Origin of the sequence: Pseudomonas sp. PS02290, from assembly GCF_029960075.1 — a bacterium.
GTDB lineage: Bacteria > Pseudomonadota > Gammaproteobacteria > Pseudomonadales > Pseudomonadaceae > Aquipseudomonas.
This window is the reverse complement of record NZ_JASCOY010000006.1, coordinates 1-57671: the sequence shown is the minus strand read 5'-3', so window position 1 is coordinate 57671 and position 57671 is coordinate 1. Positions and strand designations below refer to the sequence as shown.

General features: G+C 59.0%; 51 protein-coding genes, 2 tRNA genes and 1 other RNA gene (1 of these 54 running past the window's edge). 34 read left to right on the top strand and 20 right to left on the bottom strand.

The features are described 5' to 3' along the window. The 3 genes from QMX88_RS29580 to QMX88_RS05325 all read right to left on the bottom strand — a co-directional run. On the bottom strand, nt 1-53 hold the 5' portion of the coding sequence (locus QMX88_RS29580; RefSeq protein ID WP_442969431.1) for a hypothetical protein. Its footprint begins 106 nt before the window's first position; only the first 53 of its 159 coding nucleotides appear in the window; it begins with the start codon at nt 51-53; the stop codon falls past the left edge of the window. Nucleotides 54-122: 69 nt separating this feature from the next. Continuing rightward, nucleotides 123-398 (bottom strand): hypothetical protein, encoded by a 276-nt coding sequence (locus tag QMX88_RS05330; protein WP_282367023.1) that lies wholly within the window; start codon nt 396-398, stop codon nt 123-125. Nucleotides 399-431: 33 nt separating this feature from the next. Next, nucleotides 432-1610, bottom strand: a complete 1179-nt coding sequence (locus QMX88_RS05325; RefSeq protein WP_282367022.1) for a sugar transporter — start codon at nt 1608-1610, stop codon at nt 432-434. A gap of 391 nt (nt 1611-2001) precedes the next feature. On the opposite strand from QMX88_RS05325, the gene QMX88_RS05320 reads away from it, so the two are divergent. Beyond that, the gene (locus tag QMX88_RS05320; RefSeq protein WP_192173349.1) at nt 2002-2205 is read left to right on the top strand and encodes a DUF6021 family protein; all 204 of its coding nucleotides are present in this window, start codon (nt 2002-2004) and stop codon (nt 2203-2205) included. A gap of 675 nt (nt 2206-2880) precedes the next feature. Here the strand turns inward: QMX88_RS05320 and ssrA are convergent. The 5 genes from ssrA to QMX88_RS05295 all read right to left on the bottom strand — a co-directional run bounded on the left by ssrA (nt 2881) and on the right by QMX88_RS05295 (nt 9692). Beyond that, nucleotides 2881-3272: a transfer-messenger RNA gene (gene ssrA / locus QMX88_RS05315) on the bottom strand. Between the two features lie 113 nt (nt 3273-3385). Next, a complete protein-coding gene (locus QMX88_RS05310) occupies nt 3386-3676 on the bottom strand; it encodes a hypothetical protein (protein WP_172610661.1) in 291 nt (96 codons plus the stop codon). A 211-nt stretch (nt 3677-3887) separates the two neighbouring features. Further along, nucleotides 3888-6698 (bottom strand): FAD-binding and (Fe-S)-binding domain-containing protein, encoded by a 2811-nt coding sequence (locus QMX88_RS05305; RefSeq protein ID WP_282367011.1) that lies wholly within the window; start codon nt 6696-6698, stop codon nt 3888-3890. A 73-nt stretch (nt 6699-6771) separates the two neighbouring features. Further along, nucleotides 6772-7917, bottom strand: coding sequence for an FMN-dependent L-lactate dehydrogenase LldD (lldD, locus tag QMX88_RS05300; protein WP_192173320.1), 1146 nt, complete (start codon nt 7915-7917; stop codon nt 6772-6774). Between the two features lie 68 nt (nt 7918-7985). After that, on the bottom strand, nt 7986-9692 hold the full coding sequence (locus tag QMX88_RS05295; protein ID WP_282367008.1) for a lactate permease LctP family transporter: 1707 nt from the start codon (nt 9690-9692) through the stop codon (nt 7986-7988). Between the two features lie 428 nt (nt 9693-10120). Between QMX88_RS05295 and QMX88_RS05290 the strand changes: the two genes are divergently transcribed. Beyond that, nucleotides 10121-10888: a GntR family transcriptional regulator gene (locus QMX88_RS05290; protein WP_192173318.1), complete on the top strand. Its 768-nt coding sequence runs from the start codon at nt 10121-10123 to the stop codon at nt 10886-10888. Nucleotides 10889-10969: 81 nt separating this feature from the next. Here QMX88_RS05290 and smpB read toward each other — a convergent pair whose 3' ends face one another. Beyond that, the gene (gene smpB, locus QMX88_RS05285) at nt 10970-11452 is read right to left on the bottom strand and encodes an SsrA-binding protein SmpB (protein WP_065987620.1); all 483 of its coding nucleotides are present in this window, start codon (nt 11450-11452) and stop codon (nt 10970-10972) included. Between the two features lie 127 nt (nt 11453-11579). Here smpB and QMX88_RS05280 point away from each other — a divergent pair, with 127 nt between their 5' ends. From QMX88_RS05280 to QMX88_RS05270, 3 genes are read left to right on the top strand one after another with little or no spacing between them, the layout of a single operon-like run. Continuing rightward, a complete protein-coding gene (locus tag QMX88_RS05280) occupies nt 11580-12983 on the top strand; it encodes a sodium-dependent transporter (RefSeq protein ID WP_282367005.1) in 1404 nt (467 codons plus the stop codon). Nucleotides 12984-12990: 7 nt separating this feature from the next. Then, a complete protein-coding gene (locus QMX88_RS05275; protein WP_133776812.1) occupies nt 12991-13425 on the top strand; it encodes a type II toxin-antitoxin system RatA family toxin in 435 nt (144 codons plus the stop codon). Beyond that, nucleotides 13418-13738: an RnfH family protein gene (locus QMX88_RS05270; RefSeq protein WP_282367002.1), complete on the top strand. Its 321-nt coding sequence runs from the start codon at nt 13418-13420 to the stop codon at nt 13736-13738. Before QMX88_RS05275 ends, QMX88_RS05270 begins: the two co-directional genes overlap by 8 nt. Before the next feature lie 88 nt (nt 13739-13826). On the opposite strand, the gene QMX88_RS05265 is transcribed toward QMX88_RS05270, so the two are convergent. Next, the gene (locus QMX88_RS05265; protein ID WP_074888447.1) at nt 13827-14351 is read right to left on the bottom strand and encodes an outer membrane protein assembly factor BamE; all 525 of its coding nucleotides are present in this window, start codon (nt 14349-14351) and stop codon (nt 13827-13829) included. 98 nt (nt 14352-14449) lie between these two features. On the opposite strand from QMX88_RS05265, the gene fur reads away from it, so the two are divergent. Next, entirely contained in the window at nt 14450-14857 is a 408-nt protein-coding gene (gene fur / locus QMX88_RS05260) for a ferric iron uptake transcriptional regulator (RefSeq protein ID WP_065987616.1), read from the top strand. A 113-nt stretch (nt 14858-14970) separates the two neighbouring features. Here fur and recN read toward each other — a convergent pair whose 3' ends face one another. Further along, entirely contained in the window at nt 14971-16644 is a 1674-nt protein-coding gene (gene recN, locus QMX88_RS05255; protein WP_192173315.1) for a DNA repair protein RecN, read from the bottom strand. 276 nt (nt 16645-16920) lie between these two features. On the opposite strand from recN, the gene grpE reads away from it, so the two are divergent. From grpE to greA, 7 genes are all read left to right on the top strand, one after another. Continuing rightward, a complete protein-coding gene (grpE, locus tag QMX88_RS05250) occupies nt 16921-17487 on the top strand; it encodes a nucleotide exchange factor GrpE (protein WP_282366996.1) in 567 nt (188 codons plus the stop codon). A gap of 102 nt (nt 17488-17589) precedes the next feature. Further along, on the top strand, nt 17590-19509 hold the full coding sequence (dnaK, locus tag QMX88_RS05245; RefSeq protein WP_192173314.1) for a molecular chaperone DnaK: 1920 nt from the start codon (nt 17590-17592) through the stop codon (nt 19507-19509). A 323-nt stretch (nt 19510-19832) separates the two neighbouring features. Then, nucleotides 19833-20963 (top strand): molecular chaperone DnaJ, encoded by a 1131-nt coding sequence (gene dnaJ / locus QMX88_RS05240; protein WP_192173313.1) that lies wholly within the window; start codon nt 19833-19835, stop codon nt 20961-20963. Nucleotides 20964-20973: 10 nt separating this feature from the next. Beyond that, nucleotides 20974-21780, top strand: a complete 807-nt coding sequence (dapB, locus tag QMX88_RS05235) for a 4-hydroxy-tetrahydrodipicolinate reductase (protein WP_192173312.1) — start codon at nt 20974-20976, stop codon at nt 21778-21780. Between the two features lie 300 nt (nt 21781-22080). Then, entirely contained in the window at nt 22081-23217 is a 1137-nt protein-coding gene (gene carA, locus QMX88_RS05230; RefSeq protein ID WP_192173311.1) for a glutamine-hydrolyzing carbamoyl-phosphate synthase small subunit, read from the top strand. Nucleotides 23218-23339: 122 nt separating this feature from the next. Beyond that, nucleotides 23340-26561, top strand: a complete 3222-nt coding sequence (gene carB, locus QMX88_RS05225; RefSeq protein ID WP_282366994.1) for a carbamoyl-phosphate synthase large subunit — start codon at nt 23340-23342, stop codon at nt 26559-26561. Further along, a complete protein-coding gene (gene greA, locus QMX88_RS05220; RefSeq protein ID WP_122535420.1) occupies nt 26558-27034 on the top strand; it encodes a transcription elongation factor GreA in 477 nt (158 codons plus the stop codon). Before carB ends, greA begins: the two co-directional genes overlap by 4 nt. Before the next feature lie 169 nt (nt 27035-27203). On the opposite strand, the gene QMX88_RS05215 is transcribed toward greA, so the two are convergent. Continuing rightward, the gene (locus tag QMX88_RS05215; RefSeq protein ID WP_074888472.1) at nt 27204-27512 is read right to left on the bottom strand and encodes a YhbY family RNA-binding protein; all 309 of its coding nucleotides are present in this window, start codon (nt 27510-27512) and stop codon (nt 27204-27206) included. A 107-nt stretch (nt 27513-27619) separates the two neighbouring features. On the opposite strand from QMX88_RS05215, the gene rlmE reads away from it, so the two are divergent. From rlmE to QMX88_RS05125, 18 genes are all read left to right on the top strand, one after another. Next, complete coding sequence (rlmE, locus tag QMX88_RS05210; protein ID WP_065987607.1) at nt 27620-28270, top strand: 23S rRNA (uridine(2552)-2'-O)-methyltransferase RlmE; 651 nt, start codon at nt 27620-27622, stop codon at nt 28268-28270. Nucleotides 28271-28459: 189 nt separating this feature from the next. Continuing rightward, a complete protein-coding gene (gene ftsH / locus QMX88_RS05205; protein ID WP_282366985.1) occupies nt 28460-30370 on the top strand; it encodes an ATP-dependent zinc metalloprotease FtsH in 1911 nt (636 codons plus the stop codon). Between the two features lie 8 nt (nt 30371-30378). Further along, nucleotides 30379-31230, top strand: a complete 852-nt coding sequence (gene folP, locus QMX88_RS05200; protein ID WP_282366983.1) for a dihydropteroate synthase — start codon at nt 30379-30381, stop codon at nt 31228-31230. A gap of 16 nt (nt 31231-31246) precedes the next feature. After that, nucleotides 31247-32590 (top strand): phosphoglucosamine mutase, encoded by a 1344-nt coding sequence (glmM, locus tag QMX88_RS05195; RefSeq protein ID WP_282367155.1) that lies wholly within the window; start codon nt 31247-31249, stop codon nt 32588-32590. A gap of 66 nt (nt 32591-32656) precedes the next feature. Beyond that, the gene (gene tpiA, locus QMX88_RS05190; RefSeq protein WP_282366981.1) at nt 32657-33412 is read left to right on the top strand and encodes a triose-phosphate isomerase; all 756 of its coding nucleotides are present in this window, start codon (nt 32657-32659) and stop codon (nt 33410-33412) included. A 4-nt stretch (nt 33413-33416) separates the two neighbouring features. Then, entirely contained in the window at nt 33417-33800 is a 384-nt protein-coding gene (gene secG, locus QMX88_RS05185; RefSeq protein ID WP_074888489.1) for a preprotein translocase subunit SecG, read from the top strand. 44 nt (nt 33801-33844) lie between these two features. Further along, nucleotides 33845-33930: transfer RNA gene (locus tag QMX88_RS05180), tRNA-Leu, on the top strand. A 97-nt stretch (nt 33931-34027) separates the two neighbouring features. After that, nucleotides 34028-34104: transfer RNA gene (locus QMX88_RS05175), tRNA-Met, on the top strand. A 127-nt stretch (nt 34105-34231) separates the two neighbouring features. Further along, nucleotides 34232-34690: a ribosome maturation factor RimP gene (rimP, locus tag QMX88_RS05170; RefSeq protein ID WP_282366977.1), complete on the top strand. Its 459-nt coding sequence runs from the start codon at nt 34232-34234 to the stop codon at nt 34688-34690. A 59-nt stretch (nt 34691-34749) separates the two neighbouring features. Next, a complete protein-coding gene (gene nusA, locus QMX88_RS05165; protein ID WP_065987602.1) occupies nt 34750-36231 on the top strand; it encodes a transcription termination factor NusA in 1482 nt (493 codons plus the stop codon). A 27-nt stretch (nt 36232-36258) separates the two neighbouring features. Next, nucleotides 36259-38781 (top strand): translation initiation factor IF-2, encoded by a 2523-nt coding sequence (gene infB / locus QMX88_RS05160; RefSeq protein ID WP_282366974.1) that lies wholly within the window; start codon nt 36259-36261, stop codon nt 38779-38781. Between the two features lie 161 nt (nt 38782-38942). Continuing rightward, nucleotides 38943-39344, top strand: a complete 402-nt coding sequence (rbfA, locus tag QMX88_RS05155) for a 30S ribosome-binding factor RbfA (protein WP_037015118.1) — start codon at nt 38943-38945, stop codon at nt 39342-39344. 3 nt (nt 39345-39347) lie between these two features. Beyond that, nucleotides 39348-40265 carry a tRNA pseudouridine(55) synthase TruB gene (gene truB, locus QMX88_RS05150; protein ID WP_133776826.1) on the top strand — a complete coding sequence of 306 codons (918 nt, stop codon included), beginning with the start codon at nt 39348-39350 and terminating at the stop codon, nt 40263-40265. Between the two features lie 151 nt (nt 40266-40416). Beyond that, nucleotides 40417-40686 carry a 30S ribosomal protein S15 gene (gene rpsO, locus QMX88_RS05145; RefSeq protein ID WP_037015114.1) on the top strand — a complete coding sequence of 90 codons (270 nt, stop codon included), beginning with the start codon at nt 40417-40419 and terminating at the stop codon, nt 40684-40686. Nucleotides 40687-40858: 172 nt separating this feature from the next. Further along, nucleotides 40859-42964, top strand: a complete 2106-nt coding sequence (pnp, locus tag QMX88_RS05140; protein ID WP_237252931.1) for a polyribonucleotide nucleotidyltransferase — start codon at nt 40859-40861, stop codon at nt 42962-42964. Nucleotides 42965-43258: 294 nt separating this feature from the next. Next, on the top strand, nt 43259-43609 hold the full coding sequence (locus QMX88_RS05135; protein ID WP_074888508.1) for a BON domain-containing protein: 351 nt from the start codon (nt 43259-43261) through the stop codon (nt 43607-43609). 457 nt (nt 43610-44066) lie between these two features. Next, nucleotides 44067-45068, top strand: a complete 1002-nt coding sequence (locus QMX88_RS05130) for a response regulator (protein ID WP_192173304.1) — start codon at nt 44067-44069, stop codon at nt 45066-45068. Between the two features lie 3 nt (nt 45069-45071). Beyond that, nucleotides 45072-46031 (top strand): sensor domain-containing diguanylate cyclase, encoded by a 960-nt coding sequence (locus QMX88_RS05125; protein ID WP_282366940.1) that lies wholly within the window; start codon nt 45072-45074, stop codon nt 46029-46031. Nucleotides 46032-46070: 39 nt separating this feature from the next. Here QMX88_RS05125 and QMX88_RS05120 read toward each other — a convergent pair whose 3' ends face one another. From QMX88_RS05120 to QMX88_RS05085, 8 genes are all read right to left on the bottom strand, one after another. Continuing rightward, nucleotides 46071-46886 (bottom strand): ABC transporter ATP-binding protein, encoded by an 816-nt coding sequence (locus QMX88_RS05120; protein WP_282366938.1) that lies wholly within the window; start codon nt 46884-46886, stop codon nt 46071-46073. 65 nt (nt 46887-46951) lie between these two features. Continuing rightward, nucleotides 46952-47740 carry an ABC transporter permease gene (locus QMX88_RS05115; protein WP_282366936.1) on the bottom strand — a complete coding sequence of 263 codons (789 nt, stop codon included), beginning with the start codon at nt 47738-47740 and terminating at the stop codon, nt 46952-46954. Next, on the bottom strand, nt 47737-48645 hold the full coding sequence (locus tag QMX88_RS05110; protein ID WP_282366934.1) for an ABC transporter permease: 909 nt from the start codon (nt 48643-48645) through the stop codon (nt 47737-47739). The genes QMX88_RS05115 and QMX88_RS05110 overlap by 4 nt, the downstream gene beginning before the upstream one ends. Nucleotides 48646-48649: 4 nt before the next feature. Then, nucleotides 48650-49765, bottom strand: a complete 1116-nt coding sequence (locus QMX88_RS05105; protein WP_282366932.1) for an ABC transporter substrate-binding protein — start codon at nt 49763-49765, stop codon at nt 48650-48652. Between the two features lie 34 nt (nt 49766-49799). Further along, nucleotides 49800-50711: a TauD/TfdA dioxygenase family protein gene (locus QMX88_RS05100; RefSeq protein ID WP_282366930.1), complete on the bottom strand. Its 912-nt coding sequence runs from the start codon at nt 50709-50711 to the stop codon at nt 49800-49802. A 165-nt stretch (nt 50712-50876) separates the two neighbouring features. Continuing rightward, nucleotides 50877-51638 carry a hypothetical protein gene (locus QMX88_RS05095; RefSeq protein WP_282366928.1) on the bottom strand — a complete coding sequence of 254 codons (762 nt, stop codon included), beginning with the start codon at nt 51636-51638 and terminating at the stop codon, nt 50877-50879. Between the two features lie 371 nt (nt 51639-52009). Then, the gene (locus QMX88_RS05090) at nt 52010-52897 is read right to left on the bottom strand and encodes an SMP-30/gluconolactonase/LRE family protein (protein WP_282366926.1); all 888 of its coding nucleotides are present in this window, start codon (nt 52895-52897) and stop codon (nt 52010-52012) included. Nucleotides 52898-52963: 66 nt separating this feature from the next. Continuing rightward, nucleotides 52964-53788, bottom strand: a complete 825-nt coding sequence (locus QMX88_RS05085; RefSeq protein ID WP_282366924.1) for an NAD-dependent epimerase/dehydratase family protein — start codon at nt 53786-53788, stop codon at nt 52964-52966. 285 nt (nt 53789-54073) lie between these two features. Between QMX88_RS05085 and QMX88_RS05080 the strand changes: the two genes are divergently transcribed. From QMX88_RS05080 to QMX88_RS05070, 3 genes are all read left to right on the top strand, one after another. Beyond that, nucleotides 54074-55021: a substrate-binding domain-containing protein gene (locus QMX88_RS05080; RefSeq protein WP_282366922.1), complete on the top strand. Its 948-nt coding sequence runs from the start codon at nt 54074-54076 to the stop codon at nt 55019-55021. A gap of 96 nt (nt 55022-55117) precedes the next feature. Beyond that, a complete protein-coding gene (locus QMX88_RS05075) occupies nt 55118-56629 on the top strand; it encodes a sugar ABC transporter ATP-binding protein (RefSeq protein ID WP_282366920.1) in 1512 nt (503 codons plus the stop codon). A 4-nt stretch (nt 56630-56633) separates the two neighbouring features. Further along, nucleotides 56634-57593 carry an ABC transporter permease gene (locus QMX88_RS05070; RefSeq protein WP_336620214.1) on the top strand — a complete coding sequence of 320 codons (960 nt, stop codon included), beginning with the start codon at nt 56634-56636 and terminating at the stop codon, nt 57591-57593. The last annotated feature ends 78 nt before the right edge of the window (nt 57594-57671 follow it).

Sequence of the window (57671 nt, the reverse complement as noted above, 5' to 3'; positions counted from 1 at the left end):
TAGTTCTTCCCGAATGCGGGAAAACTTACGTGCAAAGTGACGTCTCGGGTCATGTCGATTGCTCCGCATCTAACAGAAAGTTGAAAGCGTGAAAGGTGCTGATAAGTGTCAGCTACTTGGCCTTAGTTGGCCGGTGCCACAACACGATGATCCTCTTCGTCCGCGGTCATGACGACCGATCCCAGATCGAAGAGTTTGAGGGCGACGACGTAGCTGGTGAGCGCTGCGAGCGTCAAGCAAGTAAGGAGATGAACGATCATTTTTCCTGCCCTCGGTTCGTGTTTGGGTGTGAGGGCGATGGTACGCCCATCAGTTTTGAGCGGAAGGCATTCGCGGGAATGTTGGTTATCGATGGGAATGATGGAGGGGAGCGCGGTGGGCGCAGCAAACGCACTCAAGTGTGTCTGCTGCTTTAATCCTGCGGTTTGTCACTACGCCCGAATGGTTTCGCCATACCGATGCGTCGCCAGGCACGCCAGCAGCAAGCCACTGATCGCGACCATCCCGCCCACCAGACCGATATTGGCCACGCCGAGCTGGCTGATGACCACACTGCCCAGCAGTGCGCCGCCGCCGATGCCAATGTTGTAGATGCCCGAATGCAGTGCCATTGCCACGTCCGTGGCATCCGGCGCCATCGCCAGCACCTTGGACTGCATCACCAGACCAAAGCACATGATCGCCATGCCCCAGACCACGCTCAACGTACCCATCGACGAGGCATTGCCGGACAGCGGCAGCAGCAGAATCAGACACGCCGCCAGCGCGCCGATCGCGGTGATCAGCAGGCCGCGCGGGTAACGGTTGTTGTAACGGCTGAAGATCACCGACCCCACGATCCCGGCACCGCCGAATAGCAACAGGATCACGGTGGTCATATCGCCATTCATCTTCGCCACGATCTGTGCGAACGGTTCGATGTAGCTGTAGGCCGTGAACTGCGCCGTGACCACCAGAGCGGTCAACAGATAAAGCGACATCAAGGCCGGGCGTTTGAACAGCATTGGCAGGCTGCGCAGCGAACCCGAGTTCTGGCTCGGCAGTAGCGGAAGCGATTTCATCAGCACCAGAACGGTAAGACCCGAGGCAATGGCAATCGCCAGGAATGTTGCGCGCCACCCCAGCGCTTCGCCCAGCATGCGCCCCAGCGGAATGCCGAGCACCATCGCCAGCGCGGTGCCAGTTGCAAGGAGGCCGAGGGCCTGAACCTGCTTGCCCTCCGGCGCCACCCGCACGGCCAGCGAAGCGGTCACCGACCAGAACACGGCATGGGCCACCGCGATACCGACACGACTGACCAGCAGCATGCCGAAGCTCGACGACAGGCTCGACATCACGTGGGCGGCGATGAACGTCAGAAACACAAACAACAGCAACTTGCGCCGCTCGATGTTGCGGGTCAGCAGCATCATCGGCAGCGAGGTCAGGGACACGATCCACGCGTACACCGTTAGCATCAGGCCAACCTGCGCGGTGGTCATGTCGAAGCTGTGGCCGATGGCACTCAACAAACCCACCGGCACGAATTCGGTGGTGTTGAAAATGAAGGCCGCCAGGGCCAGCGCGATGACGCTTAGCCAATTTCCGGTGTGTGCGTTAGTGGTATTCATTAAAACGAATGCCCTCCTGAAGAATTCGGTTGGCCGCGTCCCCAACAAAAACGCCGACAAGCAGGAAGACCGCTCGAGGCGTTTGCCTGGGCGGTGCATGCGGTCAGCTGAATATTATGAGTATGGGGAGATGCGACGAGATGTTACGGATTCTACGCCGTTGTAAACGTTGTCACAACGCAGGCCCGGGTTGAGAAGGGCGTTCATTTGTCGCAGTCGTGCTGCAGCGCTTGCGTTGAGCAGCGGCGACAGAATGGGGCGTGATGAGATCCGCTTTCAACCTGAGGCGCCGCGAACGAAACCGCCCGTCTAATCCGGGGCACTTGGCGGGCTCAGGGGATTCTGATGATCATGGTGCGGATAACTCGCACGTGAACGAGGAGATTGAATCATGGCTAACGACACTTCGCTTACAGGGACCTCCACGCACACGGATCCGGACAAAGAGCTTGGCTTCAATGAAGAATCGCCTGATGTTTCCGACCCGCAGGTAGACCCTACCGAACCCGCGCGGACCGAGAACGATCCGGTGACTGAAGAGCCAACCACTCGCCGCGGTAATGACGAGCCGCTGCCGGGGAAGGGTGGGGTTTGATCGACTCGCGCTGAATCCAGAAGCCCTGCTGACTCAAGCGGGGCTTTTTTATGACATCCGGCGAGCCATCGCGGTGTCGCGCTTCCGGGATCGCCAAGGCTTCGCGGCAGGCCAGCGAGTGCTATCAGTGCGCGCTCTTTGGAGAGCGGTGTGATCAATCCTGTAGTGCCATCCACCGACATGTACAGAAAGTACCGACCTTCCTGATCGAGCAGAATCCGGTAGACACCTCCCGATGCGTCATAGCTTGGGACGACTGTTCGATCCACGAGAAAAGTATGGCTACTGATGCCCATATCGCTGAGCGCCGCCGCGAAGTCTGCACTGACGTCAGACTCCCATTGCTTGGTGCTGCGCAGACTGAACAGGAGTCTGATCAGCAAGGTCAGCGAGATGCTTACTACCGCAATAATGCCCGATCCATAATCCACGCCTCTACTCCCTGTGCTGCTATAGATCTGATAAATACCGGCAATCAGCCAGTGTTTCAACACACCTTGCGTCAGACAGGAAAGTCTCACAGGGAGGGCGCAGATCCTCACTAATAAATCGATGAGCGTGGTCTTGCACGCTCATTACTGCCCGTTGTCACACCGGGAGCAGACCAAACCGCCCATTCAGGCACAAAAAAAGCACTTGCGATAAACGCTAAGTGCTTGATTTGTATTGCGTGTTTGGTGGAGCCGGGGGGATTTGAACCCCCGTCCGCCAGTACTCCGCTTTCGGGCCTACATGCTTAGCCGTGTCTATTAAGTTAACCCTCAGCGACCCGACGGGCAGGGTGCTTTGGGCGAGCTGTGTAAGTTTTAGCCGATTCGTCCACAGCGTACTGCACGGCGATCCTGTTCTATATGACAATCACTTTGGGTTTACAGGCATCCCCTGGTGATTGCTGGAGCCGAAGCTACCAGAAGGAAGGCTAGCACCGCTTACGCGGCGAGAGCTTGTTCCCCGTAGGTTTCGTCATTGGCAACTATAGAAAGTTGCAACAGTGGATTTACGACTTCTGTTACCAAGTCGGCATGCCCCTAGAGTTTCATCACCGGCGTCGAATCCTAATCGGCCCCAATTCTGCTGCTCTAGCAGTCAGGCGGCGGAGTCTACCCGAATCAATAAGATACGTCGACCGTTCGCCTGACATTCCGCTCGCGACGGCGTTGGGCCAGTCCCGATTCGGTCATTACTTGGCGGCACCGCCGTCGCTGCCGTCACCGCCGGTTTTCAGCTCGGTGATCTTCTTGGTGGTGATCGAGATGCACTCTTTGTCATTGCCGCTTTTTTGCGCGGCAGTGGCATCGGCGACGGTTTTTTCAATGTCAGTCTTGCTGTCACCGGTGAGATTGGTGGTGGTCGAAGCCTCAGCATTTTTCAGTGCTGCGATGTTCGCGCCGCACAGGTCATCAGCAGCGAAAACCGGGGAACCCAACAGTGCAGCGGTAAGAAACAGTCCAGTCAGTGCAGTGCGCTTCATGTGTATCTCCTTGAGCCTGTTGACTCGGTATCGCCGGCCGATTTTGCCGGTGCCCGAGGTAGAGGAAAAAAGCGCCGAATGAGTTGTGGCGCTTAAAGAGATGGACTGCCGCTCATCGCAGGGGTTCTATATTTTTTTCACAATGCTGTGAAAAAGCCACGTTGCGAGATGTTTCGGGATTATGGGGGGATCTGCGCCCCATTTGTGTGCATCAAGCGGTTCTTGGTTGAGTCACTCGATCCACGAGATAGACCAGGCCTTGGTAGTCAATACCACCGTGTTGCGTGAGCCCGATCTCGCAGGTCCGGCTGGTAGAAATCCCCTCATCACAGTACTGGACCGCCTCTTTCAGCGAGCGTAGCGCGTGGGCATTCAGTTCGGGTGTCGTAAAGCCTTTGTCCCCCGCAAAGCCGCAGCAATGAATGCCTTCGGGAACGACCACATTCACGCTGCACATTCGTGCAAGGTCGATCAGCGCCTGGCTCTCGCCCAAGTGTTGCGTGCTGCAAGTGACGTGAACCGCGATGGGCGCCTGTTGCGGGGTGAACACCAGTTTGTCCAGCAGATGGGTGCGGATGAAACGAACCGGGTCATACAGTTCGAGCCGGGTCTCCTTGAGGTCCTGAATCAGGCGCAACGTACAGGGGCTGGTGTCGCAATAGATCGGATCGAGCCCGCCGCGACTGGCCTTGGTCAGCGCAGCGAGCATCTGCTGGCGCTTGCCTTCCGCCTGCTCGGCGTAGCCCTTGGAAGCGAAGGGCTGGCCGCAGCACAGACTGTCTTGGTCTTCCGGGAACACCACTTGATAACCGGCTTTCTCCAGCAGCCCTCGGGTCTTGTCCATCAGCGACATCTGCTCGCGATCGCCCGCCGCAGGCCCCATGACGCGGGACACGCAGGCCGCCAGATAGACCACGCGAGGACGCTGATCTTCAACCGGCAGGGTGAAACGAATGGCGTTCTCGGGCTGGGGCATGGCTGGCGTCCACTGAGGCACGCGGCCTGAAGACGCTTTGCTCAGCGCGCCGGAAATCTTCGCCAGCCTCGGTGCGCCCAACAGCATGCGGGCGCCATTGGCGGCATGCAGCGTAAATCGCGCGCCCTTCAACGCCGTCGCAAAGTGCTGACTGATCCAGCTAGCGGCCTTGTCGTGATGCGCTTGCTCCCCGCGAAGCTTCTTCACCAGCTCGCCCGTGTTGATGCCGACCGGGCAACGTTGCGCGCACATACCGGTGGCCGCGCAGGTGTCGATGCCGTGGTACTGATAGTCGCGCTCCAGCTGAGTGGTGTCGGTGCCTGCGCGTTTTTTGGCCTGAATGTCACGCCACATGACGATGCGTTGCCGTGGGCTCAGGGTCAGGCCCTTCGATGGACACACCGGTTCGCAGAAACCACACTCGATGCATTTGTCGATGATCCCATCGGCAGCCGGCATGGGTTTCAGGTGCTTGAGGTGCACCTGCGGATCGTCACTGAGCACAACATCCGGATTGAGAATGCCGGTGGGGTCGAGCAACCGTTTGAGTTGCCACATCAGCGCGTACGCCTCGCTGCCCCATTCAAGCTCCACGAACGGCGCCATGTTGCGGCCAGTCCCGTGTTCGGCTTTCAGGGAACCGTTGAACTCCACGGCCACCAGTTGCGTGACGTCATCCATGAACGCGGAATAACGCGCAATCTCCTGCGGATCGTTGAAGCCTTGGGTGAAGACGAAGTGCAGGTTGCCCTCCAGCGCATGGCCGAACAGGATCGCCTCGTCGTAGCGGTGCTTTTCGAACAGTTTGATCAATCGCCGAACGCCGATGGCCAGCTGCTCGACGGAAAAGGTCACGTCTTCGATGATCACCGTCGTACCCGTCTCACGCACCGCGCCGACGGCAGGGAAGGTGTCCTTGCGAATGGCCCAGAGCCGTGCGTTCTCAGTCGCGTCTTCGGTGAAATCAACCTGCTTCTCGACCGGAAAGTGCGCGATGGACGCCATGATCTGCGCCAGTTGCTCGTGCAACAGCGGCTGCGTCGCAGCGCGGGCTTCGATCAGCAGTGCGCAGGCGCCTTCCGACAGCTCACGAACGAAGGCCGGCATGCCCGGCTTGTCCTGCACCGAGCGCATGCTGCGCCGATCAAGCAGTTCGACGGCAGCGACCGGCTGGGTTTTCAGCACCGCCACGGCGTTGCAGCAGGTTTCGATGTCGGGAAAAACAATCAGCGCCGTCGCCTTGCTCGGGTGATCGGGCACCGTGTCGTACGTCACCGCGCTGATGAAACCCAGCGTGCCCTCCGAACCCACCAGCAGGTGACTGAGGATGTCGAGCGGTTCGTCGAAATCCACTAAGGCGTTCAGCGACAGGCCGCAGGTGTTCTTCAGACGGTACTTGTGGCGAATCTTCGCGGCGAGTTCGGTGTTTGCGCGCGTCTCACGGCCCAGTTGCGCGAGGCGGTCGAGCAGCTCGGCGTGGCTGACTTTAAATGCAGCGACACTGGCGGGGTCTTCCGTGTCCAGGCGGGCACCGTCGGCGAGCACCAGCCGAATGCCAGCAAGGGTGTGATAGGTGTTCTGGGCCGTGCCGCAGCACATGCCGCTGGAATTGTTGGCGACGATGCCGCCGATTTTTGCCGCGTGCATGGACGCCGGGTCAGGACCGATCTTGCGTCCAAATGGCGCAAGCCAGACGTTGGCCTGTGCGCCGATTACGCCGGGTTGCAAACGGATCTTCGTGCCTTGCTCGCGTATTTCACGGCCGTTCCAGTTGTCGCCGAGCACGATCAATACGGAGTCGCTGATGGCTTGGCCCGAGAGGCTGGTGCCGGCCGCACGGAAGGTCACCGGGACTTTATCGGCCTGCGCCAGTTTTAACAGCGCCACGACTTCGTCTTCTGATTCGACGCGGATGACCAGCTTGGGGATCAGCCGATAAAAGCTGGCGTCGGTGCCGAAGGCCAAGGTCGAGAGCGGGTCGTCGAAGCGTCTTCCGGCAGGAATGAGGCTGTTCACACCGGCCAGAAACGCGGCGGGCAAAGTCATGCTGTTTTCCTCGTGGGGCATCTCGGTGGCGCTGCGGCCTCTGTCGGGCCGCATGGGTCGGGATCGGCGTAGGTCAGGCGCCCAGCTCGCGGACCAGCGAATCGCGAGTGATCTCGCTGATCGACTTGGCGCCGGTCAAGACCATCGCCACGCGCATTTCCTTCTCGAACAGATCCAGCAGGTTTTTCACCCCGGCCTCGCCGTGGGTGGCCAAGGCGTAGATGAACGCACGGCCGATCAGCACGGTGTCTGCGCCGAGGGCAATCATGCGCACCACATCCAGACCGCTGCGAATGCCGGAGTCGGCGAGAATCTTCAGATCGCCTTTTACCGCGTCGGCAATGGCGGGCAGCGCGCGGGCACTGGACAACACGCCATCAAGCTGGCGGCCGCCATGGTTGGACACAACGATGCCGTCGGCGCCGAATTTCACCGCATCCCGTGCGTCGTCAGGATCGAGGATGCCCTTGATGATCATCGGGCCGTCCCAAGAGTCGCGAATCCATTCCAAGTCTTTCCATGAGATCGACGGATCGAAATTGTTGCCCAGCCAGGCGATGTAATCGGTGAGACCGGTAGGGTTGCCGCGATAGGCCGACACGTTGCCCAAGTCGTGGGGCCGGCCGTTGATGCCCACGTCCCACGCCCATTGCGGGTGGGTCATGGCTTGCAAGACCCGGCGCATCGGCCCGCTTTTGCCGCTCATGCCGGAGTGCGCGTCACGGTAGCGGGCGCCGGGGACGGGCATGTCGACGGTGAACACCAGTGTTTTCACACCGGCGGCTTTGGCTCGCTCCAGCGCGTTGCGCATGAAACCGCGATCCTTCAGCACATACAGCTGAAACCACATCGGCCGCTTGATCGCCGGCGCGACTTCTTCAATCGGGCACAACGACACGGTCGAGAGCGTGAACGGAATGCCCTTGGCATCTGCGGCGCGGGCGGCCTGCACTTCCCCACGGCGAGCGTACATGCCGCATAGGCCAACCGGAGCCAGTGCCATCGGCATGCTCAGGGTTTCACCGAACAGCGTCGTCTCCAGACTCAGCTCGGACATGTTCTTCAGGATGCGCTGGCGCAGCGCAATGCTGGCCAGGTCGGAAACGTTGTGGCGCAGGGTGTGCTCGGCGTAAGCGCCACCGTCCGCGTAGTGGAACAGGAAGGGCGGGAGCTTGCGCTGGGCGGCGGCGCGGTAGTCGGTGGAGGCAGAAATGATCATGGGATCTCGCAGATGAGTGAGCGGGGCCACAGCCGGGCGCGCAAGCAGCACGCCTGGCGCTCGTCTGATTAATGAACCAGCATGCCGGTGAACCAGTACGCCTGGGCGTAAGTGATGCAGCCAACGATCGTGGCGAAGAAAATGCTGTGCTTGAGGGTGAAGCGGAACAGGTCGGATTCTTTACCCACCAGCCCGGTTGCCGCGCAGGCCACCGCGATTGATTGCGGGGAAATCATCTTGCCGGTCACGCCGCCGCTGGAGTTGGCTGCAACCATCAGCACGTCACTGACGCCCAGCTGGTGTGCCGTGGTGGCCTGCAGCGAGCCAAACAGGGCGTTCGACGAGGTGTCGGAGCCTGTCAGGAACACCCCGAGCCAGCCGAGGAATGGCGAGAAGAACGGGAAGGCGCTGCCAGTCCCGGCGAGGACCAATGCGAGCGTCGAGGACATGCCGGAGTAGTTCATGACGAAGGCGAAGGCCAGCACCATGCCGATGGACACGATGGCCCAGCGCAATTCGATCAGCGTTTCTTTGAACGTGACCAAACCTGTTTTAGGTGTAATGCGCAGCACGATCATCGCCAGAATCGCCGAGATCAGGATCGCGCTGCCCGATGCCGCGAGCAGGTCGAACTTGTACACCGCCGGCATGGCGGTCGGGTTGGCGACAATCGGCGCCATCTTCATAACCAGTTGATCCAGGTGCGGCACCGGGAAGTTCATGGTCAGTGCCTGCAGCGGACCGCCCGCAGCGAACAGCGCCTTGAACGGCTTCAGCGTCCAGATCGTCACGACGACAGTCAGGATCAGGAACGGCGACCATGCCTTGATGATGGTGCCTGCCGAGTACGGCGATTTTTTGGTGGTGCGCGGCTGACCAAAACCGCCCGCATTACCGGCGCCGCCGCCCATGACCGCAGCACCGCCGGACGCACCGACGATTTTTGCATCGGCCGCGCGGGCTGGCTGCCAGACTTTCAGGAAGAAGGTCAGGGACACGAGGCTGACCAGCGCCGAGGTAATGTCAGGCAGTTCCGGGCCAATGAAATTAGAGGTCAGAAATTGCACGATGGCGAAGCTGCCGCCCGCGACTAGAGCCGCTGGCCAGGTCTCTTTGACGCCTTTCACACCGTCCATCATGAACATCAGCCAGAACGGCACGAACACCGACAACAGTGGCAATTGACGACCGGCCATGGCGCCGATCTTGAACGGGTCGAGACCGGACACCTGACCGGCCACGATGATCGGGATGCCCAATGCGCCAAACGCCACCGGTGCGGTGTTGGCGATCAGGCAGAGGCCGGCGGCATACAGCGGGTTCAATCCCAGGCCAACGAGTAACGCTGCGGTGATGGCCACCGGTGCGCCGAAGCCTGCCGCGCCTTCCAGGAACGCGCCGAAGCAGAATCCGATCAGCAAGACCTGCAGGCGCTGGTCATCGGTGATCGACATGACCGAGCTGCGAATGATCTCGAACTGACCGCTTTTGACCGTCAGTTTGTAGAGAAACACTGCGGCAATAATGATCCACGCGATGGGCCACAAGCCGTAGAGGAAACCGTAGCCGGCGGACGCGACGGCCATGTCGGCAGGCATCTGGAACGCGAAGATCGCGATCAGTATGGCGAGCAGCAGCGTGATGGCCCCCGCGACGTGCCCCTTGAGCCGGAAGATCGCCAGCGCCAGAAAGAAGAAAACGATCGGAATGACAGCCACCAGCGCCGAAAGGCCCAAGCCGCCGAGAGGTGTGTAGAGCTGTTGCCAGGTTTGCATGTATGAGGCCCCTAATTGTTTTTGGTTAGGCCCGGTGTCCATGTCTTACGTGCGCGGCTCCTGCAGGTGACAACTACGTATCTGTCGGCCTGCCGGCGCTGACGAACGAGTCGCACAGCTCACCAGCTCAAGCGTTCCGCCGTCGGGAAGTGCCTGCAGCGTGGGACAGTGATAAGCCATCCCTCGCCGGCATTGTAAATTGGTAATACCAATTTACAATGTCTTGGCGCTAGGTTAGAAGCCTTGCTGACGGTGTGTCAATTTATGACGCGTAAACTTTCGTAGCAGCTCGCCCGGATTTCATCCGCACTTCGCCTGAGAGGGAGATTTCTCCTGCATCTGCCGGGTGAATGTCTGATCGCGATCAGCGAGAATATGCACCCCGCGGCCAGGTCAGGCGGGGCAGCCGGGTTGTGGAGTGAAGGGTTATGGGCTTTGATCAGGTGCGTCAGCGCCGCTTGTCCGACGATATTGTCGAGCAGTTGGAAAGGATGATTCTGGAGGGCACGTTGCGCTCTGGCGGTCGTCTGCCGGCTGAGCGAGCGCTGGCCGAGCAGTTCGGCGTGTCGCGCCCTTCGCTGCGTGAGGCGATTCAAAAGCTGACGGCCAAAGGGCTGTTGATCAGCCGTCAAGGCGGCGGCAATTACGTGGTCGACAGTCTTGGGTCCACGTTCAGCGATCCACTGCTTCATCTGTTGGAAAGCAGCCCGGACGCCCAGCGCGACCTGCTTGAGTTCCGCCATACCCTGGAAGCCTCCTGCGCCTACTACGCAGCCATACGCGCGACGGATGTTGATCGGCTGCGGCTGCGCGAGGCGTTCGATGCTCTTCAGGACTGCTACAGCCGCGCGGAGGAAGTGAGTCGTGCGGAGGAGGGCGCAGCAGACGCCAGTTTCCACCTCGCCATCGCCGAAGCCAGCCATAACGCTGTGTTGCTGCACACCATTCGCGGCCTGTTCGATCTGCTGCGGCGCAGCGTGGTCACCAACATCGGCGGCATGTACAAACAGCGCGCAGAAACCCGCGACATGCTGATTGATCAGCATCGTGAGTTGTACCTGGCGATAATCGAAGGGCGGGCAGACGATGCTCGAGAAGTGTCGAGCCGCCATTTGCTGTACGTGCAGGAGGTGCTGGAAGAAGTGCGCCAGCAAGTGCAGCGCACGGCGCGGGCTGAACGGCGCAACCGGATTTAAAGATGCTGCACGGCGCCCGACCCATCGCGGACCGTGCGCCACCGGTTAGAGCGGCGTTTCTAAGCGGCCGGAAAGACTGAATCAGTCTTCCTTGCCCTTGTTCCGCACTGCGCGTTGCAGCTCGCGATTGGAGTCGCGTTCGCGCTCGGTATCGCGCTTGTCGTATTCCTTCTTGCCTTTGCCCAGAGCAATCTCGCACTTGATCAAGTGCTGCTTCCAGTAAAGGGCAAGGGCCACGCAGGCATAGCCTTTTTGCTGAACAGACGACGTCAGCTTTTCCAGCTCGCGCTTGTTGAGCAACAGTTTACGGGTGCGTGTCGGGTCAGCGATGACGTGGGTACTGGCTGTCGTCAGTGGCGAGATATGGCTACCCATCAGCCAGGCCTCACCGTCTTTGAGCAACACGTAACTGTCAACCAGCTGCACCTTGTTGGCACGCAGGCTTTTTACTTCCCAGCCAGCCAGGACCAGACCGGCCTCGAACTTGTGTTCGATGAAGTAATCGTGACGCGCCTTTTTATTTTGCGCGATGGTCCCTGTGGGATGTTTCTTGAGCTTAGCCATAGGCGACGCATTATAGGGATCAACGGGCGTCTCGGCTATGGGCTCGCGCGCTGAAGCTGTGTGCTTGAGCAGGTGGAGTGAATCCCGGACAATGCGCGATCTTTTTTGCGTGTTGGACGTGTCAACGATGTCGACGGACAAGGTTTCGGTTCACGGGAGTTGGGCCAGTCGCTGGGTGTTTATCCTGGCGGCCACCGGCTCTGCCGTAGGGTTGGGCAGCATCTGGAAATTCCCCTACATGGTCGGCGTCTACGGCGGCGGCGCGTTTGTGCTGGTGTTTCTGGCGTGCATCGCCCTGATCGGGATTCCGGTGATGATCGCCGAGACGCTTATCGGGCGACGCGCACGGCAGAGTCCGGCCAACGCGCTGCGTACGCTGGCCCTGGAAGCGGGGCATTCGTCAAAGTGGTCATGGGGCGCTTTCGCCGGCATGGTCACCGCGCTATTGATCCTTTCTTTTTATAGCGTCGTCGGTGGCTGGTCGCTCGAGTACATCATTGATGTCGGCAAGGGCGACTTCAGAGGCGTAACGCCTGACGGTGTCGGTGCCTATTTTGGCGAGATGATTGCCGATCCCTGGCGTCTGGTCGGCTGGCATACGTTATTCATGTTGCTGTCGGCAATCACCATCGCCAAGGGCGTGAACGCCGGCCTCGAGCGCAGCCTGCGTATCCTGATGCCGTTGCTGTTTGTGCTGATGGTGATTCTGTTGGGCTATAGCCTGACCACCGGGCACTTCATGGAAGGCGTGCATTTCATGTTCGACTTCACCCCCGAGAAGCTGCTCGATGGCTTGCTCCCGGCCATGGGGCATGCGTTTTTCTCGCTGAGTGTGGGCGTCGGTTCGATCATGATTTACGGCGCCTACATGACCAAAGAGGCCTCGATCAGCGCGACGGTGGTGGGCGTGGCATTGCTCGACACCTTCGTGTCGCTGCTGGCGGGCCTCGCATTGTTTCCGATTGTGTTCGCGGCGGGTCTGAACCCAAGCGAAGGGCCGGGCCTGATGTTCGTTACGCTGCCGTATGCATTTGGTAACGTCGCCTTCGGTACGGTCATGGGCGTGGTGTTCTTTATCCTTGTCGCGGTCGCGGCCTGGAGCTCGGCCATTTCCTTGCTCGAACCCATGGTCGCGTATCTGGTCGAGCGCACAAAAGTTCGCCGCGGCTGGGTGACGTTCTGGCTATCGTTCATCTGCTGGTTCGTCGGCCTCGGGACGGTTTTCTCGTTCAACATCTGGAAGCAGGCCAAATTCTTCGTGAACGAAGGCGGCGGCTTCCACCTCTATCAGTGGGGAGCGTCGTCGGGGCTGGATTTCTTCGGCGTCATCGATTTCTTCACCTCACGGATCATGCTTCCGCTGGGTGGATTGTGCTTTGTGGTATTCGCAGGTTGGGTGATGGGACGCGGTGCGGTGCGCGACGAGTTGTCGGTACGCAGCCCGGTTCTGTTCGCTTTAACGTTCTTTTTGATGCGCTATGTGGCGCCGATCGGCATTGTGGTTGTCTTTGCCGCTCAGCTTTGGAAATGACGCTGACATGACTACGCATATTCAACGTTCCGCCCTTTTGCCATATCCCGCCCAGGCGCTGTATGACCTGGTCAACGACGTGAGTCGCTACTCCGAGTTTCTGCCGTGGTGTTCCGCCGGCACCGTGCTTGAGCAGAGTGATACCTCAATGCGTGCGCGTGTCGAGATTGCAAAGGGCGGCCTGAGCCAGCACTTCGTTACTCGCAACACGCTGACGCCGGGGCAAACCATCGAGATGAATCTGGAGGAGGGGCCTTTCAGTCAGCTTCACGGCGTCTGGACCTTCAAGGCCCTAAATGAAAAGGCCTGCAAGATCAGCCTCGACCTGTCGTTCGACTACAGCGGTTCGATTGTCCGCGCGACACTGGGTCCGCTGTTCAATCAGGCCGCCAACACCTTGGTTGATGCTTTCTGCCAGCGAGCCAAAGAGTTGCATGGCTGAGCTAACGATCCGCGTCGAGGTGGTCTATGCCGTCGTCGACCGCCAGGAGTTGCTGGCGCTGGACGTGCCCGTCGGAACATCGGTCCGCGCTGCGGCTATTGCATCGGGTATGGCCGAGCGCTTTCATGGGCTGGACATCGCACAGTGCCCGTTAGGCATCTTCGGCAAGCTCGTGGGCGACCCGGAGCAGCGTGAGGTGGAAGCCGGCGACAGGGTTGAGATCTATCGCCCGTTGCTGGCTGATCCGAAAGAGGTGCGCCGTCTGCGTGCTTTAAAAGCAGCTGAGGCGAGAAAGGCGCAAAAACCGATTTAATTTTCTCATCGGCTTGATTGAGAGACGTAAAAAAAGCCCGGAATTTCCGGGCTTTTTTATAAGGCTGATTTCAGAAGGAAGCGGTGAATCAGCGCGGGTTTGTGTCCAGTGGTTCCTGGGAAGGAACGGGCACGGTTTCGACCTTGTCGACGTCGTTCTGAATCTGCTCAAGCAATGAGCCAGGCTTCGGTGGCTCTTCCTTCGGCGGCTGCGTCCCTTGGTTTTCGGGGGTGACAGTCGTGTCGCTGCTCTTCCCGAGAATGGCCTCGTCGCGGCTGACACCCGGCTTGAAGTCACCGGACAGGCTCGCCAGCTGGTCATTGCCATTGAAGATCAGGCTGACGCGTTCCTGCTGGCGTTCGCCACCACCAGGCTGCAGGCTGTACAGATAGTCCCAGCGTTCAGGGTGGAAGGTGTCGGTCAGCAAGGGGTTGCCCATGATAAACCTTACTTGCCGACGGGTCATTCCCGGGCGCAACTGGTCTATCATGTCCTGCGTGACGACATTGCCCTGTTGGATGTCGATTTTATAAACCCCGGGGAATGAACAACCGGCGAGTGCGAGCAGTCCCACGAAGGTGAAACTGGTTAGCAAGAGCTTGGTGTTTTGCATCGGTGGGCGACTTCCACTATCTTGGCTGGGACAACGTAAACCCCGATCATACCTGCATTAAGAGAAGCTGCGAAGCAGCGTCTGCGAGAAAGCTGACCATGGTTGAAAATAGCGAACTACGCAAAGCCGGACTTAAAGTGACCCTGCCGCGGGTCAAGATCCTTCAAATGCTCGATTCTGCGCAGCAGCGTCACATGAGCGCGGAGGACGTCTACAAGGCGCTGATGGAGGCCAACGAAGACGTCGGTCTGGCAACGGTTTACCGAGTTCTGACTCAGTTCGAAGCAGCCGGGTTGGTGGTTCGCCACAATTTCGACGGCGGCCACGCGGTATTCGAACTGGCTGACGGAGGCCACCACGACCACATGGTCAACGTGGAATCCGGTGAGGTCATCGAGTTCTTCGACGAGGAAATCGAAAAGCTGCAAAAAGCCATTGTGAGCAAGCACGGCTTCGAGCTGGTTGACCACAATCTGGTGCTCTACGTACGCAAGCAAAAGGTGTAAGCCTTTTGTGAAGTACGACAAAGGCGACCCTCGGGTCGCCTTTGTTGTTTCTGCAGTTTGCGATCAGGGGATGCTGCCAGATCCGCGCCGCCCGGGTTAAGCCGTAAAGATCATCAAGATTTGGACGCGACCACCATCTTCTTGGCGTGTGCGAGCGACTCTTTGGTCAGATCGATACCGCCCAGCATTCGCGCCACTTCCTCCACTCGCTCGTTCTTGCTCAGCTTGGACACCGCTGTACGCGTCACGTCTGCTTCCCGGACTTTATGTACAAAAAGGTGTTGATGCCCTTGAGCGGCGACTTGCGGCAAGTGCGTAACGGTCATGACCTGGCCGCGTTCGCCAAGACGACGCAGCAATTGGCCGACGATTTCAGCGGTAGGGCCGCCGATACCGACGTCCACTTCGTCAAACACCAGCGTCGGAACCCGAGATGTCTGTGCGGTGATCACTTGAATCGCCAGACTGATCCGAGAGAGTTCCCCACCCGACGCCACCTTCGCCAGCGCCTTGAGCGGCTGACCCGGGTTGGCGCTGACCAGCAGCTCAACCTGCTCCAGCCCGTTGGGAGACAGCTCTTTGTCTACGTTCTCGCGCAGCTCGATATTGAAGCGTCCGCCCGGCATACCCAGCCGCTGAATTTCGTGCTCGACCTTGTGGGCCAGTTCCGGCGCAGCACGGTGACGCAGGTCGCTCAGCTCGCGCGCCTTCTCTTGATAATGCCGCGCATAGGAACCTACCTCGTGTTCCAGTCTCTCGATCGCTTCGTCGTTGGCGTTGAGGGTTTCGATCTCGTCGAGCAACTTCTGGTGCAGCGCTGCAACTTCAGTAGGCTGCACGCGGTGTTTGCGTGCCAGCGTATAGATGGTGTCGAGGCGTTCTTCAATTTGCTGCAGGCGGGCGGGGTCCGCTTCGAAGCGATCGAGGAAACGATTGATCTCGCCGACAGCCTCTTCAACCTGAATCTGCGCACTGGAGAGCAGGTTGGTCGCTTCATTCAACGCATCTGGCGTGTTGTTCACGCTGCTGAGTCGATTAAGGCTGGCGGTCAATGCGTTCAGCGCATTGCCGGAGTCACTTTCACTGCACAGCTCCACAACTTGCCGGCAGATGCCCAGCAAGCTTTCGGCATTGGTCAGCGTGGTGTGTTCCTGTTCCAGCCGTTCGAGCTCGTTTTCGCCGAGGCTCAGGCTTTCCAGCTCTTCAAGTTGGTAGCTCAGCAACTGATGCTTGGCACGCTGCTCGTCGCCGGAGTTGGAAAGGCGCTCAAGCTCCTGGCGCGTTTGCCGCCAGCGCTGGGAGGCCAGTTGCACTTGACGTGCAAGGTCGGTGGCGCCCGCGTATTCGTCCAGCAAGCGCCGATGGGTATCGGTCTTCAGCAGCGACTGATGCTCGTGCTGGCTGTGAATATCGATCACCAGCTCGCCAAGGGCTTTCAGGTCCCCCTGGGGGCAAGGCGTCCCGTTTATATAGGCGCGTGATCGGCCTTCGGCAGTAATGACGCGGCGCAGAATGCAGGGACCGTCGGTTTCGAGGTCTCGCTCCTTCAGCCATGCGCTGGCTTCAGGGATATCCGACACGTCGAAGGTCGCCAGAATGTCTGCCTTGTCGGCACCTGGCCTTACCACGCCACTGTCGGCGCGATCGCCCAGCGTGAGGCCGAGCGCGTCGAGCATGATCGACTTGCCGGCCCCGGTTTCCCCGGTGATCACACTCATGCCGCGATCAAGTTCGAGATCGAGATGTTCAACGATGGCGTAGTTATGTATGGACAGGTGGACCAGCATCAGAGCGGCTCCCAAACAATTTGTCTGGTTATTTATACAGTGTTTTGCTTTGGGCTGACAATGCCCGGCCTTAGCTCGATTTGAAAGGTCATCGCCCATTTTTAGCATCAATCCTGCTTTTCGCCATCGCGCGTGGCCACCGAACCCATGTCAGAACATTTGTAGGGTTATTCAGCCGATCCTGCACCTAAACCCTTGAACCCGAGAATTACGACCCCATATAGCTGGGCAGAGGCGTGAGTTGAGCTCACGGATGTAATTAGAAGGAGAGAATTTATGGCTGACGAACAGAACCCGGACATGCAGGCTCAGGATCAGGCTGCCGACACGGCGACTTCTCAAGATGATCTGGCAACGCGTGTGCAAGTCCTTGAAGAGCAGCTGAAAGCGGCGCAGGACCAGTCTCTGCGTGTGGCTGCGGATCTGCAGAACGTCCGCCGCCGTGCCGAGCAAGACGTCGAGAAGGCGCACAAATTTGCGCTTGAGAAGTTTGCCAGCGATCTGCTGCCGATCGTTGACAGCCTTGAGCGTGGTCTGGACTTGTCCAGCTCGGATGACGAGAGCATACGGCCGATGCGTGAAGGCATCGAACTGACGCTGAAAATGTTCTACGACACGCTCAAACGCTACAACCTTGAAGCCATTGACCCTCATGGCCAGCCGTTCAACGCCGAGCACCATCAGGCGATGGCGATGCAGGAAAGCGCTGACGTGGAGCCGAATAGCGTACTCAAGGTGTTCCAGAAGGGATATCAGCTCAATGGCCGCTTGCTGCGCCCGGCCATGGTCGTGGTCAGCAAGGCGCCATCGCCTGTTTCGCCGTCTATTGACGAGCAGGCTTGAAATTAGCTGAGCGGCCCCCATTTACAGGCCAAGCGTTTAAGAATTACCGCAATTTGTAAATGCAGTTGCGGCAACCAAATTTAAGTTTCGGGAGAGTCAAAAATGGGCAAGATTATCGGTATCGACCTGGGGACCACCAACTCCTGCGTCTCGGTTCTGGAAAACGGTAAAGCCAAGGTGATCGAGAACGCCGAAGGCGCTCGTACCACCCCGTCGATCATCGCGTATGCCAACGATGGCGAGATCCTTGTAGGTCAATCGGCCAAGCGTCAGGCAGTGACCAACCCGCACAACACCCTGTACGCGGTTAAGCGTCTGATCGGCCGTAAGTTCGACGAAGAAGTCGTGCAGAAAGACATCAAGATGGTGCCTTACAAAATCGCCAAGGCTGACAACGGCGATGCATGGGTTGAAGTCAACGACAAGAAAATGTCCCCTCCTCAGATTTCGGCTGAAATCCTGAAGAAGATGAAGAAAACCGCCGAAGACTATCTCGGCGAGGCTGTTACAGAGGCGGTCATCACCGTTCCGGCTTACTTCAACGACAGCCAGCGTCAAGCCACCAAAGACGCCGGTCGTATTGCCGGTCTGGACGTGAAGCGCATCATCAACGAACCAACCGCAGCTGCGCTGGCTTACGGTATGGACAAAGCGAAGGGCGATCACACCGTCATCGTTTATGACCTGGGTGGCGGTACTTTCGACGTTTCGGTCATCGAAATCGCTGAAGTCGATGGCGAGCACCAGTTCGAAGTGTTGGCCACCAACGGCGACACCTTCCTGGGTGGTGAAGACTTCGACATCCGCCTGATCGATTACCTGGTTGACGAATTCAAGAAAGAATCCGGCATGAACCTGAAAGGTGATCCGCTGGCGATGCAGCGTCTGAAAGAAGCTGCCGAGAAAGCGAAGATTGAGCTGTCTTCGAGCAATTCGACCGACGTGAACCTGCCTTACATCACTGCAGATGCCACCGGTCCTAAGCACTTGAACGTGAAGATCTCGCGCGCCAAGCTGGAATCGCTGGTTGAAGACTTGGTTCAGCGCACCATTGAGCCTTGCCGCATTGCGCTGAAAGACTCCGGTATCGACATCGGCGCGATCAACGACGTGATCCTGGTCGGCGGTCAGACCCGCATGCCGCTGGTTCAGCAGAAGGTCACCGAGTTCTTCGGTAAAGAAGCGCGTAAAGACGTCAATCCTGACGAAGCCGTTGCCATGGGTGCAGCTATCCAGGGTGCAGTACTGGCGGGCGACGTGAAAGACGTTTTGCTGCTGGACGTCAGCCCGCTGACGCTGGGTATCGAAACAATGGGTGGCGTGATGACCGCGCTGATCGAGAAAAACACCACGATTCCTACCAAGAAATCGCAGGTGTTCTCGACTGCCGACGACAACCAGGGCGCAGTGACCATTCACGTGCTGCAGGGCGAGCGTAAGCAAGCGGCTCAGAACAAGTCCCTGGGCAAGTTCGACCTGGCCGAGATTCCACCAGCACCACGCGGCGTGCCTCAGATCGAAGTGACCTTCGACATCGACGCCAACGGCATTCTGCATGTCGGCGCGAAAGACAAGGCGACGGGCAAGACTCAGTCGATCGTGATCAAGGCCAACTCTGGTCTGTCGGACGAAGAAATCCAGCAGATGATTCGCGATGCTGAAGCGAACTCGGACGAAGACCGCAAGTTTGAAGAGCTGGCCTCTGCCCGCAACCAGGGCGATGCGCTGGTTCACTCGACTCGCAAAATGATCTCCGACGCTGGCGACAAAGTCACCGCGGAAGAGAAGACCGCTATCGAAGCTGCACTGGTTGCTCTTGAAGCCGCTGTTAAAGGCGACGACAAGGCTGCCATCGACGCCAAGATCGAAGAGCTGTCGAAGGTCTCCGCGCCGGTTGCTCAGAAGATGTACGCCGAGCAGGCCGAAAAACCTGAAGGCGGTGCTCAGGCCGCTCAGGAAGAAAGCAAGCCTGCTGACGACGTCGTTGACGCCGAGTTCGAAGAAGTAAAAGACCACAAGTAAGCGCAGGCTCACTTGATCGCCGGTTGACCGCTTTCTGGTGGTCGCTGGTAGGATGTCGCCGCGCGGGAGCTTGCTCCCGCGTTGGCGTGTCTGGAACACCCAAAATTTTCAAGCGCGCGATCCCGTATCGCGGGCTTTGTGGCAAAGCCGGATGCTCCTGCACTCCGGCTTGTTCAGCCGCTTTCCTCGGTCGATCAAAGGCCGTTGAACCAAGACCAGGATCGTTGAATTGACGTGAGTTGGGTCCGGGCCTGAAAGGGGCTCAACGAGTTCGGCAGACTCAGGAGGGTCATGCCGGACGTCCTCAAGAGTGCGGAAAATTTATGTCAAAGCGTGATTATTACGAAGTACTGGGCGTGGAGCGTGGCTCCAGCGAAGCGGACCTGAAAAAGGCGTATCGCCGTCTCGCCATGAAATATCACCCTGACCGCAACCCGGGTGACAAGGCTTCGGAAGACGCCTTCAAAGAAGCCAACGAAGCGTACGAAGTGCTTTCCGATGCCAGCAAGCGCGCGGCCTACGACCAATACGGCCATGCCGGTGTCGATCAGGGCATGGGCGGCGGCGGTTTCGGCGGCGGTGGCGCCAACTTCTCCGACATCTTCGGTGATGTTTTCAGCGACTTCTTCGGCGGCGGTCGCGCCGGCGGCGGTGGTCGCGGTGGTGCCCAGCGTGGCAGCGACCTTCGCTATACCCTCGAATTGAATCTTGAAGAAGCAGTGCGCGGCACGACTGTCAGCATCCGTGTACCGACACTGGTCAACTGCAAGCCGTGCGATGGCAGCGGCGCTAAAAAGGGCTCGTCCCCGGTGACCTGCCCGACATGCGGCGGCATCGGCCAGGTGCGCATGCAGCAGGGTTTCTTCTCTGTTCAGCAGACCTGCCCGCGTTGCCACGGCAACGGCAAGATCATTTCCGACCCTTGTGACTCCTGCCATGGCGAAGGCCGTGTCGAAGAGTCCAAGACGCTGTCGGTCAAGGTGCCGCCAGGTGTCGATACCGGCGACCGTATTCGTCTGTCAGGCGAAGGCGAGGCAGGGACGCAAGGTGGTCCAACTGGCGACCTGTACGTTGTCATCAATGTACGCGAACACGCGATTTTCCAGCGCGACGGCAAGCATCTGTATTGCGAAGTGCCGATCAGCTTCACCGACGCTGCACTGGGCGGCGAGCTGGAAGTGCCGACGCTGGACGGTCGCGTCAAGTTGAAGATCCCGGAAGGCACGCAAACCGGTAAGCAGTTCCGTCTGCGCGGCAAGGGCGTTGCTCCTGTTCGTGGCGGCGGCGCCGGCGACCTGATGTGCCGTGTGGCCGTCGAGACCCCGGTGAACCTGGGTCGTCGCCAGCGCGAGCTGCTCGAAGAGTTCCGTGCCACCCTTGAAGGCGACAGTTCTCATTCGCCCAAGGCCAGCGGCTGGTTCGAAGGCGTGAAGCGCTTCTTCGGCGATCTCTAAGGGGCAGGGCATGCGACGCATTGCTGTGATGGGCGCCGCCGGGCGCATGGGCAAGAACCTGATCGAGGCGGTGCAGGACCGTGCGCCGCTCACCGGACTGACGGCGGCAATCGTTCGTCCCGGCAGCACGATGATTGGTGCCGACGCCGGCGAACTCGCATCGCTGGGGCGCATCGGTGTTCAGTTGACCGGTAATCTGGAGCAGGTTGCCGACGAGTTCGACGTCTTGATCGACTTCACATTGCCGGACGTCATGCTGAAAAACCTGGCGTTCTGCCGTAAGGCGGGCAAGGCGATGGTCATTGGTACTACCGGCTTGAGCGTCGAACAAAAGCATCTGCTGGTGGAAGCGAGTCGGGAAATTCCCGTGGTTTTCGCGTCCAACTTCAGTGTGGGTGTGAACCTGTCGTTCAAGCTGCTGGATCTGGCGGCGCGAGTGATGGGTGAAGATTCGGACATCGAGATCATCGAAGCTCATCACCGCAACAAGGTCGACGCGCCGTCGGGTACGGCGGTCAGCATGGGTGAGGTGGTTGCCAATGCCCTTGGGCGTGACTTGAGCAAGGTTGCCGTCTACGGTCGTGAGGGGTACACCGGTGTTCGTGAGCGCGAGACGATCGGCTTCGCCACGGTCCGCGGCGGTGACGTCGTAGGTGATCACACTGTGCTGTTCGCCGCCGAGGGTGAGCGTCTGGAGATTACGCACAAGGCGTCCAGTCGCATGACCTTCGCCAAGGGCGCAGTGCGTGCCGCGCTGTGGCTAGATGGCAAGGCGCCGGGTCTTTACGACATGCAGGATGTACTTGATCTGCGCTGAGTCTTTCGGCGTCCGAGATGTGACAAGCGACAATGCGGGCAGGAGAAGGGCTTTACCTGTATCCTGCCCGCAGTTATTAGCCGTTACGCACCCGCTACGCGACGTCCGTCGCACTCCCCAGCCCTCAGGGCAATTTTAGCGGTGGATTAAAAAGACCTCTTTCTGTAAGCTACAGCTTTAGTGTGTCCACTAAAAGCGCGCAGATAATTCTACGAAAAAAGCGGGGTGACGTGTCTATACGTCATTCCGCTTTTTTACAACCTGCGATCGCCCTTTCAGGCTTTATTACGGGAGGTCTTCTTGACTAAGCCAGCCATACTCGCCCTTGCTGATGGCAGCATTTTTCGCGGCGAAGCCATTGGTGCCGACGGTCAAACCGTTGGTGAAGTGGTGTTTAACACCGCAATGACCGGCTATCAGGAAATTCTTACCGATCCTTCCTATGCCCAGCAAATCGTCACCCTGACTTACCCGCACATCGGCAACACCGGCACAACGCCGGAAGATGCCGAGTCTGACCGCGTCTGGTCGGCGGGCCTGGTGATTCGCGACCTGCCGCTGGTTGCCAGCAACTGGCGCAACAAGATGCCACTGGCCGAGTATCTGAAGGCCAATAAAACCGTTGCGATCGCGGGCATCGATACCCGCCGCCTGACGCGCATTCTTCGCGAGAAGGGCGCTCAGAACGGCTGCATCATGGCCGGCGACAACATCTCCGAAGAAGCCGCTATTGCAGCAGCGCGAGCATTCCCTGGCTTGAAGGGCATGGACCTCGCCAAGGAAGTCAGCACCAAAGAGACCTACGAATGGCGCTCCACGGTCTGGAACCTGCAGTCCGACAGCAGTCCCGAAGTTGCCGCAGCGGACTTGAAGTACCACGTGGTTGCCTGGGACTACGGCGTCAAACTGAACATCCTGCGCATGCTGGTCGAGCGTGGTTGCCGTGTGACGGTCGTACCTGCGCAAACCCCTGCCAGTGAAGTGCTGGCGCTCAAGCCTGACGGCATCTTCCTCTCCAACGGCCCTGGCGATCCGGAACCCTGCGACTACGCCATTCAAGCGATCAAGGATGTGCTCGAGACCGACATTCCGGTGTTCGGTATCTGCCTGGGCCACCAGCTGTTGGCGCTCGCTTCCGGCGCTCGGACCATCAAGATGGATCTGGGCCACCATGGCGCCAACCACCCGGTTCAGGACCTGGACACCGGCGTGGTCATGATCACCAGCCAGAACCACGGTTTTGCGGTGGACGAAGCGACCTTGCCAAGCAACGTTCGCGCGATTCACAAGTCGCTGTTCGATGGCAGCCTGCAGGGCATTGAGCGCACCGACAAAGACGCGTTCAGCTTCCAGGGTCACCCTGAAGCGAGCCCGGGCCCGACTGACGTCGCGCCGCTGTTCGATCGCTTCATCACAGCCATGGACAAGCGCCGCTAAGGCTGCCTTGCGACTGTAGCGAGCAGGTGACCGCGGCGGGCCGGATCAGATCCGACAGCCCGCCCGGCACCTGAGATGTTCAAGACGGCTTGCCGACTGACACAGGATTCGAGTGACAACCCATGCCAAAACGTACAGACATTAAAAGCATCCTGATTCTTGGTGCTGGCCCGATCGTGATCGGCCAGGCCTGCGAATTCGACTACTCCGGCGCCCAGGCCTGCAAGGCCCTGCGCGAAGAGGGTTACCGCGTCATTCTGGTCAACTCGAACCCGGCTACCATCATGACCGACCCGGCCATGGCGGACGCGACCTACATCGAGCCGATCAAATGGGCGACCGTCGCCAAGATCATCGAAAAAGAACGCCCCGATGCGCTGCTGCCAACCATGGGCGGCCAGACCGCACTGAACTGCGCGCTGGACCTGGAGCGCGAAGGCGTTCTGGAGAAGTTCGGCGTTGAAATGATCGGCGCCAATGCCGACACCATCGACAAGGCTGAAGACCGCTCGCGTTTCGACAAGGCCATGAAATCCATCGGCCTGGCGTGCCCGCGTTCCGGTATCGCCCACAGCATGGAAGAGGCCAATGCGGTCCTCGAAAAGCTGGGCTTCCCGTGCATCATTCGTCCATCCTTCACCATGGGCGGCACCGGTGGTGGCATCGCGTACAACCGTGAAGAGTTCGAAGAAATCTGCGCCCGCGGTCTCGACCTGTCGCCGACCAAAGAGTTGCTGATCGACGAGTCGCTGATCGGTTGGAAAGAATACGAAATGGAAGTTGTCCGCGACAAAAAGGACAACTGCATCATCGTCTGCTCCATCGAAAACTTCGACCCGATGGGTGTCCACACCGGCGACTCCATCACGGTCGCGCCAGCGCAGACCCTGACCGACAAGGAATACCAGATTCTGCGTAATGCCTCGCTGGCGGTCCTGCGCGAGATCGGCGTCGAAACAGGCGGCTCGAACGTTCAGTTCGGTATCTGCCCGGACACCGGCCGCATGGTCGTGATCGAGATGAACCCACGTGTCTCTCGCTCCTCTGCGCTAGCCTCCAAGGCTACCGGCTTCCCGATCGCGCGAGTGGCAGCCAAGCTGGCTGTCGGCTACACGCTGGACGAGTTGCAGAACGAAATCACCGGCGGCAAGACCCCGGCGTCGTTCGAGCCATCGATCGACTACGTTGTCACCAAGCTGCCACGGTTTGCGTTCGAGAAGTTTGCCAAGGCCGATGCGCGTCTGACCACTCAAATGAAATCGGTCGGCGAAGTCATGGCCATCGGCCGCACTTTCCAGGAATCCCTGCAGAAAGCCCTGCGCGGCCTTGAAGTGGGCGTCAGCGGTCTCGATCCGAAGCTGGACCTGAGCAATCCGGAAAGCATGAGCATTCTCAAGCGCGAACTGACGGTTCCGGGTGCCGAGCGCATCTGGTACGTCGCCGACGCTTTCCGTGCCGGCATGACAGTTGAACAAATTTTCGGCATGAACATGATCGACCCTTGGTTCCTGGTGCAGATCGAAGATCTGATCAAGGACGAAGAGAAGGTCAAGACCCTCGGTCTTTCGGCAATTGATCGCGACCTGATGTATCGCCTCAAGCGCAAGGGCTTCTCCGATGCACGCCTGGCCAAGCTGGTCGGTGTGACCGAGAAAAACCTGCGCACGCACCGTCACAAGCTGGACGTGCTGCCGGTCTACAAGCGCGTCGACACCTGCGCTGCCGAGTTCGCGACCGACACCGCGTACATGTACTCCACGTACGAGGAAGAGTGCGAAGCCAATCCGACGAATCGCGACAAGATCATGATTCTGGGTGGCGGCCCGAACCGCATTGGCCAGGGCATCGAGTTCGACTACTGCTGCGTCCACGCTGCACTGGCGCTGCGTGAAGACGGGTACGAGACCATCATGGTCAACTGCAACCCGGAAACCGTATCGACCGACTACGACACCTCCGACCGTCTGTACTTCGAGCCGGTGACCTTGGAAGACGTGCTGGAAATCGTCCGCGTCGAGAAGCCGAAAGGCGTGATCGTTCAGTACGGCGGCCAGACGCCTCTGAAACTGGCGCGCGCACTGGAAGCGGCAGGCGTGCCGATCATCGGCACCAGCCCGGACGCCATTGACCGTGCAGAAGACCGCGAGCGCTTCCAGCAAATGGTCGAGCGACTGAACCTGCGTCAGCCGCCAAACGCTACCGTGCGCAGCGAAGACGAAGCCATTCGGGCCGCGGCGAAGATCGGCTACCCGCTGGTGGTTCGTCCGTCCTACGTACTGGGCGGCCGTGCGATGGAGATCGTCTACGAAGAAGACGAACTCAAGCGCTACCTGCGTGAAGCGGTTCAAGTGTCCAACGACAGCCCGGTGCTGCTGGACCACTTCCTCAACTGCGCCATCGAGATGGACGTTGATGCGGTTTGCGACGGTACCGACGTGGTAATCGGCGCGATCATGCAGCACATCGAACAGGCCGGCGTTCACTCGGGTGACTCGGCATGCTCGCTGCCACCGTATTCGCTGCCTGCCCACATCCAGGACGAAATGCGTGAGCAGGTCAAGAAAATGGCCCTCGAGCTCGGCGTTGTCGGTTTGATGAACGTGCAGTTGGCATTGCAGGGTGAAGACATCTACGTCATCGAAGTGAACCCGCGCGCCTCGCGTACGGTACCGTTCGTTTCGAAGTGCATCGGTGTCTCGCTGGCGATGATTGCGGCTCGCGTCATGGCCGGCAAAACCCTGAAAGAACTCGGCTTCACCAAAGAGATCATCCCGAACTTCTTCAGCGTGAAAGAAGCGGTGTTCCCATTTGCCAAATTCCCGGGTGTAGACCCGATCCTCGGCCCAGAGATGAAGTCGACGGGCGAAGTCATGGGGGTTGGCGACACCTTCGGCGAAGCTTTCGCGAAAGCCCAGATGGGCGCCAGCGAAGTGCTGCCAACTGGCGGCACGGCGTTCATCAGCGTGCGTGATGACGACAAGCCCCTGGTGGCAGGTGTTGCACGCAGCTTGATCGAGCTGGGCTTCGACATCGTTGCAACCGCCGGCACTGCACGTCTGATCGAAGAGGCTGGTCTGAAAGTTCGCCGCGTCAACAAGGTGACCGAGGGCCGTCCACACGTGGTCGACATGATCAAGAATGACGAAGTCACGCTGATCATCAACACCACTGAAGGTCGTCAGTCGATCGCCGACTCCTACTCTATTCGCCGCAATGCCCTGCAGCACAAGATTTACTGCACCACGACCATTGCCGCGGGCGAGGCCATCTGTGAAGCGCTGAAGTTCGGCCCTGAAAAAACCGTGCGCCGCTTGCAGGATCTACACGCAGGACTCAAAGCATGATCAAGTACCCAATGACCGTTCAGGGCGCTCGCGCCCTGGAAGAAGAACACGCACACCTGACCAAGGTCGTTCGTCCCAAACTCAGCCAGGACATCGGGACTGCGCGTGAGCTGGGCGATCTCAAGGAAAACGCGGAATACCATGCCGCCCGCGAACAGCAGGGCATGGTCGAAGCGCGCATTCGCGACATCGAAGGCCGAATCCAGAATCAGGTGATCATCGACGTCACTACGATCCCTCACACCGGCAAAGTGATCTTCGGCACCACTGTCGAAATCGCGAACGTTGAGACGGACGAGCGCGTCACCTACCACATCGTGGGTGAGGACGAAGCTGACTTCAAATTGGGCAAGATCTCGGTGGGTTCGCCGCTTGCTCGCGCGTTGATTGGCAAGGAAGAAGGCGATGTCGTCGCTGTGAAAACACCGAGCGGTGTGATTGAGTACGAAATCGTGGAAGTGCGTCACGTTTGATGATCGACACCCGCTTTGCGCGGGTGGTGATTCAGCCAGCGGGTTCGAAGGTCATTGACTGACCTTTCGAACCGGCGGTCGCATGTCCGGTCTGACCGAGTCTGCGCTCATCTTTCCAGGTGAGCGCCGAGTCGGAAGGTCAGCGCTTATTCGCCCTGACCCGACAGGATCAGTTGAAGCGGTGGACGTTGGAAAGCTGCTTGTTTACCTTCGGGTTCTTGCGGTAAATCAGCGCCATTTTGCCGATCACCTGCACCAGATCGGCCTTACCGACTTTGCACAGTTCAGCGATGGCTGCCAGGCGGCTCTCGCGGTCGAGGATGTTGAGTTTGATCTTGATCAACTCGTGATCGCCCAACGCGCGCTCCAGTTCGGCCAACACACCTTCAGTCAGACCATTGTCCGCCACCATCAACACCGGTTTCAGATGGTGACCAATGGATTTGTATTGTTTCTTCTGCTCTTGAGTGAGCGGCATAATCTGACCTCTGCGTCTGATCTTGTAAAAAGCGGCGGCCAGTTTACCCGAGCGAGTCCGGGACCGCCCGGTTAATCGCGACTCGTCCTAATTTTTTGAGGTGCTCCGTGGCACGTTCCAAAACCAGCCATAACTGGCTTAAAGAACACTTCGACGACAAGTACGTCAAAATGGCGCAGCGGGACGGTTACCGTTCCCGCGCCAGTTACAAGCTTCTCGAGATTCAGGAGAAGGACAAGATCATCCGTCCTGGCATGACGGTGATCGACCTGGGTGCAGCGCCAGGTGGCTGGTCGCAGGTGACCAGTCGTCTGATTGGTGGTCAGGGCCGTTTGATTGCATCGGACATCCTGGAAATGGACAGCATCCCCGACGTGACCTTCATCCAGGGTGATTTCACCCAGGACGAAGTGCTCGCTCAGATCCTCGAAGCTGTTGGTAATACGCAGGTCGACCTTGTGATTTCCGATATGGCCCCCAATATGAGTGGATTGAGCGCCGTGGACATGCCGCGCGCAATGTTCCTTTGTGAGCTGGCGCTGGATCTGGCCGGCCGCGTGCTGCGTCCTGGTGGCGATTTCCTGATCAAGGTCTTCCAGGGTGAGGGCTTCGATGTGTACCACAAGGACATCCGCAAGCTGTTCGACAAGGTGCAGATGCGCAAACCGTTGTCGTCACGAGACCGTTCCAGGGAGCAGTATTTGTTGGGTCGCGGGTTTCGCGGCATAGAAGGATCGGCGAGCGATGAGCGCCTTTGATCAAGCGATAGCTTTTTTCAAATAGCTTAATCAAGGGAGCGTAACCAACATCGCGTAGTCAAAGTTTCACAAAGGGTTACAGACGCCGCCTGCCACGCCTGTAGGATCTGTAGTACGTTAGGCCGGTAAATATCATGCGAGGCACGCTCCAGCGTGGAGCTTGCTTCAGAGGGTAGCTAATTGAACGATATGGCAAAGAATTTGATCCTGTGGTTGATCATCGCGGCGGTTCTCGTGACCGTGATGAACAACTTCTCCAGTCCTAACGAGCCGCAGACCCTCAACTATTCCGAATTCATCCAGCAGGTGAAGGACGGCAAGGTCGAAAAAGTTGCCGTTGACGGATACGTCATTACCGGCAAACGCAGCGATGGCGACTCTTTCAAGACCATCCGACCGGCTATCCAGGATAACGGCCTTATTGGCGATCTCGTCGATAACAACGTCGTGATCGAAGGCAAGCAACCTGAGCAGCAAAGCATCTGGACTCAGCTTCTGGTCGCCAGCTTCCCCATCCTCGTGATCATTGCCGTCTTCATGTTCTTCATGCGCCAGATGCAAGGTGGCGCAGGCGGCAAGGGCGGCCCGATGAGCTTTGGCAAAAGCAAAGCGCGTCTGCTGTCCGAAGATCAGGTGAAAACAACACTGGCTGACGTTGCCGGTTGCGACGAAGCCAAAGAGGAAGTCGGCGAGCTCGTCGAGTTCCTCCGCGATCCGGGCAAGTTCCAGCGGTTGGGTGGTCGTATTCCTCGCGGCGTGCTGATGGTAGGCCCTCCGGGTACCGGTAAAACCTTGTTGGCGAAGGCCATCGCGGGTGAGGCCAAGGTGCCGTTCTTCACGATTTCCGGTTCCGACTTCGTTGAAATGTTCGTCGGTGTTGGTGCAAGCCGTGTCCGTGACATGTTTGAGCAAGCCAAGAAGCATGCGCCTTGCATCATCTTCATCGACGAGATCGATGCTGTAGGTCGCCACCGTGGCGCCGGCATGGGCGGCGGTCACGATGAGCGTGAGCAGACGCTCAACCAGTTGCTGGTTGAGATGGACGGCTTTGAAATGAACGACGGCATCATCGTCATTGCCGCCACTAACCGTCCAGACGTCCTCGACCCTGCGCTTCTGCGTCCGGGCCGTTTCGACCGTCAGGTGGTCGTGGGCTTGCCCGACATCCGCGGTCGTGAACAGATTCTCAAAGTACACATGCGCAAAGTGCCAATGGGTGACGACGTTCAGCCAGGCGTGATTGCGCGTGGTACTCCGGGTTTCTCTGGTGCTGATCTTGCAAACCTGGTCAACGAGGCGTCGCTGTTCGCGGCTCGCACCGGTAAGCGCATCGTCGAGATGAAAGAATTCGAATTGGCGAAAGACAAAATCATGATGGGCGCCGAGCGCAAATCGATGGTCATGTCCGACAAAGAGAAGCGCAACACCGCTTATCACGAAGCCGGTCATGCGATTGTTGGTCGCGTCGTACCTGAGCATGATCCGGTCTACAAAGTGTCAATCATCCCGCGCGGTCGTGCGTTGGGCGTCACCATGTTCCTCCCCGAGGAAGATCGCTACAGCCTTTCCAAGCGTGCATTGATCAGTCAGATCTGCTCGCTGTACGGCGGTCGAATTGCGGAAGAAATGACGTTGGGCTTCGATGGCGTGACCACCGGCGCCTCTAACGACATCATGCGGGCCAGCCAGATCGCTCGAAACATGGTCACCAAGTGGGGCCTGTCCGAGAAGCTGGGTCCGTTGATGTATTCGGACGAAGACGAAGGCGGGTACCTCGGTCGGGGCGGTGGCGGTCAAAGCTCCAGCCTGTCGGGTGACACGGCACGTCTCATCGACTCTGAAGTGCGCAGCATCATCGATCAGTGCTACGGCACGGCCAGACAGATCCTCACGGATAATCGTGACAAGCTGGAAGCGATGGCCGACGCGCTGATGAAGTACGAAACCATCGACGCCGAGCAAATCGATGACATCATGGCAGGCCGCACACCCCGCGAGCCCCGCGATTGGGAAGGCGGTTCCGGAGATTCCGGCACCCCGATCGCACCTGTAGGTCCGCGTCCGGAATCGCCAATTGGCGGCCCAGCTGCTGAACACTAAGGTCTGACATGACTTCTGCGCTTCACCCGACCCGGTTGCCTTGCGGCAACCGGGTTCTTGATTTATCCCGCACGCACGTGATGGGGATCCTCAATATCACCCCCGATTCGTTCTCGGACGGCGGCCGTTTCGCGCAGCGCGACCTGGCGCTGCGTCATGCCGAAGCGATGATGCTGGCGGGTGCGACCTTGATCGATGTAGGGGGCGAGTCAACGCGTCCCGGTGCGCGATCTGTTTCTCCTGTCGAAGAGCTGGAGCGTGTGGCGCCTGTCGTCGAGGCGATCAGCGCCGAGCTGGACGTGATCATTTCGGTAGATACCTCCACGCCGGCCGTCATTCGTGAGACTGCGCGCCTGGGGGCAGGGCTCATTAACGATGTTCGCTCGCTGCGTCGGGACGGTGCACTGGACGCCGCTGTGGCGACGGGTTTGCCAGTCTGCCTGATGCATATGCGCGGCGAGCCAACGGACATGCAGAATGATCCCCACTACACTGACCTGATCGGCGAGGTCAGTGCCTTCTTGCGCGAGCGTCTTGAGCAATGCGTCGCGGCGGGAATTCCGGCCGAGATGATCATCCTCGATCCAGGATTCGGCTTTGCCAAGACCCTCGAGCACAATCTAAGTCTGTTCAAGCACATGGAAGCACTTCATGCGCTGGGCCGTCCGCTGTTGGTCGGTGTCTCTCGCAAGAGCATGATTGGCAAGGTGCTCGACAAGCCTGTTGATCAGCGTCTGCATGGCGCCCTCGCGCTTGCCGCCATGGCCATGGTCAAAGGCGCAAAAATTCTACGTGTGCACGACGTCTCGGAGACGGTTGACGTAGTGCGTATGATTGCTGCTGTTGAATCAGCAAAATAAGAAATCTGGAGCACCCATGACCACTAAAAAATACTTCGGTACCGACGGTATCCGCGGACGTGTAGGCCAATTCCCTATCACCCCTGATTTCATGCTGAAGTTGGGATGGGCAGCAGGGATGGCGTTCCGGAAAATGGGCGCGTGCCGAATCCTGGTTGGCAAGGACACTCGCATTTCGGGCTACATGTTCGAGTCGGCGCTTGAAGCCGGGTTATCCGCTGCGGGTGCGGATGTGATGCTGCTCGGCCCGATGCCGACACCTGCGATTGCCTACCTCACGCGTACGTTTCATGCCGAGGCAGGCATCGTGATCAGCGCGTCGCACAATCCGCACTACGATAACGGCATCAAGTTTTTCTCCGGGCAGGGCACCAAGCTGCCTGATGAAATCGAACTGATGATCGAGGAACTGCTTGATTCACCGATGACCGTCGAGGAGTCCGAAAAGCTTGGCAAGGTGTCGCGAATCAATGACGCCGCGGGCCGTTACATCGAATTCTGTAAGAGCAGTGTTCCGACCAGTACTGATTTTGACGGGTTGAAGCTCGTTGTCGATTGCGCCCATGGCGCCACGTACAAAGTGGCGCCAAACGTGTTCCGTGAGCTTGGCGCCGAGGTGACCGTGCTGTCGGCGGCCCCCAACGGGCTCAACATCAATGACAACTGCGGCTCCACCCACATGGGAGCGCTGCAGGCCGCCGTTGTCGAGCATGGCGCTGACCTGGGCATCGGTTTCGATGGCGACGGTGACCGTGTGCTGATGGTCGACCACACTGGCGCGATCGTCGATGGTGATGAACTGCTTTACATCATTGCGCGAGACCTTCAAGAGCGCGGCCAGTTGCAGGGAGGTGTCGTCGGCACCCTGATGAGCAACCTCGGGCTGGAGCTGGCACTTGCCGATCTAGACATCCCGTTCGTGCGCGCCAACGTCGGTGACCGTTATGTCATCGCCGAGCTGCTGGAGCGCGACTGGCAAGTGGGCGGCGAGAACTCGGGCCATGTCGTGTGCTTCCGTCACACCACAACCGGGGATGCGATCATCGCCGCCCTGCAGGTGCTGCTGTCGATGAAGCGTACCGGCATGAGCCTCGCGCAATCGCGTTCAGGTTTGAAGAAATGCCCTCAGGTATTGGTCAATGTGCGCTTCGAGGGTGGAGGCGTTGATCCGGTCAAACACCCCGCCGTTATTGAAGCGTGTGATCGCGTGACCGCCGCCATGGGCGGGCGTGGACGTGTGCTTCTGCGCAAGTCCGGTACCGAGCCGCTTGTGCGGGTAATGGTCGAGGGCGAGGACGAAATCCTGGTTCGCGGGTATGCCGATGAACTGGCAAAACTGGTTGCTGAAGTTTGCGCCTGATTTCGGCTTGCCAGTGTTGAAACTGTTGGGTAACATCTGCGCCCACTTTGACCGACGAGGTACAGCATGCGTCGCCCTATGGTAGCTGGTAACTGGAAGATGCACGGTACCCGCGCCAGCGTCGCTGAGCTGATCGAGGGTCTTGCAAATCTCGCCCTTCCGGGTGGCGTTGATGTGGCGGTCTTCCCGCCTAGCCTGCACGTGAGTCTTGTGGTTGATTGCCTGGAAGGGCAGTCGATCTCTGTCGGTGCGCAGAATTGCGCTCATCAGGCAGGCCAGGGCGCATTGACTGGAGAGGTGTCGTCGACTCAGTTGGCGGATGCAGGTTGCAAGTTTGTCCTTGTCGGGCACTCTGAGCGTCGCCAGATAATGGGTGAGAGCAATGAGGTGCTTAATCGCAAGTTCGAGGCCGTCCAGGCGGCAGGTCTGACGCCGATACTGTGTATCGGTGAGACACTCGAGGAACGAGAAGCCGGCAAGACCCTTGAGGTTGTCGGGCAGCAGCTTGGCAGCATCATCGAAGAACTTGGCGTCGGCGCTTTCGTTAATGCGGTAATTGCCTATGAGCCAGTCTGGGCCATTGGCACCGGATTGACTGCCTCGCCGGAACAGGCGCAGGAAGTGCACGCAGCGATTCGTGCGCAGTTGATGGAAGAGGATTCTGAAGTCGCACAAGGTGTGCGTCTTCTATATGGCGGCAGCGTGAAGGCGGCCAATGCGGTCGAACTGTTCGGCATGCCGGATATCGATGGAGGCCTCATTGGTGGCGCCTCCCTGAATGCAGATGAGTTCGGTGCGATCATTCGCGCCGCGGGAAACTGAAAAAATGCTGGAAACAGTCGTAGTCGTTCTTCATCTGCTGGGTGCTCTGGGCGTTGTTGCTCTGGTTTTGCTGCAGCAGGGTAAAGGTGCCGACGCTGGCGCATCATTTGGAGCAGGTGCATCAAATACTGTGTTCGGTGGGCAAGGTTCCTCTACCTTTCTCAGTAAACTTACTGCTATACTTGCCGCCTGTTTCTTCATGACTAGCTTAGGGTTAGGTTACTTTGCTAAAGAGAAAGCTCACCAGCTGACTCAAGTAGGTTTGCCAAATCCAGCGGTACTGGAAGTGAAGCAAAAGCCGGCAGCAGATGATGTTCCGGTTCTGGAAGGGCAACAGAAACCAGCTGCAGTACCTGCTGATGTTCCTGCCACTCCAGAGCAGAAGTAACACCGGATTCGCAGCTGTTTTTGGGGCTGCAGAAGAGTTGTAATGCCGAGGTGGTGGAATTGGTAGACACGCAACCTTGAGGTGGTTGTGCCCATAGGGTGTAGGGGTTCGAGTCCCCTTCTCGGTACCAATTAACAAGAAAGCCCGCAGTAGCGGGCTTTCTTGTAGGTGGATGTGTCGGATTGACCCAAATTTGGATCGGTCGTATACTTCCGCCCCAGCTTTGTCGCGGGGTGGAGCAGTCTGGTAGCTCGTCGGGCTCATAACCCGAAGGTCGTTGGTTCAAATCCAGCCCCCGCAACCAGTTTTAGCGGAGCCCCTTTTCAGGGGCTTTTTGTTAGCTGGACACTTTATGACGCCGCTTTTCGCAGGCGTTTTCATGATTGGGCTTCTGCCCATTTTTTATTTGCAGCATGCACGAGGGGGTTCAGGTGTCGAGCAAGCTAGAAGAGTTGCAGGCCTTGTTGGCCCCGGTGGTCGTGGCCCTAGGCTATGAATGCTGGGGTATCGAGTATTCGTCTCAAGGGCGTCACTCGATGTTGCGCGTCTATATCGATAAAGAAGGCGGCGTGTTGGTGGACGATTGCGCGATCGTCAGCCGTCAGATCAGCGGTATTCTGGATGTAGAAGATCCGATCAGCTCCGAATACACGCTCGAAGTTTCCTCTCCAGGCATGGAACGCCCACTGTTTACCATTGAGCAGTTTGCGGAATTTGCCGGGGCACAAGTGAAGATAAAGCTGCGTTCGCCGTTTGAAGGTCGACGCAACTTTCAAGGCCTTCTCCGCGGGGTGGAGGAGCAGGACGTCGTGGTCCAGGTTGATGATCACGAGTTTCTGTTGCCGATCGATCTGATCGACAAAGCCAACATTATTCCCACGTTTGACTAAGACGTGCCAGATACAGCGGATCCCGCGGATCCAATGGCTTGCGAAAGGCGAGGCGTACGATGAGCAAAGAAGTACTGCTGGTTGTTGAATCGGTATCCAATGAAAAAGGCGTACCGGCCGATGTGATTTTTGAAGCGCTTGAAATAGCTCTGGCTACGGCCACCAAAAAGCGTTTTGAAGACGAAGTAGACCTGCGTGTCGAGATCAATCGTCAAACAGGTGCATATGAGACTTTCCGTCGCTGGACCGTCGTCGAAGAAGACGACCTCGATGACCCGGCCATCGAGACATGGCCTAGCAAAGTTGCCCTGACCCACCCGGGCGCCAACGTTGGCGACGTAGTGGAAGAAAAGATCGATTCCATCGAGTTCGGCCGCATCGCTGCGCAGACTGCCAAGCAAGTCATTGTGCAGAAAGTTCGCGAAGCCGAGCGAGCTCAAGTCGTGGACGCCTACCGTGAGCGTCTGGGCGAAATCATTTCCGGCACTGTTAAAAAAGTTACACGTGACAATGTCATCGTCGACCTTGGCAACAATGCCGAAGCTCTGCTGGCGCGTGAAGACATCATTTCGCGGGAGACTTTCCGCGTAGGTGTCCGCGTTCGTGCATTGCTCAAAGAGATCCGCACCGAAAACCGTGGCCCTCAGCTGATCCTGTCGCGTACCGCGCCGGAAATGCTGATCGAGCTGTTCCGGATTGAAGTTCCGGAAATCGCCGAAGGACTCATCGAGGTGATGGCTGCCTCTCGTGATCCTGGTTCGCGTGCAAAGATCGCAGTTCGCTCCAAGGACAAACGCATTGACCCGCAAGGCGCGTGCATCGGCATGCGTGGTTCGCGCGTGCAGGCTGTTTCCGGCGAGTTGGGCGGCGAGCGTGTGGATATCGTGCTTTGGGACGATAACCCGGCGCAGTTCGTCATCAACGCCATGTCGCCTGCCGAAGTGGCAGCGATCATCGTTGATGAAGATGCCCACGCCATGGACATCGCTGTAGGCGCAGATAACCTCGCCCAGGCGATTGGCCGCGGTGGCCAGAACGTGCGGTTGGCCAGTCAGTTGACTGGCTGGACCCTTAACGTGATGACCGAATCGGACATCCAGGCCAAGCAGCAAGCGGAAACCGGTGACATCCTGCGCAACTTTATCGACGAGCTGGAAGTCGATGAGGATCTCGCTCAGGTTCTGGTAGACGAAGGCTTCACCAGCCTGGAAGAGATTGCCTACGTACCGTTGGAAGAAATGCTCAACATCGACGGCTTTGACGAAGACACCGTCAACGAGCTTCGCGCTCGTGCCAAGGATCGTTTGTTGACTAAAGCCATCGCTACTGAGGAAAAGCTGGCAGACGCCCATCCGGCCGAAGACCTGCTCTCGCTTGAGGGTATGGACAAGGATTTGGCGATGGAACTGGCGGTGCGCGGCGTAATTACCCGCGAAGACCTGGCCGAGCAGTCTATTGACGATCTGCTCGACATCGACGGCATTGACGATGATCGTGCCGGCAAGTTGATCATGGCCGCCCGAGCCCATTGGTTCGAGTAAGTAGATGCGGCCTGAGGAGAGAAGTGCATGACGCAAGTCACGGTGAAAGAACTGGCCAAGACGGTCGACACACCGGTAGAGCGCCTGTTACAGCAGATGCGTGAGGCAGGTTTGCCGCACAACGCCGCCGAACAAGTTGTGACCGATATTGAAAAACAAGCCCTGTTGACCCACCTGAAAAGCGGTCACAAGGCCAAGGTGGAAGAGCCGCGCAAGATTACCTTGCAGCGCAAGACCACCAGTACCCTGCGCGTTGCTGGCAGCAAAAGCATCAGCGTTGAAGTACGCAAAAAGAAAGTCTTTGTTCAGCGCAGCCCGGAAGAAATCGAAGCCGAACGCAAGCGCGAGCTGGACGAACGTCGTGCGGTAGAAAATGCCGCTCGTCAAAAGGCTGAAGAAGAATCCCGTCAGCGTGCCGAAGAAGAAGCGCGCCGTCAGCCTTCGTCTGGTGTCCCCGCTGCCGAGGCTGTTGCAGCGCCGGCACCGGCTCCGCAAGCTGCCGAGCCAGCCCGGGAAACTCCGGCTGCGGCACCTGCGCCTGTCGCCGATCGCAAGAAAGACGAACAGCGTCGCCCCGACAAACCACGCAATGACGACAACAATCGTCGCAGCGGCGGTGGTGACGGCGATCGCAAGAACGCCCCGCATCGTGCATCGGTCAAGGAAAAGGCGCCAACGCCACGCGTTGCTCCTCGTACTACCGACGAAGAAAGCGATGGCTTCCGTCGCGGCGGTCGCGGCAAGGCCAAGCTGAAGAAGCGCAACGCGCACGGTTTCCAGAGCCCGACCGGCCCTGTCGTTCGTGAAGTGAAGATCGGCGAAACCATCAGCGTGGGCGATCTCGCTCAGCAGATGTCGGTCAAAGCTGCCGAGATCATCAAGTTCATGTTCAAGCTGGGTACTCCGGCCACCATCAACCAGGTTCTGGATCAGGAAACTGCCCAGCTGGTCGCTGAAGAACTGGGCCACAAAGTGACCCTGGTCAGCGACACCGCGCTGGAAGATTCCCTGGCCGAGTCCCTGAAGTTCGAAGGTGAGACGTTCTCCCGTGCGCCGGTTGTAACGGTCATGGGTCACGTTGACCACGGTAAGACCTCGCTGCTCGATTACATCCGTCGTGCCAAGGTTGCTGCAGGCGAAGCCGGCGGTATCACTCAGCACATCGGTGCGTACCACGTTGAAACCGAGCGTGGCATGGTGACGTTCCTCGATACCCCGGGTCACGCGGCGTTTACCGCAATGCGTGCTCGTGGCGCCAAGGCGACCGACATCGTGATTCTGGTTGTCGCTGCAGACGACGGTGTCATGCCGCAGACCATCGAAGCCGTGCAACACGCCAAGGCTGCCGGTGTTCCGCTGGTCGTTGCCGTTAACAAGATCGACAAGCCGGGCGCTGATCTGGACCGTATCCGCAGTGAACTGTCCGTTCACGGCGTAACGTCCGAAGAGTGGGGCGGCGAGACACCTTTCGTCTCGGTCTCCGCGAAGATGGGTACTGGCGTTGACGAGCTGCTTGAAGCCGTTCTGCTCCAGGCGGAAGTTCTGGAATTGATGGCAACGCCGTCGGCTCCGGGTCGCGGTGTTGTTGTCGAATCGCGTCTGGACAAGGGCCGTGGCCCGGTTGCTACTGTTCTGGTTCAGGACGGTACGCTGCGTCAGGGCGACATGGTTCTGGTTGGCTCCAACTACGGTCGCGTTCGGGCAATGCTCGACGAGAACGGCAAGCCAATCAAGGAAGCCGGCCCGTCGATCCCAGTCGAGATTCTCGGCCTGGACGGTACGCCGGACGCTGGCGACGAGATGAGCGTAGTTGCCGACGAGAAGAAAGCCCGTGAAGTGGCTCTGTTCCGTCAAGGCAAGTTCCGCGAAGTCAAGCTGGCCCGTGCTCACGCCGGCAAGCTGGAAAACATCTTCGAGAACATGGGTCAGGAAGAGAAGAAGACGCTCAACATCGTCCTCAAATCCGATGTCCGTGGTTCTCTGGAAGCGTTGCAGGGTGCTTTGAATGGCCTGGGTAACGACGAAGTGCAAGTGCGTGTAGTGGGCGGCGGTGTCGGTGGTATCACCGAAAGCGACGCCAACCTGGCACTGGCCTCCAACGCTGTACTGTTCGGCTTCAACGTACGTGCCGATGCTGGCGCGCGCAAGATCGTCGAGCAGGAAGGTCTGGATATGCGTTACTACAACGTCATCTACGACATCATCGAAGACGTCAAGAAGGCCCTCACCGGCATGCTTGGCAGCGACGTTCGGGAGAATATCCTGGGTATCGCTGAAGTCCGCGACGTGTTCCGCTCGCCGAAATTCGGCGCGATCGCAGGTTGCATGGTCATTGAAGGCGTTGTCTTCCGTAACCGTCCAATCCGTGTACTGCGTGAAGACATCGTTATCTTCGAAGGCGAGCTGGAATCCCTGCGCCGCTTCAAGGATGACGCTTCCGAAGTACGTGCCGGCATGGAATGCGGTATCGGCGTCAAGAGCTACAACGACGTCAAGGTCGGTGACAAGATCGAAGTCTTCGAGAAGGTCCAAGTGGCTCGCAGCCTCTAAATCGCGAGCTTCAGGAGTCATGGCTTGCGCCGCATGAAAATGCCAGGCGTCGGCCATGGACTCTAAACGCAACGCCCGGTCCGGCTCTCGCCAGGCCGGGCGTTTGCCGCTTTCAGACCACATGGCTTTTGCCATGGGTCAGCAGTGACAGGTAACAAGACATGGCAAAAGAATACAGCCGTACCCAACGTATCGGCGATCAGATGCAGCGCGAGCTGGCACAGCTGATCCGTCGTGAAATCAAGGACCCCCGCGTGGGGCTGGTCACCATCACCGCCGTTGACGTCAGCCGTGACGTCGGCCACGCGAAAATCTTCATGACCGTGATGGGGCAGGACAGCGCCGAAGAAATCGCACAGTCCATCAAGGTGCTCAATGCTGCTGCAGGATTCCTGCGTATGCAGCTGGCCCGTGAGATGAAGCTGCGCAGCGTGCCGCAACTGCATTTCCATTACGACGAAAGCGTTGCCCGTGGCGCGCATTTGTCGGCATTGATCGAGCGGGCAGTGGCTGAAGATGGTCAGCACCAAACCGCACCCAAGCAAGACGGTTCGGAGGAATAAGGCGTGGCTCAGGTCAAGCGTATTCGCCGTAACGTCAGCGGGATCATCCTGCTCGACAAGCCGCTGGGGTTCACGTCCAACGCCGCGCTGCAAAAAGTGCGCTGGTTGCTCAACGCCGAAAAAGCCGGCCATACGGGCAGTCTCGATCCGCTGGCAACCGGCGTTCTGCCGCTGTGCTTCGGTGAAGCGACCAAGTTTTCCCAGTACCTGCTCGATTCCGACAAGGGTTATGAAACCCTGATGCAGCTCGGCAAGACCACCACCACGGCCGACGCCGAGGGTGAGGTGCTGCAGACGCGGCCTGTGACCGTTGGTCGTTCGGATATCGAAGCGGTGCTTCCGGCATTTCGCGGGAATATCAGCCAGATACCGCCGATGTACTCCGCCCTCAAGCGCGACGGTCAGCCGTTATACAAGCTGGCCCGGGCTGGGGAAGTGGTGGAGCGTGAACCGCGTTCTGTTACTATTGCGCGCCTGGAATTATTGGCGTGCGAAGGTGAGACCGCTCGTTTGGCGGTCGACTGCACAAAAGGCACCTATATTCGTACCCTCGTGGAAGATATCGGCGAAAAGCTGGGCTGCGGTGCTTACGTTGCTCAGCTGCGTCGTACCCAGGCCGGTCCTTTTACGCTGGCCCAGACGGTAACGCTGGAAGAGCTCGAAGCGGTACATGCCGAAGGAGGGAATGAAGCGGTTGATCGCTTCCTGATGCCATCGGACAGCGGGTTGCTGGATTGGCCGCTGCTGCAGTTTTCAGAGCACAGTTCGTTTTACTGGCTGCATGGTCAGCCAGTGAGAGCCCCCGACGCGCCGAAGTTCGGCATGGTGCGGGTGCAGGATCATGAAGGACGCTTCATCGGGATCGGTGAAGTGAGTGAAGACGGGCGCATTGCGCCGCGTCGACTGATTCGGTCAGAGTGACCGGACCCGTCGCGGCAGGGTTTCCTGGCACGGCGGTACGAGGGTGGCTGTTAACAGGCATGGTCACTCCTCATATTTAAATACGAGAGTCAGCTCTCGGCCTGTTGAAACCGTCTCCCCGGAGCGGTTTCTTGATAAAAGGAATGCCCACATGGCACTCAGCGTTGAAGATAAAGCTCAGATCGTAACCGACTACCAGCAAGCTGTTGGTGATACTGGTTCGCCAGAAGTGCAAGTTGCACTGCTGACCGCCAACATCAACAAACTGCAAGGCCACTTCAAGGCCAACGGTAAGGATCACCACTCCCGTCGTGGTCTGATCCGTATGGTAAACCAGCGTCGCAAGCTGCTGGATTACCTGAAAGGTAAGGACGTTAGCCGTTACAGCGCCCTGATCGGTCGTCTGGGTCTGCGTCGCTAATAACGACTCGGATAGAGGTTGGTTGGTCGTCATGTTCCGCTGGTTTTATCAGTGGGGTGGCGGCCTCCCAGCCTCTAGTTGTATCTGGACTGCCGAAGGGTCCGATTCCCCTCGCTGCCCAAGAATTCGCAAGAAACCAGTTCCCCAAGAGCCACAAAGAAGGTAGGAAACCGTGAACCCGGTAATCAAGAAATTTCAATTCGGTCAATCGACCGTAACCCTCGAGACTGGCCGTATTGCCCGTCAAGCCTCTGGTGCTGTATTGGTCACCGTTGACGACGACGTCACCGTTCTCGTGACTGTGGTCGGCGCCAAGCATGCAGACGCAAGCAAAGGCTTTTTCCCTCTTTCCGTTCACTACCAGGAAAAGACCTACGCCGCTGGCAAGATCCCTGGTGGTTTCTTCAAGCGTGAAGGCCGTCCTTCCGAAAAAGAAACACTGACCTCGCGTTTGATCGACCGTCCGATCCGCCCACTGTTTCCAGAAGGCTTCATGAACGAAGTGCAGGTTGTCTGCACCGTCGTCTCTACCAGCAAGAAAACCGATCCGGACGTCGCTGCGATGATCGGTACGTCGGCTGCTCTGGCCATCTCCGGCATTCCGTTCGACGGCCCGATCGGTGCCGCGCGCGTTGCTTTCCACGAGAGCACCGGCTACCTGCTGAACCCGACTTACGAGCAACTGAAAGCATCGAGCCTGGACATGGTCGTTGCCGGTACCGAAGAAGCGGTGCTGATGGTTGAGTCGGAAGCCAAAGAGCTGACTGAAGACCAGATGCTGGGTGCCGTGCTGTTCGCCCACGATGAATTCCAGTCGGTCATCAAGGCCGTCAAAGAGCTGGCCGCCGAAGCTGCCAAGCCAACCTGGAACTGGGCGCCTAAAGCTGAAGCCACTGAACTGCTGGGCGCTATCCGCTCCGAGTTCGGCACAGCAATCTCCGAGGCGTACACCATCACCGTCAAGGCCGATCGTTATGCTCGCCTGGGTGAGCTGAAGGATCAGGTTGTCGCCAAGCTGGCTGTTGAAGACGGCAGCCCGTCCGCCAGCGAAGTCAAAGCGGCGTTCGGCGAAATCGAATACCGCACCGTTCGCGAAAACATCGTCAACGGCAAGCCGCGTATCGACGGTCGCGACACCAAGACTGTTCGTCCGTTGAACATCGAAGTCGGCGTTCTGCCGAAGACTCACGGTTCGGCACTGTTCACCCGTGGCGAAACGCAGGCGCTGGTCGTGGCCACCCTGGGTACCGCGCGTGACGCTCAGCTGCTCGACACCCTCGAAGGCGAGAAAAAAGACCCGTTCATGCTGCACTACAACTTCCCTCCGTTCTCGGTGGGCGAGTGTGGTCGCATGGGTGGCGCAGGTCGTCGTGAAATCGGTCACGGTCGTCTGGCCCGCCGTTCGGTTCAGGCCATGCTGCCTGCTGCCGACGTGTTCCCGTACACCATCCGTGTCGTATCGGAAATCACCGAGTCCAACGGCTCCAGCTCCATGGCTTCGGTCTGTGGTGCTTCGCTGGCCCTGATGGACGCTGGTGTTCCAATGAAGGCGCCGGTTGCCGGTATCGCCATGGGTCTGGTTAAAGAAGGCGAGAAGTTTGCCATCCTGACCGACATTCTGGGTGACGAAGACCACCTGGGCGATATGGACTTCAAGGTAGCCGGTACCGCCAAAGGCGTCACCGCGCTGCAGATGGACATCAAGATCAAAGGCATCACCGAAGAGATCATGGAGATCGCTTTGGGTCAGGCGCTGGAAGCGCGTCTGAACATCCTGGGCCAGATGAACACCATCATTGGTCAGTCGCGTACCGAGCTGTCGGAAAACGCGCCGACCATGATCGCGATGAAGATTGACACCGACAAGATCCGTGACGTCATCGGCAAAGGCGGCGCGACCATCCGTGCCATCTGTGAAGAGACCAAAGCGTCGATCGACATCGAAGACGACGGCTCGATCAAGATCTTTGGCGAAACCAAGGAAGCTGCTGAAGCTGCACGTCAGCGCGTTCTGGGTATCACCGCTGAAGCCGAGATCGGCAAGATCTACATCGGCAAGGTTGAGCGCATCGTCGACTTCGGTGCGTTCGTTAACATCCTGCCGGGCAAAGACGGTCTGGTGCACATCTCCATGTTGAGCGACGCTCGCGTAGAGAAAGTCACCGACATCTTGAAAGAAGGTCAGGAAGTCGAAGTTCTGGTGCTGGACGTGGACAATCGCGGTCGCATCAAGCTGTCGATCAAAGACGTAGCAGCTGCCAAGGCGTCGGGGGTTTAACCCGCTCTACCGCAGCTGATCAAAAAGAGCCCTTCGGGGCTCTTTTTTTTGAATGCAATTAATGGCTTAAGGATGCAGACCGTCGCTTGGCAGCTGGTCAGAACATGCATCTTGCAAGCGGAACTTTCCCAAAGCGGGCAATCTGCACGACACCCGTGGATCCATGAAAACATAACTCATTGATTTATAACGAATATCCTTCAGGGCAAAGGTTGGCACACCGCTTGCGACATATAGGTAACCCTGCAGCCAATCAGATTGGCGCAGATTCTGAGAAAAACAGGAGTTACCCGTATGAAGAAGTTCGCTATTGCTGCTGCTACCGCCACTGCTCTGACTCTGACTATGGCCAACGTAGCCATGGCTCAGACCTCTGCTCAAGCTCCAATGACTGTAGCTGCCAACGAAGTCGCCAAAACCAAAGAAGCTACTTCTGACACTTGGATCACCACCAAGGTCAAATCTGATCTGCTGACCGAAAAAGGCATTCCAGGCTCCGACATCAAGGTTGAGACCAACAAAGGCGTGGTATCCCTGTCGTCGACTGTCGCTGTTACCGAAGCACAGAAAACCACCGCTGTTGCGATCACCAAGAAAATCAAAGGCGTGAAGGCTGTTTCGGCTGACGGCCTGAAAGCTGAGTAATTCCATTCGGTAGAGCCTTCGGAACAATTGTCTGACAGTGTGAAAGTCGTCAGCTGACTGATCCAGGTTCATGCGAAAGGCCGCAGCAATGCGGCCACCAAAAGCCCTGACGCCCGCGTCGGGGCTTTTTTATGCCCTGATTTCAGCCCATCCTCCTCGCTGTTTCACCAGCGCCAGAGCGTTTGACATATTCTCGCCACACCCGCTGGGTTACCCTTCTGCGCTTCTTGATATCCAAATGGAAGGATTTTTTCAATCCATCCGAAATGAATCGGATCAGCTGTGCACATTAATTGCATATCACGCAGCCCATTGTGGAACGGGTAGAGAATCTACCCACAGGTTTGACGCTTTGATGACGTGTCATCAGCTACAGTCTGGCATGACGCTTTGCTCACCCTTTGTCACGCTGCCTTACACCGGGCCAGGCCTGAAACTCTTTTGCTGTGAGAAGTAGATGCCCACGATTCCCTTGCTCATTTGCGACGACTCCAACATGGCGCGGAAGCAACTCATTAGGGCCCTGCCGCCCGAGTGGGATGTTTCAGTGACCACGGCAACCAATGGCCGTGAAGGGATCGAGGCGATTCGTCAGGGTCTGGGCCGCGTTGTGCTGCTGGATCTGACAATGCCGGACATGGACGGCTATCAGACATTGGCGGCCATCCGCGCGGAAAGCCTGCAGACCAGCGTCATTGTCGTCTCCGGCGACGTTCAGGAGGAGGCGGTGCGCCGTACCCTCGAACTGGGCGCACTGGCGTTCCTGAAAAAACCGGCCGATCCCGATCAGTTGCAGGAGACCCTCCAGCGGCTGGGCCTGTTGGGGGAGGGCGCCGATCAGTCGCTGGCTCCGGCATCCGGCCTCGATCAGGCGGAGATCAGTTTTAACGACGCATTCCGCGAGACCGTGAACGTCGCGATGGGCCGCGCGGCCGCTTTGCTGGCGCGGGTGTTGGGCGTATTCGTGCAACTGCCGGTGCCTAACGTCAACATGCTGGAAGTGGGCGAGTTGCACATGGCGCTGGCCGATGCCCAGGCCAACGACCGGCTCACGGCGGTGTGTCAGGGCTACATTGGTGGTGGCATAGCCGGCGAGGCGCTGTTGTTGTTCCATGATTCGGAAATCGCCGACATGGCGCAGTTGATGAAGATCGATGACGCCGACTATTCCGACATGGAAATGTTGCTGGACCTGTCCTCCATCCTGATCGGCGCCTGTCTGAGCGGTATTGCAGAGCAGCTCGACATCGCATTTTCCCAGGGCCATCCGCAAGTGCTGGGATTGCACAGCGGCATTGAAGAGCTGATCCGGCTCAACGAGCGGCGCTGGAAGAAGACCCTGGCTGTGGAGATCAGTTACAGCCTGGAGGGTCATAACATCCATTTCGATCTGTTGATGTTGTTCACCGAAGATTCGGTCGAGCTGCTGTCGCGGAAACTCGCCCACCTGATGAGCTGATTCATGAACGATCGTATCGATTTCAAGGAATTGCACTGGCTGCTCACCGTGACGCAGAGCATCGACGTCGGCGTGGTGGTGCTGGATCAGGAATACCGGGTGCAGGTCTGGAACACCTTCATGGAGAACCGTTCCGGGATCCTGTCCTACGAAGCGGCGACCCGTTCGTTCTTTTCGTTGTTCCCGGAGATCAACGAGCGCTGGCTGAAAAACAAGATCGACAGCGTGATTACCCTCGGCACCCCAGCGTTCACGATCTGGGAGCAGCGCCCTTTTCTGGTTCGCTTCAAGAGCTATCAGCCCATCACCGGGCAAGAAGACTTCATGTACCAGAACACCACGATGTTTCCGCTGCGGTCGACGACCGGCGTGGTGACCCATGTGTGTCTGGTGATTTACGACGTCACCGATGTGGCGACAAACCGTCTGCAGTTGCAGGCGGCCAACCGCGAGCTGCAGAAGCTATCGAGCACCGACCGCCTGACCAGCCTGTACAACCGCGGCCACTGGGAAGAAGCATTGCGTCTGGAGCATGCACGGCATGTGCGTTACGGCACCACGGCGGCACTGGTGATGTTCGACATCGACCACTTCAAACGCGTCAACGATACCTATGGGCATCAATGCGGCGACCGGGTGATTCAGCGGGTGGCGGACGTGGTGCGTGAGCACATCCGCGACGCTGACATCGCGGGTCGTTACGGCGGCGAAGAGTTCGCGGTGCTGCTGCCCGATACGGACAAGCAGGGCGGCGCCATGTTTGCCGAGCGTCTGCGCGCCGCCGTCGAGGCGCTGGACGTCATGCAGGAAGGCGAAGCCATTCATTGCACGATCAGCCTGGGCGTCGCTGACATGACCTCGCCCATGGACGACTACAAGATGCTCATCGAACGCGCGGACCAGGCGCTGTACGAGTCCAAGAAGAACGGGCGCAATCGTGTGTCGGTGGATGCGTCGGATTGAAGCACGGTTGACGTCTGCGTCGCAGGCCGTCTTCACCCGCTAGGACAACTCCGCGAAATCGCTGAGCACGTCATCCCGCAGCTCGATAAACCGCGCGTCGCTGCGATTGCGCGGGCGTGGCAGGTCCACGTCGACGATACGCCGGATGCGCCCCGGATGCGGTTGCATCACCACCACCCGATCACCGAGATAAACCGCTTCATCCACATCATGGGTGACGTGAACCATGGTGATCTTTTCCTGCTGCCAGATGTGCTGCAACTCACGCTGCAATCGCGTACGGGTCAGCGCATCCAGCGCGCCGAAGGGTTCGTCGAGCAACAGCACGCTGGGCCGATTGACCAGACCTCGGGCGATCGCCACCCGTTGCGCCATCCCGCCGGAAATCTGGTGTGGGTACGACCCTGTGAAATCCTGCAGACCCACCAACTGAATGTGTTCGCGCACGGTCTCATTTTTCTGCGCCGCACTCAGCGGCGCGTTTTTAAGGCCGACCGCGACGTTCTGCTCAACCGTGAGCCACGGGAAAAGCCGGTGATCCTGAAACACGATGCCGCGCTCCAGGCCCGGGCCCCTGATCGGCTTGTCGTCCAGCAGGATGCGGCCGTCAAATTCTTCGTCCAGGCCGAGGATCAGCCTCAGCAGGGTCGATTTGCCACAACCACTGGCGCCGACGATGGTGATGAACTCCCCCGGCGCGATGTCCAGCTGGACGTTATCCAGCACCTGCAGTTGGGTGTCGGCTCCTCTGCTGGCGAAGCGCTTGCTGATGTTTTCCAGACGCAGGCCATTGCCCTGCGATGGGGAGATGGCCCGGGCGACGGGCTGTGCGGTAAGCGGTTGAGTGGCGGACATGGGCTTTCCTTCAGAAATTCGGTTTAGCGAAGCGAGAGAGTCGATTGAGGCTGAACACGATGGCTTCAGCGCGGGGCGATGCCGTACAGCTGTTGCAGGCGTCGTTCAAGAAGGCGCGCCAGGACGTTAAGTCCCCAACCGACCAGCCCGATGACGATCATGCCGAACAGCACGAGGTCCATCATGAAGTGCTCGCTGCCATCGATCAGTGTGTTGCCGATGCCGCTGCCTGATACCAGCAGGTATTCCGCGCCGATGGTCGCCAGCCACGAATAGACCAGCGCCAGATAGATGCCGGTGAAGATCGAAGGCAGTGCTGCCGGCAGCATGACGCCGATGATGGTCTGCCATCGGGTGAAGCCGTAGACCTTCGCGACTTCCAGCAGCGCGGGGGAGACGCTGCGCAAGCCGTCGCACGTATTGACCACCACCGGCACCAGTGCGGCGAGTGACAGAAACACCACTTTGGCGACGTCGCCCAGCCCGAACCACACTGAGATCAGCGGGATCCAGGCGAACAACGAGATCTGTTTGAAGGTGTTGAAACTCGGGCCCACCAGGCGCTCGAACAGCCGTGAAAACCCCAGCAGACAACCGAGCACCAGGCCCAATGTGGTGCCGATGAAGAAGCCGCTCACGTCGCGCGCAAGACTGGCGGAAATCGCGCGCCAGAACTGCGCGGACGTCACTTGCTCCCAGGCGGTGACCGCAACCTTTTGCGGCGAGACCAACAAGCCGGAGCTGCTCCAGCCCTGACTCGACGCCAGCCACCACACGGCGACCGCCACGATCGGCACGACCCATCCTCGATAGCGGTGGGTCTGGCCGGCTTGCGGGATTGTCAGTGTGTTCATGCGAGTCTCCCGGTCTTGCTCGGGCGGCCTCGGTTGAGGCGCCGCTCGACGAACTCGAACCCGCGATCAATCAGCAGACCAATCGTGCCGACCACCACCACGGCGGCCATGACCAGATCCAGCTGGAACAACTGCCGACCGTAGGCAATCAGGTAGCCCAGCCCTTCGCTGGACGCCAACAGCTCAACCACCACCAGCGACAGCCAGGCCTTGGTGAAGCCCAGGCGCAGGCCGGTGAAGATCGGCGCAACGGCGGAGGGCAGGACGATATCGGTGACGATCTGGCGTTGGCTGAACCCGTACGCGCGGCCCACCTCCAGCAAGCGCTTGGGCACTTCATGGAAGGCTTGCAGCGTACACAGCGTCACCGGGACCAGCGCGGCGTGGGCAATCAGCACGTATTTCAGCGGCTCGCCGATGCCGAACAACAAGAGCGCAAACGGCATCCAGCCCAGTACCGGAATCTGCACCAGCGCGTTGAAGGTCGGCAGCAGGTAATCCTCCACGGTTTTCGACAAACCCATCGCCAGCCCCAGGGTTATGCCCAGCACCGAGCCCATCAGAAAGCCCACCAGCACGCGCTGCAGACTGGCGGAAGCGTTTAGCCACAAGTCGCCGCTGCTGACCAGATCGCCCAGCGTCTGGTAAACGAACGCGGGCGGCGGCAGCACTTGCTCCGACAACCAGCCGCGTTCAGTGCCGAGGTACCACAGCCCCAGCAGCGCGATGGGCAGCAGCCAGGCCAGCGCGACGTTGGCAGCGCGGGTTCGCCAGGCCGTGGCGGTTTTGACAACCGGGACGCGGCGAGGGGCACGCGACGGTGAACGGGGCAGGCGCTTGACCGGCGCCAGGGTTTTCGCCGGGAGGTGCTGCCGATCAAGGGCTTCAGCGGTGGCTCGGGCCATGGCGTCAGCCTCCGTTGTTGACGGGTTTGTCCGAAGACGCCGTCGCTGTGCTCGCGGCTTTGCCGTCTGCGCCGTAGGCGGTCCAGTAGTGCTCGAGGCCTTTGGCTTTCAGCGCGTTGTCCAGATAGCGGGTGTCGAACCAGCCGTCAACGCTCACTGGCCGACGGATCATTTTCTCGTCCTTGGCCTGATCGGCGACGGCTTGATAGCGGTCGCGCAGGAATTCATCCACCAGCGGTGACGCGCTGTCGCGCAAATCCAGTCGATTGAAGTCAGCCTGCAGCGAGGCCAGCGGTTCATTGGTCTTCGCCCACTCGTTGAGCACGGCGTCGCGGTTGCCGGCTTCGGATTCCCATCGCGCGGCATCGACCAGTACGTTGACGACTTTTTGCACGTTGTCGGCGTGCTGTTTTTCATAATCGCCACGAACCACCAGGGCGCACTGGCGCGTGTAGCGCACGTTGTTGTCAGGGTTGTCGAAGATGATGTCGACCAGCCCCTGATCGCGCAGCTTGAACAGCTCGCGACCGCCGAATGCGGCATCGACGCCTTTGGATGCTAGCGCGGCCTGGCTGCTGCCGCTGTCCAGATTGATCACTTTCAGGTCGCGCTCGGTCATGCCGTGATCGGCAAGCAATTTGATCGAAACCAGATGGCCGTTGGTACCACGGAACACCGCGACCTTCTTGCCCTTGAGGTCTTCGACGGTCTTGATGTCGGAGCCTTTCGGCACGGCCAGATACACATTCGAGCGCACGCCGATGGCCGCAAGCAATTTGGTGTCCAGGCCATTGGAACGGCCGACTACCGCAGGCAAGTCGCCTTCGTAAGCGAAGTCCAGTTGCTGATTAGACAGCGCCTCGTTGACGGCCGGCCCGGCGCCCTTGAAGAAGAACCACTGCACTTCGGTGTCGGTGCCGGCGAAGGCTTTTTCGAGGAGCTGCTGGTTGCGCACGATGCCTAACGGCGAGCCGCTGAACGTGACCGGATCACCGCCACCGGCGCTGGCTACGCCAATGCGCAGAACGTCGGCCTCGGCCAAGGGCATCATCAGCAGCGCCGCCAGTGCGGTAGCTACGCTTGTTTTGCTGAATAGAGATGTTCGCTTGGCGTTTGCCATGACGGTTCTTCCTTGGAAAGTGGGTGACGCTCAATCAGGCAGCCAGGTGTTTCTTGTCGGCTTCTGTTTTGGGCGAGAGGGTTTCGGGTGTGGGTTTGATGGCCTGACTGGCGCGTCCGTCGACGCCGACCGGAATGTCGCCCGCCACAGTGGTACGACGCACCACGCGCTCGGCCTGGCCGTAGTCGTTCACGGCAATGTGTTGGGTGGCGCGGTTGTCCCAGATCACCACGTCGCCTTCGTTCCAGCGCCAGCGCACGGTGTTGTCCAGATGGGTGATGCGATCGTGGAACAGGCGAATCAGCTGTTTCGAGTCGTTGCTGCTGACGCCCTGAATCTGTTTGACGAAGTGGCCGAGCAGCAGGCTGCGCTCGCCGGTTTCGGGGTGCACGCGCACCAGTGGGTGTTCGGTTTCATAGACTTCGGCGGTGAACTGTTCGCGGTAGCGTTTCACGCCCGCTTCGCCGGTGTCTCGGGGCGCCGCATAGTCATAGACATTGGTGTGCAGTGCGCGCAGGCCGTCGGCCAGGGTTTTCAGGCTGTCGGGAAGGTCAGCGTAGGCGGCTGCCGTGTTGGCCCATACCGTGTCGCCGCCGTAGGGCGGGATGACCACCCCGCGCAGGATCGAGATTTTCGGGTAGTTGGCGACGAAGGTGACGTCGGTGTGCCAGGAGTTGGCGCGAGTTTCCTTCGCGTCCAGGTGCAGGATGGCACTGCTTTTTTCAGCGGAACGTACGGTGGGGTGAGGGACCTGATCGCCGAAACGGCGGGAGAAGCCTTCGTGCTGCTCGTCGTTGAGAAACTGCTCACGGAAGAACAGCACCTTGTGCGTGAGCAGCGCCTGATTGATGAAATCAAAATCCTGCGCGGAGACATCGGCGGAGAGTTTGATGCCGCTCACCTCGGCACCGATTTTCCCCGCAACGGGTTTGATCTGAATCGCCATGTCCGTAACCTCGATCTGAGCTGTTGTGGCTCAGATCATAAGGATATAAATCGGCGGTCCGCTAATCACAATTTGGCATAAATATAGAAGGAGAGTTTATGCGTGAGGTTAATGTCATGGGCTGAAGGTCATAAGCCCAAGAGATTCCTGCGCCATTGGATCACCTCACATCTGCGGTGCATCCTCCTGCAAACCCTGACCTTTCCAGTTGCCAAGGGATCTCCGCAGTCGGCTGGCCAGCGAGCTGCTGCCGTGGACGTTGTGATAGTGAAACACCGCCGTGGCGCGCAGAGCGTCTTCGGCCACGGGCATATTGGTGTGCAGCGAGCGATAGCCCCAGAACAGGTACAGGTGGCCGGGTTGCATGGCGATGCGGGTGAACGCTTTTTCATCTCTGGTGACTTTGCTCCTGAGACGGCGCTGCACCCAGCCGTTGTCCACTCGCACCTTGTCCAGCAGGTTGGCGAAGTAGGTGCGGCGGATCGGCCGACGGTTCGGCAGCATCAGCAGGTCGCCGCGTTCTCCGCTGGTGGGCATGCAGACCGGCAGGATGGTGGTCAGCACAAACGAGTCGTAGTGGAAGATCAGCGATTCGCGACGACCGCCGCTACCGGTCAGGCAACGTAATGTCTGGGTCAAGCCATTTTCGCTGGAGCGATCACCGGTGACGCCCGCCACAATGCGCCGACATAAATCGATGAAATCCCGAGATGTACCCCATTCATGAAGCGGCGTCCCTTGCACGGCCTGTCGGCCCGAGAGTGCCACGTAATCGTTGCCGCAGTCGGCAACCGTGCGGGCGACCAGCGCTTGCAGTGCTTTGAGTTGGGAAGGGCTGGCCCAGCCGGGCAAGACAGCGTATCCGTCGCTGTCGATGGCCTTGATCAAGCTCTGGACCTGAGCTTCCGAAAAAGTGGTGTAGGGCATCTGGCGGCAACCTCATGACGTAGACCGAGGAACGGAGAAGCCCATCGGACCTACTGCTTGAGACGTGCCGTTTCAGCCGGGCGAGGCCGAAGCCTAGCAGCTAGCACAGGGTTATCCATGTGCACGGAAAGAATACTTCAAAATGTTTATTTTCGCGGGAAAAGCTCACTTTTTCGTCCATTTATGAAACAGATCGACGCAAGATCCCCTGACCAGAGGGGTGCTGCGTGTAACGCTATTGTGTCGCGAGATATGTCAGGGACACTTTGCGATCTTTAAACCACGTGGCGGGCCATCTGGATGGCAGTGCGTTTTACCCGCTCGACGATGTCCAGACCGGTTGAGCGGCAGAGCGGGGCCGAGTGTGTGGCTCAGCCCTTGAACAGGGGTTCTTCGAGGCCCTGGACGCCAGGGTGTAACGCGAACACGCCACCGGCCAGCGGCTGGTCGCTGATGTCGCCGCCGGGGCGTATCGAGGTGACGTAAAGGGTGTCCAGACCCGAACCGCCGAAGGCGCACATGGCGGGCTTTTTCACGGGCACCTTGAGCGAGCGATCCAGCTTGCCCTCGGGGGTGAAGCGATGGATCACGCCTTCATCGTTGCCGCAGATCCAGTAGCAGCCCTCGGCGTCGACTGCTGCGCCATCGGGGCGGCCGGCGTGGTGATTCATGTCGACGAACAGTCGGCGGTTGCGCGGCGTGCCGGTGTCGATGTCGTAATCGAAGGCCCAGATTTTCTGCACGGAAGGGTGGGAATCGGAGAGGTACATGATGCAGCCGTCCGGGCTGAACCCCAGGCCATTGGGCACGATCATGTCGGTAAGCTGCGCAGTCAGCGGCTCCGCCTGGCCGGCGCTGTAGCGATACAGCGAACCCACCGGCGACGCTTTTGCCATGTCCATGAACATGGTGCCGGCCCAGAAACGGCCCTGGCGATCGCAGCGACCGTCGTTGAAGCGCATGTTGTCGCTGGCGTGTTTCACGCCGCTGAGCAGTTGCGTGGTGACGGTACCATCGTCCTGAGGATGAAGGCGGAACAAGCCGCTTTCCATGCCGGCCAGCCAGCTGCCATCTTCGTAGCGAGCGATGCAGGCGAGCATTTCCGGTGCTTCCCAGTGCGTGGTGCGACCGTCTTGCGGGCTCCAGCGATGGAGGCGACGGGCCGGAATGTCGACCCAGTAGAGTGCCTGTTCCTGAGCGTTCCAGACTGGCGATTCACCCGTGGCGTTGCGTGCATCGAGAATCAGCTCTGCGTCCATGACGATCATTCCCGGATTTTTACTATGGAAGGCCGACCTCGCAGTCGGCCTGGTCGTCGTCGATCCTTACTCGTCGCCAAACGGCCCGGACTCCACGAACGCGCCGCCCTGATAAACCATGGTGGGGTCGTCGGACGCCGGCATCGGCTGCGCTTTGACCTTGGCGCGAAAGGGCTCGGAATTGTCTTTCGGCTGATAGCCCAGGTGATTGGCCAGGCGGTTATCCCACCAGACCTTGCTGTTGTCCGACGCGCCGTAAACGATCGTGTGGCCGACGTTCGGGGTGAACAGCCCGCGCTCGATCAGCTGGGTCAGGTCGTCGTAGCTCAACCAGCTGGAAAGCATGCGGCGGTTCTGCGCTTCAGGGAATGAGGAGCCGATGCGGATGCTGACGGTCTCGATGCCGTAGCGATCGAAATAGAAGCTGGCCATGTCTTCACCGTAGGATTTCGACAGGCCGTAGTAGCTGTCCGGGCGACGCACAGCGCTGGCGTCGATGACTTCATCCTGACGGTAGAAACCGATGACGTGGTTTGAGCTGGCGAAGATCACGCGCTTCACGCCATGCCGGCGCGCCGCTTCGTAGATGTGGAAGATGCCGCAGATGTTCGGGCCGAGGATTTCTTCGAAGGACCGCTCGACCGAGACGCCGCCAAAGTGAACGATGGCGTCAACGCCTTCGACCAACTGGTGAACCGCCTTTTTGTCGGCCAGGTCGCAGATATGGATTTCTTCGTGGGGGCCGGCGGCCGGTGCCATGTCGGCGATATCGGACAGGCGCAGGATCTTGGCAAATGGACGCAGGCTTTCGCGCAGGACTTTACCGAGGCCGCCAGCGGCGCCCGTCAGCAAAATGCGGTTGAGCGGGGCCTGGGCGTTGAATTCAGTCATCGTGGGAAGCCCTGATTCTGATGTTGTTTTTATGGTGTCATCGGTTGTCGTATGACGTTTGCAGGATTATCGACAGGGCCCGCAAATTTTGTCAACGCGACGAAGGTTTCAATCCCATGGGGTCGTCCTCGCCGGGCCAGTGCGGGGCACTCCCCGAACGGTACTCGTCACGGGCTTACCAACGGTCGCTGGCGGATATTGCGGACCCCTTGTTTCTCTGCTAATTTCGAAAATGTTAACGATGACATTTCCGCTTAAACAATAAAAACAACGGGATTTTTCGCTATGACAACTCGCCTCAAGAAGGGCTTTTCCGCCGCTCTCTGTTCCCTCGCTGTGGCTGTCGCCTGCGGCACCGCCATCAACGTTCAAGCCGCCGACGCCGCCAAGACCGGTCCGCTGAAAATCGGCGCTTCGTTTCAAGAGATCAACAACCCCTATTTCGTGACCATGAAGGACGCCCTTCAGGACGCCACTGCCAGCATCGGTGCAACGCTGCTGGTCACTGACGCGCGCCATGACGTGTCCAAGCAGATCAGCGACATCGAAGACATGCTGCAGAAGGGCATCGATATTCTGATCATCAACCCGACCGACTCGGTCGGTGTTCAGTCCGCCGTCAAACAGGCCCACGATAAAGGCGTGGTCGTGGTTGCCGTCGACGCTCAAGCCAATGGCCCGCTGGACTCGTTCGTCGGCTCGAAGAACTTCGACGCTGGCGTGCAGGCTTGCGGTTACCTGGCCAAGAACATCGGCGAGAAGGGCGACGTCGGAATTCTCGACGGCATCGCGGTGGTGCCGATTCTTGAGCGCGTGCGCGGCTGCAAGGAAGCCCTGGGCAAGTACAAAGACATCAAGATCGTCAGCATTCAGAACGGCAAGCAAGAGCGTGATCAAGCGCTGACCGTGACTGAAAACATGCTGCAGGCGCAGCCCAATCTCAAAGGCCTGTTCAGCGTCAACGACAACGGATCCCTTGGCGCCCTGGCGGCCATCGAATCCAGTGGCATGGACGTCAAGCTGACCAGCGTCGATGGCGCGCCCGAAGCCATCAAGGAAATCCAGAAGCCCAACAGCAAGTTCATCGCCACTTCCGCTCAGTACCCTCGCGACCAGGTACGTCTGGCCCTCGGGCTGGCGCTCGCCAAGACGTGGGGCTCACAAGTCCCGGCGACCATTCCGGTCGACATCCTGCTGGTGGATCAGGCCAAGGCCAAGACCTTCACCTGGTAAGGGGCGTGGCGCCGCTCGCCTGAGTCTTGTTTGCCCAGGCGGGCGCCACGGATTGATGTGAGTTGCGCAGCGATGTTCTGCTGCGACGAGGTGCACATGAGCTGCCTTCTGCAATTGGAAAACATCTGTAAAAGCTACCCCGGCGTGCAGGCGCTCAAGTCGATCAACCTGCAGGTCGAGCGCGGCGAAATTCACGCGCTGCTCGGCGAAAACGGCGCGGGCAAATCGACCCTGATGAAGATCCTCGCGGGCGTCGAACATCAGGACAAAGGCAGCATTCTCATTGATGGCGCGGAGCAGCATTTCGCGACCTACAACGAGGCCATTGCCGCCGGCATCGGCATTGTTTTTCAGGAGTTCAGCCTGATCCCCTATCTCAATGCCGTGGAGAATATTTTCCTCGGTCACGAGATCGTCAACGGTTTCGGCTTGCTGCGAAAAGGCGAGATGCGCGAGAAAGCCATCGCGCTGTTCGACCGCCTCGGCGTGAAGATCAATCTGGATTGTTCGGTGCAGCACTTGAGCGTCGCCGAGCAGCAGTTTGTCGAGATCGCCAAGGCCCTGGCCCTTGAAGCACGCTTGCTGATTCTCGACGAGCCTACCGCCACCCTGACGCCGTCCGAGGCCGAGCTGTTGTTCGACATCATGCGCGAACTGAAAAGCCAGGGCGTGGCGGTGATCTTCATCTCTCACCATCTGGAAGAGATTTTTCAGGTTTGCGATCGCATCAGCGTGCTGCGTGATGGCGCCAATGTCGGCGCCCTGACCGTCGCCAACAGCGACATCGACACGCTGGTGGAGATGATGGTGGGGCGGCGTCTGGAAGCGAGCTTTCCGCCCAAGCAGTCCCGCGCTCAAGGCGAAGTGGTGCTGCAAGTGCGTGATATCCAGCTCACCCGCAACGGCCCGCACAACAGTTTCAATCTGCACAAGGGCGAGATTCTCGGTTTTGCCGGGCTGGTGGGGTCCGGGCGCACGGAGCTGGCGCTGGGCGTGATCGGCGCGTTGCCGGTGGTCAGCAAGGATGTGCTGCTGCGGGGCCAGCCGGCGCACCTTAATGATCCGGCGCAAGCGCTGGCCAGTGGCATCGGCCTGTTGCCGGAGAGCCGCAAGAGCGAAGGGCTGATCGTGGATTTCAGCATTCGCGAGAACATTTCCCTGAACAATCTGGGCAAGTACGAAGGCGCGGCGCACCTGCTTGATCGGCACAAGGAAGACACCACCACCGCTCACCTGATGAAGCAGCTGTCGATCAAGGCGCCAAGTTGTGAAAGCCGGGTGATTAATCTCAGCGGCGGCAATCAGCAGAAGGTCGTGATCGCGCGCTGGATCAATCACCACTGCGACATCCTGATCTTCGACGAGCCGACCCGAGGCATCGACGTCGGCGCGAAGGCGGAGATCTACACCCTGATGCGCACACTCACCGAACAAGGCTTCGCGATCATCATGATCTCTTCGGAACTGCCGGAAATCATCGGTATGTGCGACCGCGTGGCCGTTTTCAACAAGGGCGCTATCGTCAACGTGCTGGAGGCTTCGGCCATCAATCCGCAGGAAGTGATGCGCCACGCCACCGGGAGTCTGAACAGTGAACACCTCCATTAAAACCATGACCGCTCAGCCCAACCGGATGCAGCTCAACTTCGCTCGATTGATCCGTTCGCCAGCGTTTTACCCCTTCGTCGGTCTGGTGGTGGTGACGGTCTTCATGATCTTCGCCAGCGACAAGTTTCTCACCGGCGCGAACCTGGAAAACATCGCCCGCCAGGTGTCGATCAACGCAATCATCGCGGTCGGCATGACCTGCGTGATCCTCACCGGCGGCATCGATTTGTCGGTGGGTCCGGTGATGGCCTTGTCCGGCACGCTGACCACCGGCCTGATGGTCGCAGGCGTGCCGGCGCCGATCGCTATCCTTGTCGGTTTGCTGATTGGCGTGGGCTTCGGTGTGGGCAACGGCATCTTCGTCGCGTACCTGAAAATGCCGCCGATCATCGTGACGCTGGCGACCATGGGCATCGCTCGCGGGCTGGGCCTGATGTACACCGACGGCTACCCGATTGCGGGCATGCCGGACTGGTTCGCCTGGTTCGGACGCGGCACGCTGTTCGGCATTCAGGTGCCGATTCTGATCATGCTGGCGACATACTTTTTCGCCTGGGTGCTGCTGCAACACACCCGTGTCGGTCGCTACGTTTATGCCATCGGCGGTAATGAAGAAGCCGTGCGTCTGTCCGGCGTGCGCGCCTCTCGGTTCAAGCTGCTGGTGTATTCGATCAGCGGGCTGACGGCGGCGATTGCCGGGCTGGTGTTGTCGTCGCGGCTGATGAGCGGGCAACCGAACGCTGGCGTCGGTTTCGAGCTGGACGCCATCGCGGCCGTAGTGCTGGGCGGCGCGTCGATTGCCGGCGGGCGCGGCGTGATCATCGGCACGCTGGTGGGCGCGATGCTGTTGGGCGTGCTGAACAACGGCCTGAATATGCTGGGCGTCTCGCCGTATGTGCAAAGCGTGATCAAGGGCGGAATCATTTTGCTGGCGATCTTCATCAGTCGGCAGCGGCATAAATAATTTTGGTGGTGACTGATTTGGCCTCATCGCGAGCAAGCTCACTCCTACAGGGCGATGCGGTCATTGTAGGAGTGAGCT

Bases quoted from the DNA above. Each gene is read 5' to 3' on its own strand.
- QMX88_RS05325 (WP_282367022.1), bottom strand. From the start codon at position 1,610: ATGAATACCACTAACGCACACACCGGAAATTGGCTAAGCGTCATCGCG.
- QMX88_RS05320 (WP_192173349.1), top strand. From the start codon at position 2,002: ATGGCTAACGACACTTCGCTTACAGGGACCTCCACGCACACGGATCCG.
- QMX88_RS05310 (WP_172610661.1), bottom strand. From the start codon at position 3,676: ATGAAGCGCACTGCACTGACTGGACTGTTTCTTACCGCTGCACTGTTG.
- QMX88_RS05305 (WP_282367011.1), bottom strand. From the start codon at position 6,698: ATGACTTTGCCCGCCGCGTTTCTGGCCGGTGTGAACAGCCTCATTCCT.
- lldD (WP_192173320.1), bottom strand. From the start codon at position 7,917: ATGATCATTTCTGCCTCCACCGACTACCGCGCCGCCGCCCAGCGCAAG.
- QMX88_RS05295 (WP_282367008.1), bottom strand. From the start codon at position 9,692: ATGCAAACCTGGCAACAGCTCTACACACCTCTCGGCGGCTTGGGCCTT.
- QMX88_RS05290 (WP_192173318.1), top strand. From the start codon at position 10,121: ATGGGCTTTGATCAGGTGCGTCAGCGCCGCTTGTCCGACGATATTGTC.
- smpB (WP_065987620.1), bottom strand. From the start codon at position 11,452: ATGGCTAAGCTCAAGAAACATCCCACAGGGACCATCGCGCAAAATAAA.
- QMX88_RS05280 (WP_282367005.1), top strand. From the start codon at position 11,580: ATGTCGACGGACAAGGTTTCGGTTCACGGGAGTTGGGCCAGTCGCTGG.
- QMX88_RS05275 (WP_133776812.1), top strand. From the start codon at position 12,991: ATGACTACGCATATTCAACGTTCCGCCCTTTTGCCATATCCCGCCCAG.
- QMX88_RS05270 (WP_282367002.1), top strand. From the start codon at position 13,418: ATGGCTGAGCTAACGATCCGCGTCGAGGTGGTCTATGCCGTCGTCGAC.
- QMX88_RS05265 (WP_074888447.1), bottom strand. From the start codon at position 14,351: ATGCAAAACACCAAGCTCTTGCTAACCAGTTTCACCTTCGTGGGACTG.
- fur (WP_065987616.1), top strand. From the start codon at position 14,450: ATGGTTGAAAATAGCGAACTACGCAAAGCCGGACTTAAAGTGACCCTG.
- recN (WP_192173315.1), bottom strand. From the start codon at position 16,644: ATGCTGGTCCACCTGTCCATACATAACTACGCCATCGTTGAACATCTC.
- grpE (WP_282366996.1), top strand. From the start codon at position 16,921: ATGGCTGACGAACAGAACCCGGACATGCAGGCTCAGGATCAGGCTGCC.
- dnaK (WP_192173314.1), top strand. From the start codon at position 17,590: ATGGGCAAGATTATCGGTATCGACCTGGGGACCACCAACTCCTGCGTC.
- dnaJ (WP_192173313.1), top strand. From the start codon at position 19,833: ATGTCAAAGCGTGATTATTACGAAGTACTGGGCGTGGAGCGTGGCTCC.
- dapB (WP_192173312.1), top strand. From the start codon at position 20,974: ATGCGACGCATTGCTGTGATGGGCGCCGCCGGGCGCATGGGCAAGAAC.
- carB (WP_282366994.1), top strand. From the start codon at position 23,340: ATGCCAAAACGTACAGACATTAAAAGCATCCTGATTCTTGGTGCTGGC.
- greA (WP_122535420.1), top strand. From the start codon at position 26,558: ATGATCAAGTACCCAATGACCGTTCAGGGCGCTCGCGCCCTGGAAGAA.
- QMX88_RS05215 (WP_074888472.1), bottom strand. From the start codon at position 27,512: ATGCCGCTCACTCAAGAGCAGAAGAAACAATACAAATCCATTGGTCAC.
- ftsH (WP_282366985.1), top strand. From the start codon at position 28,460: ATGGCAAAGAATTTGATCCTGTGGTTGATCATCGCGGCGGTTCTCGTG.
- folP (WP_282366983.1), top strand. From the start codon at position 30,379: ATGACTTCTGCGCTTCACCCGACCCGGTTGCCTTGCGGCAACCGGGTT.
- glmM (WP_282367155.1), top strand. From the start codon at position 31,247: ATGACCACTAAAAAATACTTCGGTACCGACGGTATCCGCGGACGTGTA.
- tpiA (WP_282366981.1), top strand. From the start codon at position 32,657: ATGCGTCGCCCTATGGTAGCTGGTAACTGGAAGATGCACGGTACCCGC.
- secG (WP_074888489.1), top strand. From the start codon at position 33,417: ATGCTGGAAACAGTCGTAGTCGTTCTTCATCTGCTGGGTGCTCTGGGC.
- nusA (WP_065987602.1), top strand. From the start codon at position 34,750: ATGAGCAAAGAAGTACTGCTGGTTGTTGAATCGGTATCCAATGAAAAA.
- infB (WP_282366974.1), top strand. From the start codon at position 36,259: ATGACGCAAGTCACGGTGAAAGAACTGGCCAAGACGGTCGACACACCG.
- rbfA (WP_037015118.1), top strand. From the start codon at position 38,943: ATGGCAAAAGAATACAGCCGTACCCAACGTATCGGCGATCAGATGCAG.
- rpsO (WP_037015114.1), top strand. From the start codon at position 40,417: ATGGCACTCAGCGTTGAAGATAAAGCTCAGATCGTAACCGACTACCAG.
- QMX88_RS05135 (WP_074888508.1), top strand. From the start codon at position 43,259: ATGAAGAAGTTCGCTATTGCTGCTGCTACCGCCACTGCTCTGACTCTG.
- QMX88_RS05130 (WP_192173304.1), top strand. From the start codon at position 44,067: ATGCCCACGATTCCCTTGCTCATTTGCGACGACTCCAACATGGCGCGG.
- QMX88_RS05125 (WP_282366940.1), top strand. From the start codon at position 45,072: ATGAACGATCGTATCGATTTCAAGGAATTGCACTGGCTGCTCACCGTG.
- QMX88_RS05120 (WP_282366938.1), bottom strand. From the start codon at position 46,886: ATGTCCGCCACTCAACCGCTTACCGCACAGCCCGTCGCCCGGGCCATC.
- QMX88_RS05115 (WP_282366936.1), bottom strand. From the start codon at position 47,740: ATGAACACACTGACAATCCCGCAAGCCGGCCAGACCCACCGCTATCGA.
- QMX88_RS05110 (WP_282366934.1), bottom strand. From the start codon at position 48,645: ATGGCCCGAGCCACCGCTGAAGCCCTTGATCGGCAGCACCTCCCGGCG.
- QMX88_RS05105 (WP_282366932.1), bottom strand. From the start codon at position 49,765: ATGGCAAACGCCAAGCGAACATCTCTATTCAGCAAAACAAGCGTAGCT.
- QMX88_RS05100 (WP_282366930.1), bottom strand. From the start codon at position 50,711: ATGGCGATTCAGATCAAACCCGTTGCGGGGAAAATCGGTGCCGAGGTG.
- QMX88_RS05095 (WP_282366928.1), bottom strand. From the start codon at position 51,638: ATGCCCTACACCACTTTTTCGGAAGCTCAGGTCCAGAGCTTGATCAAG.
- QMX88_RS05090 (WP_282366926.1), bottom strand. From the start codon at position 52,897: ATGGACGCAGAGCTGATTCTCGATGCACGCAACGCCACGGGTGAATCG.
- QMX88_RS05085 (WP_282366924.1), bottom strand. From the start codon at position 53,788: ATGACTGAATTCAACGCCCAGGCCCCGCTCAACCGCATTTTGCTGACG.
- QMX88_RS05080 (WP_282366922.1), top strand. From the start codon at position 54,074: ATGACAACTCGCCTCAAGAAGGGCTTTTCCGCCGCTCTCTGTTCCCTC.
- QMX88_RS05075 (WP_282366920.1), top strand. From the start codon at position 55,118: ATGAGCTGCCTTCTGCAATTGGAAAACATCTGTAAAAGCTACCCCGGC.
- QMX88_RS05070 (WP_336620214.1), top strand. From the start codon at position 56,634: ATGACCGCTCAGCCCAACCGGATGCAGCTCAACTTCGCTCGATTGATC.